Origin of the sequence: Arthrobacter sp. efr-133-R2A-63 (assembly GCF_030209795.1) — a bacterium.
In the GTDB taxonomy this organism is placed as follows: domain Bacteria; phylum Actinomycetota; class Actinomycetes; order Actinomycetales; family Micrococcaceae; genus Arthrobacter; species Arthrobacter bambusae_A.
On sequence record NZ_JARVRG010000024.1, the window covers coordinates 1 to 57,671 of the forward strand.

The 57,671-nt window shown below is 64.9% G+C and carries 49 protein-coding genes, 2 pseudogenes and 1 riboswitch; of the genes and pseudogenes, 36 read left to right on the forward strand and 15 right to left on the reverse strand.

The annotated features are described in order from the left end of the window. Positions 1-295, reverse strand: a pseudogene (locus QRN45_RS12615) (MFS transporter); the annotation flags it as partial. A gap of 288 nt (positions 296-583) precedes the next feature. Between QRN45_RS12615 and QRN45_RS12620 the strand changes: the two are divergent. Beyond that, positions 584-1,993 carry an MFS transporter gene (locus QRN45_RS12620; RefSeq protein ID WP_284763720.1) on the forward strand — a complete coding sequence of 470 codons (1,410 nt, stop codon included), beginning with the start codon at positions 584-586 and terminating at the stop codon, positions 1,991-1,993. A 93-nt stretch (positions 1,994-2,086) separates the two neighbouring features. Here QRN45_RS12620 and QRN45_RS12625 read toward each other — a convergent pair whose 3' ends face one another. The 9 genes from QRN45_RS12625 to QRN45_RS12665 all read right to left on the reverse strand — a co-directional run bounded on the left by QRN45_RS12625 (position 2,087) and on the right by QRN45_RS12665 (position 14,030). Further along, positions 2,087-3,895 carry an acetyl/propionyl/methylcrotonyl-CoA carboxylase subunit alpha gene (locus QRN45_RS12625; protein ID WP_284763581.1) on the reverse strand — a complete coding sequence of 603 codons (1,809 nt, stop codon included), beginning with the start codon at positions 3,893-3,895 and terminating at the stop codon, positions 2,087-2,089. Between the two features lie 149 nt (positions 3,896-4,044). Continuing rightward, positions 4,045-4,719 carry a Maf family protein gene (locus QRN45_RS12630; protein WP_284763582.1) on the reverse strand — a complete coding sequence of 225 codons (675 nt, stop codon included), beginning with the start codon at positions 4,717-4,719 and terminating at the stop codon, positions 4,045-4,047. 170 nt (positions 4,720-4,889) lie between these two features. Continuing rightward, the gene (locus QRN45_RS12635) at positions 4,890-7,412 is read right to left on the reverse strand and encodes an MMPL family transporter (RefSeq protein ID WP_284763583.1); all 2,523 of its coding nucleotides are present in this window, start codon (positions 7,410-7,412) and stop codon (positions 4,890-4,892) included. Positions 7,413-7,438: 26 nt separating this feature from the next. Beyond that, positions 7,439-8,143 (reverse strand): TetR/AcrR family transcriptional regulator, encoded by a 705-nt coding sequence (locus QRN45_RS12640; RefSeq protein WP_284763585.1) that lies wholly within the window; start codon positions 8,141-8,143, stop codon positions 7,439-7,441. A 37-nt stretch (positions 8,144-8,180) separates the two neighbouring features. Beyond that, entirely contained in the window at positions 8,181-8,636 is a 456-nt protein-coding gene (locus QRN45_RS12645; protein ID WP_241707937.1) for a YbjQ family protein, read from the reverse strand. An 89-nt stretch (positions 8,637-8,725) separates the two neighbouring features. Further along, positions 8,726-10,138 (reverse strand): dicarboxylate/amino acid:cation symporter, encoded by a 1,413-nt coding sequence (locus QRN45_RS12650; protein ID WP_284763587.1) that lies wholly within the window; start codon positions 10,136-10,138, stop codon positions 8,726-8,728. Positions 10,139-10,368: 230 nt separating this feature from the next. Beyond that, positions 10,369-12,054, reverse strand: coding sequence for a DUF885 domain-containing protein (locus tag QRN45_RS12655; RefSeq protein WP_284763590.1), 1,686 nt, complete (start codon positions 12,052-12,054; stop codon positions 10,369-10,371). Between the two features lie 141 nt (positions 12,055-12,195). Further along, positions 12,196-12,450: an acyl-CoA carboxylase epsilon subunit gene (locus QRN45_RS12660; RefSeq protein WP_241707934.1), complete on the reverse strand. Its 255-nt coding sequence runs from the start codon at positions 12,448-12,450 to the stop codon at positions 12,196-12,198. After that, a complete protein-coding gene (locus QRN45_RS12665) occupies positions 12,447-14,030 on the reverse strand; it encodes an acyl-CoA carboxylase subunit beta (RefSeq protein WP_264637586.1) in 1,584 nt (527 codons plus the stop codon). The genes QRN45_RS12660 and QRN45_RS12665 overlap by 4 nt, the downstream gene beginning before the upstream one ends. A 211-nt stretch (positions 14,031-14,241) precedes the next feature. Here QRN45_RS12665 and QRN45_RS12670 point away from each other — a divergent pair, with 211 nt between their 5' ends. From QRN45_RS12670 to QRN45_RS12715, 10 genes are all read left to right on the forward strand, one after another. Next, positions 14,242-15,132 carry an SDR family oxidoreductase gene (locus tag QRN45_RS12670; RefSeq protein ID WP_241707932.1) on the forward strand — a complete coding sequence of 297 codons (891 nt, stop codon included), beginning with the start codon at positions 14,242-14,244 and terminating at the stop codon, positions 15,130-15,132. Between the two features lie 47 nt (positions 15,133-15,179). After that, positions 15,180-16,088, forward strand: coding sequence for a biotin--[acetyl-CoA-carboxylase] ligase (locus QRN45_RS12675; RefSeq protein WP_241707931.1), 909 nt, complete (start codon positions 15,180-15,182; stop codon positions 16,086-16,088). Next, positions 16,081-16,707 carry a PH domain-containing protein gene (locus tag QRN45_RS12680; RefSeq protein WP_241707930.1) on the forward strand — a complete coding sequence of 209 codons (627 nt, stop codon included), beginning with the start codon at positions 16,081-16,083 and terminating at the stop codon, positions 16,705-16,707. The genes QRN45_RS12675 and QRN45_RS12680 overlap by 8 nt, the downstream gene beginning before the upstream one ends. Then, on the forward strand, positions 16,697-17,860 hold the full coding sequence (locus QRN45_RS12685; RefSeq protein WP_078105831.1) for an adenylate/guanylate cyclase domain-containing protein: 1,164 nt from the start codon (positions 16,697-16,699) through the stop codon (positions 17,858-17,860). The genes QRN45_RS12680 and QRN45_RS12685 overlap by 11 nt, the downstream gene beginning before the upstream one ends. Next, a complete protein-coding gene (locus QRN45_RS12690) occupies positions 17,860-18,618 on the forward strand; it encodes a PP2C family protein-serine/threonine phosphatase (RefSeq protein WP_502870716.1) in 759 nt (252 codons plus the stop codon). The genes QRN45_RS12685 and QRN45_RS12690 overlap by 1 nt, the downstream gene beginning before the upstream one ends. A gap of 143 nt (positions 18,619-18,761) precedes the next feature. Then, positions 18,762-19,406, forward strand: coding sequence for a hypothetical protein (locus QRN45_RS12695; protein ID WP_284763592.1), 645 nt, complete (start codon positions 18,762-18,764; stop codon positions 19,404-19,406). Positions 19,407-19,445: 39 nt separating this feature from the next. Further along, on the forward strand, positions 19,446-21,722 hold the full coding sequence (gene ligA, locus QRN45_RS12700; protein ID WP_350309772.1) for an NAD-dependent DNA ligase LigA: 2,277 nt from the start codon (positions 19,446-19,448) through the stop codon (positions 21,720-21,722). Then, entirely contained in the window at positions 21,719-22,546 is an 828-nt protein-coding gene (locus QRN45_RS12705; protein WP_284763595.1) for an inositol monophosphatase family protein, read from the forward strand. Before ligA ends, QRN45_RS12705 begins: the two co-directional genes overlap by 4 nt. Positions 22,547-22,780: 234 nt before the next feature. Then, entirely contained in the window at positions 22,781-23,293 is a 513-nt protein-coding gene (locus QRN45_RS12710) for a GNAT family N-acetyltransferase (RefSeq protein WP_078105826.1), read from the forward strand. Between the two features lie 57 nt (positions 23,294-23,350). Further along, positions 23,351-23,731 (forward strand): RidA family protein, encoded by a 381-nt coding sequence (locus QRN45_RS12715; protein ID WP_284763596.1) that lies wholly within the window; start codon positions 23,351-23,353, stop codon positions 23,729-23,731. Positions 23,732-23,826: 95 nt separating this feature from the next. On the opposite strand, the gene QRN45_RS12720 is transcribed toward QRN45_RS12715, so the two are convergent. Together QRN45_RS12720 and QRN45_RS12730 are read right to left on the reverse strand one after the other, a co-directional pair. Continuing rightward, the gene (locus QRN45_RS12720) at positions 23,827-24,501 is read right to left on the reverse strand and encodes a response regulator (protein ID WP_078105824.1); all 675 of its coding nucleotides are present in this window, start codon (positions 24,499-24,501) and stop codon (positions 23,827-23,829) included. Next, positions 24,498-26,271: pseudogene (locus QRN45_RS12730) on the reverse strand (sensor histidine kinase). Before QRN45_RS12730 ends, QRN45_RS12720 begins: the two are co-directional and overlap by 4 nt. A 226-nt stretch (positions 26,272-26,497) precedes the next feature. Here QRN45_RS12730 and QRN45_RS12735 point away from each other — a divergent pair. The 11 genes from QRN45_RS12735 to QRN45_RS12785 all read left to right on the forward strand — a co-directional run bounded on the left by QRN45_RS12735 (position 26,498) and on the right by QRN45_RS12785 (position 39,908). Beyond that, on the forward strand, positions 26,498-27,946 hold the full coding sequence (locus QRN45_RS12735) for a CitMHS family transporter (protein WP_284763600.1): 1,449 nt from the start codon (positions 26,498-26,500) through the stop codon (positions 27,944-27,946). A gap of 137 nt (positions 27,947-28,083) precedes the next feature. Continuing rightward, complete coding sequence (gene gatC / locus QRN45_RS12740; RefSeq protein ID WP_078105822.1) at positions 28,084-28,380, forward strand: Asp-tRNA(Asn)/Glu-tRNA(Gln) amidotransferase subunit GatC; 297 nt, start codon at positions 28,084-28,086, stop codon at positions 28,378-28,380. 4 nt (positions 28,381-28,384) lie between these two features. Next, the gene (gene gatA, locus QRN45_RS12745) at positions 28,385-29,941 is read left to right on the forward strand and encodes an Asp-tRNA(Asn)/Glu-tRNA(Gln) amidotransferase subunit GatA (protein WP_241707922.1); all 1,557 of its coding nucleotides are present in this window, start codon (positions 28,385-28,387) and stop codon (positions 29,939-29,941) included. Then, the gene (gatB, locus tag QRN45_RS12750) at positions 29,941-31,449 is read left to right on the forward strand and encodes an Asp-tRNA(Asn)/Glu-tRNA(Gln) amidotransferase subunit GatB (protein WP_078105820.1); all 1,509 of its coding nucleotides are present in this window, start codon (positions 29,941-29,943) and stop codon (positions 31,447-31,449) included. Before gatA ends, gatB begins: the two co-directional genes overlap by 1 nt. 242 nt (positions 31,450-31,691) lie before the next feature. Then, positions 31,692-32,309, forward strand: a complete 618-nt coding sequence (locus QRN45_RS12755) for a hypothetical protein (protein ID WP_284763603.1) — start codon at positions 31,692-31,694, stop codon at positions 32,307-32,309. A 97-nt stretch (positions 32,310-32,406) separates the two neighbouring features. Further along, positions 32,407-33,411: a LacI family DNA-binding transcriptional regulator gene (locus tag QRN45_RS12760; protein WP_078105818.1), complete on the forward strand. Its 1,005-nt coding sequence runs from the start codon at positions 32,407-32,409 to the stop codon at positions 33,409-33,411. Positions 33,412-33,695: 284 nt separating this feature from the next. Further along, positions 33,696-35,018, forward strand: a complete 1,323-nt coding sequence (locus QRN45_RS12765; RefSeq protein ID WP_264637597.1) for an extracellular solute-binding protein — start codon at positions 33,696-33,698, stop codon at positions 35,016-35,018. After that, positions 35,015-35,965, forward strand: a complete 951-nt coding sequence (locus QRN45_RS12770; RefSeq protein WP_284763604.1) for a carbohydrate ABC transporter permease — start codon at positions 35,015-35,017, stop codon at positions 35,963-35,965. Before QRN45_RS12765 ends, QRN45_RS12770 begins: the two co-directional genes overlap by 4 nt. Next, complete coding sequence (locus QRN45_RS12775; protein WP_241707918.1) at positions 35,958-36,953, forward strand: carbohydrate ABC transporter permease; 996 nt, start codon at positions 35,958-35,960, stop codon at positions 36,951-36,953. Before QRN45_RS12770 ends, QRN45_RS12775 begins: the two co-directional genes overlap by 8 nt. 41 nt (positions 36,954-36,994) lie before the next feature. Continuing rightward, entirely contained in the window at positions 36,995-38,716 is a 1,722-nt protein-coding gene (locus tag QRN45_RS12780; protein WP_284763605.1) for a DUF4091 domain-containing protein, read from the forward strand. A gap of 10 nt (positions 38,717-38,726) precedes the next feature. Continuing rightward, the gene (locus tag QRN45_RS12785; protein ID WP_284763606.1) at positions 38,727-39,908 is read left to right on the forward strand and encodes a Gfo/Idh/MocA family protein; all 1,182 of its coding nucleotides are present in this window, start codon (positions 38,727-38,729) and stop codon (positions 39,906-39,908) included. Between the two features lie 65 nt (positions 39,909-39,973). Here QRN45_RS12785 and QRN45_RS12790 read toward each other — a convergent pair whose 3' ends face one another. Continuing rightward, a complete protein-coding gene (locus tag QRN45_RS12790; RefSeq protein ID WP_264637601.1) occupies positions 39,974-40,918 on the reverse strand; it encodes a LysR family transcriptional regulator in 945 nt (314 codons plus the stop codon). Between the two features lie 115 nt (positions 40,919-41,033). On the opposite strand from QRN45_RS12790, the gene tdh reads away from it, so the two are divergent. The 11 genes from tdh to QRN45_RS12845 all read left to right on the forward strand — a co-directional run bounded on the left by tdh (position 41,034) and on the right by QRN45_RS12845 (position 52,357). Next, positions 41,034-42,080 carry an L-threonine 3-dehydrogenase gene (gene tdh / locus QRN45_RS12795; protein ID WP_078105812.1) on the forward strand — a complete coding sequence of 349 codons (1,047 nt, stop codon included), beginning with the start codon at positions 41,034-41,036 and terminating at the stop codon, positions 42,078-42,080. Between the two features lie 44 nt (positions 42,081-42,124). Next, on the forward strand, positions 42,125-43,333 hold the full coding sequence (locus tag QRN45_RS12800) for a glycine C-acetyltransferase (RefSeq protein ID WP_284763609.1): 1,209 nt from the start codon (positions 42,125-42,127) through the stop codon (positions 43,331-43,333). Positions 43,334-43,340: 7 nt separating this feature from the next. Continuing rightward, positions 43,341-44,741, forward strand: a complete 1,401-nt coding sequence (locus QRN45_RS12805; protein ID WP_284763610.1) for a 6-phospho-beta-glucosidase — start codon at positions 43,341-43,343, stop codon at positions 44,739-44,741. Between the two features lie 55 nt (positions 44,742-44,796). Then, positions 44,797-45,267 (forward strand): pyridoxamine 5'-phosphate oxidase family protein, encoded by a 471-nt coding sequence (locus tag QRN45_RS12810; protein ID WP_078105809.1) that lies wholly within the window; start codon positions 44,797-44,799, stop codon positions 45,265-45,267. 40 nt (positions 45,268-45,307) lie between these two features. Next, entirely contained in the window at positions 45,308-46,405 is a 1,098-nt protein-coding gene (locus QRN45_RS12815) for an NAD(P)/FAD-dependent oxidoreductase (RefSeq protein WP_284763611.1), read from the forward strand. Positions 46,406-46,416: 11 nt separating this feature from the next. Further along, on the forward strand, positions 46,417-47,640 hold the full coding sequence (gene hutI, locus QRN45_RS12820; protein WP_284763613.1) for an imidazolonepropionase: 1,224 nt from the start codon (positions 46,417-46,419) through the stop codon (positions 47,638-47,640). 194 nt (positions 47,641-47,834) lie between these two features. After that, positions 47,835-48,767, forward strand: coding sequence for an SIS domain-containing protein (locus QRN45_RS12825; protein WP_284763614.1), 933 nt, complete (start codon positions 47,835-47,837; stop codon positions 48,765-48,767). Between the two features lie 8 nt (positions 48,768-48,775). Then, positions 48,776-49,726: an ROK family protein gene (locus QRN45_RS12830; RefSeq protein ID WP_284763615.1), complete on the forward strand. Its 951-nt coding sequence runs from the start codon at positions 48,776-48,778 to the stop codon at positions 49,724-49,726. Beyond that, positions 49,723-50,706, forward strand: a complete 984-nt coding sequence (locus QRN45_RS12835; RefSeq protein ID WP_284763617.1) for a 1-phosphofructokinase family hexose kinase — start codon at positions 49,723-49,725, stop codon at positions 50,704-50,706. Before QRN45_RS12830 ends, QRN45_RS12835 begins: the two co-directional genes overlap by 4 nt. Then, positions 50,703-51,542, forward strand: coding sequence for a class II fructose-bisphosphate aldolase (locus QRN45_RS12840; protein WP_284763618.1), 840 nt, complete (start codon positions 50,703-50,705; stop codon positions 51,540-51,542). The genes QRN45_RS12835 and QRN45_RS12840 overlap by 4 nt, the downstream gene beginning before the upstream one ends. Before the next feature lie 23 nt (positions 51,543-51,565). After that, on the forward strand, positions 51,566-52,357 hold the full coding sequence (locus QRN45_RS12845) for a DeoR/GlpR family DNA-binding transcription regulator (protein ID WP_078105802.1): 792 nt from the start codon (positions 51,566-51,568) through the stop codon (positions 52,355-52,357). 16 nt (positions 52,358-52,373) lie between these two features. On the opposite strand, the gene QRN45_RS12850 is transcribed toward QRN45_RS12845, so the two are convergent. Beyond that, positions 52,374-53,054 (reverse strand): histidine phosphatase family protein, encoded by a 681-nt coding sequence (locus tag QRN45_RS12850; RefSeq protein ID WP_284763619.1) that lies wholly within the window; start codon positions 53,052-53,054, stop codon positions 52,374-52,376. 100 nt (positions 53,055-53,154) lie between these two features. On the opposite strand from QRN45_RS12850, the gene QRN45_RS12855 reads away from it, so the two are divergent. Further along, positions 53,155-53,919 carry a CPBP family intramembrane glutamic endopeptidase gene (locus QRN45_RS12855; RefSeq protein ID WP_284763620.1) on the forward strand — a complete coding sequence of 255 codons (765 nt, stop codon included), beginning with the start codon at positions 53,155-53,157 and terminating at the stop codon, positions 53,917-53,919. Positions 53,920-54,040: 121 nt separating this feature from the next. Here QRN45_RS12855 and QRN45_RS12860 read toward each other — a convergent pair whose 3' ends face one another. After that, positions 54,041-54,679 (reverse strand): VOC family protein, encoded by a 639-nt coding sequence (locus QRN45_RS12860; RefSeq protein ID WP_028266517.1) that lies wholly within the window; start codon positions 54,677-54,679, stop codon positions 54,041-54,043. Between the two features lie 246 nt (positions 54,680-54,925). On the opposite strand from QRN45_RS12860, the gene QRN45_RS12865 reads away from it, so the two are divergent. Continuing rightward, positions 54,926-56,242 (forward strand): bifunctional o-acetylhomoserine/o-acetylserine sulfhydrylase, encoded by a 1,317-nt coding sequence (locus tag QRN45_RS12865; protein WP_241707904.1) that lies wholly within the window; start codon positions 54,926-54,928, stop codon positions 56,240-56,242. A gap of 160 nt (positions 56,243-56,402) precedes the next feature. After that, positions 56,403-56,518, forward strand: a riboswitch (SAM riboswitch). Positions 56,519-56,531: 13 nt separating this feature from the next. Continuing rightward, positions 56,532-57,653, forward strand: a complete 1,122-nt coding sequence (metX, locus tag QRN45_RS12870; RefSeq protein WP_284763621.1) for a homoserine O-acetyltransferase MetX — start codon at positions 56,532-56,534, stop codon at positions 57,651-57,653. The last annotated feature ends 18 nt before the right edge of the window (positions 57,654-57,671 follow it).

Consider the following 57,671-nt stretch of genomic DNA (forward strand, 5'->3'; position numbering starts at 1 on the left):
GGCTGGGGATCGAGATGAGCCAGAAGATCTGGTTGGTGTCGAATTTGAAGCCTGCGGCCGGGAGCTGGACGACAACGATCGACCAGAGCTGCCAGACGACGAAGCCGAGGAACTCGGCGAAGATGGACCAGTACAGGTTGCGCTTGGCAATGGAACGGCCGGCAGCTTCCCACTGTTCCTTGTTCTCTGCATCCCAGTTGGCAATCCAGCGGCCAGGGCGGTGTTCAAGCTCGGGGACGAGGGCGGTGGGCGCCTGCTCGGTGGTGAGGATTTCAGTGCTTCGGTCAACTGTCACGGGGTGCCTCCTTTGTGGGGACGTTGTCCTTCCACGTTAGGGAGAGCGCGTTTCGCGGACCGTCGCGGTGTGTAAACGTGCTGTGACATTCACCTATCGGAGGGGGTCACCGGTGCGTGAGGCGATGGTGAGGTTGTGGCGCGGACCACAGGATGAGACTTCTCGAAGTGTCCGCATAATGGACGGAATTGTCCATTTGTTGGATACCCGGAACTATTATTGAACTCTCAAATAATCTGCCGGCAGGCTCAGGAACGCCGGGCCGGCGTGAACGAAAGCAACCACTACATGTCTTCCATCGCTGCATCCAAGGAAAGCGAGTCAGTCAAGCCGGTCAACTCGCGGGGGCGGGTGATCTTCGCCAGTCTCATTGGCACGTCCATCGAGTTCTACGATTTCTACGTCTATGCCACGGCAGCCGTGCTCGTCTTCCCCAAACTCTTCTTCCCGACGGCGGACGAGACCACCCAGCTGTTGAGCTCCTTCGCGGTATTCGGTGTCGCCTTCGTCGCGCGGCCACTTGGCTCCATCATTTTCGGCCACTTCGGTGACAAGTTCGGTCGCAAGGGAACCCTGGTTGCGTCCCTCCTGACCATGGGCATTGCCACGTTCCTGATCGGCTGCCTCCCGACGGCCCAGGTCCCGGGCTGGACCTTCCTGGCACCCACGTTGCTGGTAGTCCTGCGTTTCGCCCAAGGCCTGGCGCTCGGCGGCGAATGGAGCGGCGCCGCGCTGCTCGCCACCGAGAACGCGCCGGCCAACAAACGCGCGATCTATGGGACATTCCCTCAGATGGGTGCGCCGATCGGTTTCATCCTGGCCAACATCATCTTCCTGGTCTTCAGCTACACCTTGACTCCCGAGGCCTTCGCCGCCTGGGGTTGGCGCGTGCCGTTCCTGCTCAGCGCCGTCATGGTGATCCTTGGCCTCTACGTGCGCCTCAAGCTGATTGAAACTCCTGCGTTCACCAAGGTGCTGGAGTCGAACGAAGTAGCCAAGCTGCCCATCGGACGCGTGTTCAAGACAAGCTGGCGCCCGCTCATCCTCGGTACTTTCATCATGTTGGCGACGTACGTGTTGTTCTACCTCATGACCACGTTCACCCTGACCTACGGCACGAAGCCCACGCTGGCGGGCGCTCAGGCCGCAGCGGTGAAGGCCGGAAAGCCCATGACGGACGCGGCCACCGCGGCGTTCGTCCCGGGCCTTGGCTTCAGCCGGAACGACTTCCTGTGGATGCTGATTGCCGGCGTCGTCTTCTTCGGCATCTTCACCCTGGTGGCGGGCCCGCTGGCCGAAAAGTATGGCCGCCGCAAGATGCTCCTGGCCGTGACGGCGGGAATCCTGGTGTTCGGCTTGCTCTTCGTGCCGTTGTTCAGCGGCGGCTTCGTCGGGACCATGGCATTGCTGATCCTCGGCTTCACGCTGATGGGCCTTACCTTCGGGCCCATGGGTGCGCTGCTTCCGGAACTGTTCCCCACCAACGTCCGCTACACCGGTTCCGCCGTCAGCTACAACATGTCCAGCATCCTCGGCGCGGCCGTGGCTCCGTTCATCGCGGTCTGGCTCTGGGAATCAGCCAAGGGCAGCACGGTCCTGGTGGGCGTCTACCTCAGCGCCATGGCAGTGTTGACGCTCGTGGCACTGTTCCTGTCCAAGGAAACCAAGGACACGGACTACGAGAACAACGTCGCCTGACCCTGTATTAACAGGCTCGCGATTAACAGGCTCGAGTTAAATGGCTCCGGCCCCGCACCCATGGGTGCGGGGCCGGAGCTCTTTAATTGGGGACTAGTCTTCGATCGTCGCGATGACGGCGCCTGCGGAGACGGTTTCGCCTGCCTTCGCCACCAGACCGTGAATGGTGCCGGCCTTGTGGGCAGTGAGGGGCTGTTCCATCTTCATGGCTTCGAGGACCACGATCAGATCGCCTTCGGCAACCACATCCCCGGCGGCTACCGCCACTTTGACAATGGTGCCCTGCATGGGCGAAGTAAGGGCGTTGCCGCCCGCAACCGCAGCCGTGGCGCCGGCCGAGCGGGAACGCTTCTTGACCTTCGCGCCCTTGGTGCCGGCGCTGGAAGCCGCGGAAACCGAGCCGAGGGTCGCGGGAAGGACAACTTCCAGGCGCTTGCCGCCCACCTCGACGACGACGCGCTGCCGCTCACCGGCGTCGGCGGCTTCTGTCCCGGTTCCGGTGGGTGTCCACGCGGGGACGTTGTTGACGAACTCGGTCTCGATCCAGCGCGTGTGAACCTTGAACGGGCCTTCGGCCGGAGCGAACGCAGGATCGGTTACCACTGCGAGGTCGAAAGGAATGACGGTGGGGATGCCTTCGACCACCATTTCCTCGAGGGCGCGGCGGGAACGCTGGAGGGCCTGTTCACGGGTGGCGCCCGTGACGACCAGCTTCGACAGCATGGAATCGAAGTTCCCGCTGATGACATCGCCCTGCTCGACGCCGGAGTCGATGCGGACGCCGGGACCCGTCGGGTTCTTCAGGGTGCTGATGGTTCCCGGAGCGGGCATGAAGTTGCGCCCCGGGTCTTCGCCGGTGATCCGGAATTCAAAGGAGTGGCCGCGGACTTCGGGATCCCCATAGCCGAGCTTCTCGCCTCGGGCAATGCGGAACTGCTCGCGGACCAGGTCGATGCCCGTGACTTCCTCCGAAACGCAGTGCTCCACCTGAAGACGGGTGTTGACCTCGAGGAAGGAGATGATGCCGTCCTGGCCCACGAGGAACTCACACGTTCCCGCGCCCAGGTAGCCGGCCTCTTTGAGGATGGCCTTGGAAGACTCGTACAGTCGCTCGTTCTGCTCAGGGCTCAGGAACGGTGCGGGGGCTTCTTCCACGAGTTTCTGGTTGCGGCGCTGGAGGGAGCAGTCGCGCGTGGAGACCACAACGACGTTTCCGTAGGCATCGGCGAGGCACTGGGTCTCGACGTGGCGCGGGGAATCGAGGAAGCGTTCGATGAAGCACTCGCCGCGGCCGAAGGCGGCAATGGCCTCGCGCACTGCGGATTCGAAAAGCTCGGGGATTTCCTCGATGGTGCGGGCCACCTTGATGCCGCGTCCGCCGCCGCCGTAGGCGGCCTTGATGGCGATCGGGAGGCCGAATTCCTGGGCGAAGGCCAGGATTTCGTCGGCGGATTCGACGGGGTCGGCCGTGCCGGGAACCAGGGGAGCGCCGACCTTTTCGGCGATGTGGCGGGCCTGCACCTTGTCGCCCAGCGCCGAGATGGCGTCCGGGGACGGGCCGATCCAGGTGATGCCGGCGTCGATGACCTTGGCAGCGAACTCGGCGTTCTCGGCGAGGAAGCCATAGCCGGGGTGGATCGCGTCCGCGCCCGACTGCTTGGCGACCTCGATCAACTTGTCCATCACGAGGTACGACTCAGCGGCGGTGTTGCCGCCCAGCGCGTACGCCTCATCTGCCAACCGGACGTGCAGGGCGTCGCGGTCCGGGTCTGCGTAGACGGCCACTGAGGCGATGCCTTCGTCGCGGGCTGCGCGGATAATGCGGACCGCGATTTCGCCTCGGTTGGCGATCAAGACCTTGGTGAGAGGGCTGGAAATGGGCTGCGCCGGATTAGCTGACAAGTTGACTCCTTCTGTCCTTCAGGGAGCCTAGCGTGATTTTGAGGGTTCCGCCCATATTGATGGGGGATTCCGTGTGTAAGACGGCCTGTCTTTGTAGGGTTGCTACAAAGGCCGCAACCGGGCGACCGGCCCGGCCACTTGGCCGGCCGCTATTCGGTGGGCATGCCGGAGCCGTTGTGGGTCCAGAGTTCGGTGATTCCGACGTTCGCCTGCCCGAGCAGATCGCGGACGGTCGAGATGGAGAGCCCGACGACGGCGTGCGGGTCGCCGTCGACCTTGCGGATGAAGGCGCCGCCCAAGCCGTCGATCGTGAACGAACCCGCGCAATGCAGGGGCTCGCCGGTTGCGATGTAGGCGTCGATGTCGTCCTCGCTCATCTCCGCGAAGTGGACTTCTGCGCTGGACACGGCACCCACCGTGGCCCCGGTGCCGTCGGCCGTCTCGCCGTCGTTCATGTCCGCTGCGGTGTCGCGGCAGTCCACCAGCCAGTGCCCTGTGTGGAGGACGCCCTTGGAGCCGCTCATGCGCAGCATCCGTTCCCTGGCAACGTCCGCCGTGTAGGGCTTGCCGTGCGATTCGCCGTCGAACTCGAATACGGAATCGCAGCCGATCACGAGGGCCCCCTCGGCGTCGGGCAGGGAAGCGACGGCCTCGGCCTTGGCGCGGGCCAGGAGGAGCGCGGTGTCGTGCGCGTCGGTCACCCCGTACCGGGCTTGCACCGCGTCCTCGTCCACGTCCGAGACGAGCACCTCGTGGTGGATGCCGGCGTCGGTGAGGAGCTTGGTGCGGGCGGGGGACTGGGAAGCGAGGATCAATCGGGTCACGGCTCAAGCGTAGTACGCGGGGCCTTCCTCCGACGCTCGCTCACATATGTGGGTGTTTGAGCCGACGCTCGCTCACCCACGTGAGCGAGCGTTTGGGGAAAAGGCGTTAAAGGTGAGCGGGCGTCGGTTCTGGACACAGAACCGACGCCCGCTCAAAGGCAACCAGGCGCTTAGTGCACCAGTTCCTTGGCCTCGCCTGCCGGCGTCGTGCGCTGGAGGTTGGCGCCCTCGACGTCGACGTCGGGCAGGATCCGGGACAGCCAGCGCGGCAGCCACCAGGCCTTATCCCCCAACAGGTACATCACGGCCGGAACAATCGTCATCCGCACCACGAACGCATCCACGAGCACGCCGAACGCCATCGCGAAACCGAGCGGCCGGACCATGGTCAGGTGGCTGAAGATGAACCCGGAGAACACGCTGACCATGATGATGGCGGCGGCCGTGACCACAGCGGCGGCATGGCGGAAGCCGGTTCGGACCGCTTGCTTCGCGTTCTCTCCGTGCATGAACGATTCGCGCATGCCGGAGGTGATGAACACCTGGTAGTCCATGGCGAGGCCGAACAGCACACCAATCAGGATGATCGGCAGGAAGCTCAGCACGGCTCCGGGGTTGGGAACGTCGAACACGGTGCCCAGCCAGCCCCACTGGTATACGGCCACCACGGCGCCGAACGCCGCCGCGAGCGAGAGCAGGAAGCCGCCGGTGGCGAGCAGCGGAACCACGATCGAGCGGAACACCAGGAGAAGGAGGACCAGCGAGAGCCCGACGACGATCGCCAAGTAAGGCGGCAACGCGGCACCGAGCTTCGCGGAGACGTCGATGTTGCCGGCTGTCTGCCCCGTCAGCCCGATGGTGGCGCCCGTGGCCTGTTGGATTTCGGAACCCTTGGCGCGCAGTTCCGAGACAACCTGGACGGTGCTGGCGCTCGCGGGTCCGTCTTTGGGGATGACCTGGAAGACGGCGGTGCGGTGGTCCGGGCTGAGGGCTACCGGAACGGCTGCCACGACGTTGTCGACGCTGCGCAGTTTATCCGCGACGTCGAACTGCTTGGTCTTGGCCTGGTCGTCGCTGAGGCCGTCCGGGAACGTGCCGACAACAACGATGGGGCCGGTCATGCCTTCGCCGAAGCTGGTCCGGGTGAGGTCATAGGCCTTGAACGCTTGCGAGTCGACCGGTTCCGAACCGCCGTCGGGCAAAGCGAGGCGCAGCTGGGAGGCCGGAAGGGCCAGCACCCCGAGCAGCACGACGCCGGCAAGCAGCCAGATCACGGGGTGCCGGGTCACCAGGCCGCCCCACCCACGGCTGCTTCGCCGGTGATCCTCGGCACGGTCCGCAGCGGCGTGCTCCGGTTCGGCGTTGTGGTGTTCCGCGTTGGCCCAGGCCCGCTTCGAGATCAGTTTGCGGCCCACCAGCGAGAGGACTGCCGGCGTTAGCGTCAGGGAGACGACGACGGCGACTGCCACCGTCGCAGCGGCCGACACGCCCATGACGGCCAGGAACGGGAGCCCCGGAACCACGAGCGCCGCAAGCGCGATGACGACAGTGAGGCCCGCGAAAAGGACGGCGTTGCCCGAGGTGCCCGTGGCGAGCGCCACTGATTCCTCCGCGTCCATCCCCGAAAGCAATTGTCCGCGGTGGCGGTTGACGATGAAGAGCGAGTAATCGATTCCGACGGCGAGGCCCAGCATGAGCGCGAGCATCGGGGAAATGGAACTCATGTCGATGACGCCGGTGAGGGCAAACGTTCCGCCGACACCAACGGCCACGCCGATGATCGCCATCAGGAGGGGCAAGCCCGCGGCGACGAGCGTTCCCAGCATCACGATGAGGGCGATCGCAGCCACCGCGATGCCGATGATTTCGGAGACACCGAACAACTGCGAGACGTCCTCGGTGATTTCCTTGCTGGCCAGGGCCGTGACACCCGCCGACGAGACTCCGTGGACGATGTCCTGGACCTGCTGCCGGACGGCGGGGGTCAGGCCATTGATGGAGGTCTTGAACTGGACCTGGGCAATCGCAGCTTTACCGTCCGTGGAGACGAACCGCATGCCTTGGGAAGCTATCACCTGGCGTTTGGCCAAGGCAAGCGCGGCGGCGCCGTCGGTGGCTTGCTTCTGTCCGGCGTCGAGCTTCTGGCGCCCGGCCAGGAGTTCGGCCTTTTGCGGGGCAAGACGGGCCTCGATCTGGGCTGCCGGGATGCCCGCAGCGGTCATTTGCTGCTCGGCAGCCTTGAGTTGGGCGTCGCCCGCGTCGAGGGTGGCGCGGGCCTTGTCCAGCTGAGCCTGCCCGGCGGCCGCCTTCTGTTCCCCGGCGGCAAGGTCGGACGGCGCCTTGTCCAAGGTGGCTTGGGTTGTGAAGGGGTTGACCGTGGACTGCACATCCGGCAGCTTTTCCAGCTGGGTGAGGGCCGACGCTATGGCGTCCTTGCCGGCTTGGTTGAATCCGGCGTCGCCGGCTTCGAAGACGATACCCGCGGAACCACCCGAAGAGGCCGGAAGGTCCTTCTTGAGCTTGTCCAGCATCTGCTGGGTCTCTGTGCCGGGGATCTGGAAGTTGTTGGACATGGTGCCGTGGAAGGCAGCGGCGGAGCCGCCGACGGCCACGAGCACGGCCAGCCAGAGGGAGATCACCAGCCAGCGGTGACGGTAGGAGAACTTGCCAAGACGGTAGAGCAGGAGTGCCATATCGGAACCGGTCTTTCGGTGTGTGGTTATGCCGAGTGGTGGGGATCAGCTGCGGGCTGATTGCGCGACGCCGCGCCGTGAGGGGCCGGTGCCGTGCCGTGAGGGGCGGGTGCCGTGAAGCCTGAACCGAGAAGACCGATCGCGTCGATCAAGTGCTGCCGCAAGCTTGCGAGGGATTCGGGGGAAAGATCCGGGCCGTGTTGTTCGAACCAGACGCTCATGGCTGCCTTGCCGCAGGAAATGATGGACCCGGCCAGGGCTCGCAAATAGAGCTCGTCGACACCCGGACCGAGGCGGAGACGGGCGGCATCGATGATCTGCGTGGTGCAGTGGTCCCAGGCTTCGAGTTCGGAGCGCACCAAAGCCCGGTTGTCGTGGGTGAGGCTGAAGAGCTCGGCCATGGGGGAGACCGTCATCGGGTCGGCCAGCGCCATGAGGGCCGCCCGGGCCGAATCGAGGATGGGTTCGTCCGAGGGGCGCAGCCGGAATTGCTCCAGGGCATGGTCCAGGAAGCCTTCGGTGACGGAGGCCAAGGCGGCTTCGAGGCTGGGGAAGTAATTGAAGAAGGTACGACGGGATACGCCGGCCGCTTCCGCGATGTCTTCCACCGTGAAGTTGCCAACGCCTTTGCTGCGCAACATGGCGAGGGCCGCGTCCGCGATCGCCTGGCGGTTGGCCAGTTTGTTCTGTTCCCGGCGCGAGGGGAGGGCGGTGGTGTCGGTGGTTGTCACGTACTTACACTAAGTGCAACTTTGCACTCAGGGCAAGTTAAATCTCCGGTGAGGCCTCGTGTTCCTGGGCCGCGGCCGACGTCGCGGGCTGCGCTGATTGCTCGGATGCGCCTTGCTTGGATGCGGCGCTCGTCAGGTAGATCGACTGGCCTGTGGCGCCCGGCTCGCCTTCGGCCAGGGGAATGGCGAACACCGCGGTGCCGTAGGCGCACACTTCAGTCCAGTTGCCGCCCATCTCGGACGTGTCGAAGCGCATGGCGACGATGGCGTTGGCGCCCCGCTGCTGTGCCTCGTTGACCATCCGGGCCATGACTTCCTGGCGGCTTTCATAGAGCGCCTTGGTCATTTCGGGCAGTTCGCCGCCGCCGAGCGAGCGGAAACCAGCCATCACTTGGGCGCCGAGATCCCGCGAGCGGACGGTGAGGCCCATGACTTCGCCGAAGACGGCGTCGATCCTATGGCCCGGAATCTTGTTTGAGGTGACAATCAGCATGGAGAGAGCCTACCCAGAATTCACCCCTGTTAATACGACAAATCCCCGGGGTATTTCCCGGGGATTTGTCCTTGCGATAATGGGCCTTGTTAGGCCCCGGCTGCAGCGAATTCCCGAGGCTCCTCGCTTGCTTCCGCAGATTCTGTCTCCGCCGCGAACGCCGTTCCCTTGCGGGGCGCGTTATAGAGCGATTCGTCCAGGATTCCTTGCCGCTTGGCGACGATGGCCGGAACCAGCGCCTGTCCTGCGACGTTGACCGCCGTGCGGCCCATGTCCAGGATGGGGTCGATTGCCAGGAGGAGCCCGACGCCGGCGAGCGGCAGTCCCAGCGTGGACAGGGTCAACGTGAGCATGACGACGGCGCCCGTGGTACCCGCTGTTGCAGCGGAACCAAGGACCGAAACCACCACGATCAGCAAGTACTGGCTGAAGTCCAGGTTGATGCCGAAGAACTGGGCAACGAAAATCGCAGCGACGGCCGGGTAGATGGCCGCGCAACCGTCCATTTTGGTCGTGGCGCCAAGCGGCACGGCGAAGGACGCGTAGCCCTGCGGAACGCCGAGGTTGCGTTCGGCGACGCGCTGCGTGAGCGGCAGTGTGCCGATAGAGGAACGTGAGACGAAGGCCAACTGCACGGCGGGCCACACGCCCGAGAAGTACTGCTTGACGGACAGTCCGTGGCTCTTGATCAGGATGGGGTACACGACGAAGAGCACAAGGGCCAGGCCTGCGTAGATGGCCACCGTGAACTTGCCGAGCGAACCGATGGTGTCCCAACCATAGACCGCGACGGCGTTGCCGATCAGGCCGATGGTGCCCAGCGGGGCGATGCGGATGATCCACCAGAGGACCTTCTGGATGACGGCCAGGGCGGAAGCGTTGAGGTTCAGGAACGGTTCGGCCTGCTTGCCGACCTTGAGGGCTGCGACGCCGACCGCGATGGCGATCACCAGTATCTGCAGCACGTTGAAACTGATCGAGGTGCTGGCAACGCCGTCCGTGACGCTCGTGCTCGCGCCGATGCCCAGGAAGTTCTTGGGGAAAAGACCCGTCAGGAACGCCCACCAGTCCCCGGTCTTGCCGGCATACTCGGCCTTCTTGGTGATGCCGGTGCCGGAGCCCGGCTGCAGGAGCACGCCAAGTCCGATGCCGATCGTCACGGCGATGAGCGAGGTGATGGCGAACCAGAGCAAGGTGTTCCATGCCAGTTTCGCCGCATTGGATACCTGGCTCAGGTTCGCGATGGAGCTCACCACTGCGGTGAAGATCAAGGGCACGACGGCGGTCTGCAGGAGCGAGACGTAACTCGAGCCGATGGTCTGCAACGTGGTGCCGAGCCCGTTGGGAGCCTTCGTAGTGCTCCCGGTGGCTTTGGCCACGAGGCCGAGGGCCAGGCCGATCACCAGGGCCCCGATGATCTGGACGCCGAAAGACATTGCCCACTTGGGAAGCCGGGACGAGGTCTTTCCGGCGGAAGTCAAAGTGTTGGATGAATTGCTCACCGGAACAAACTAGGCCCCGATAAATACCACCGCGAGCCGACGTTGAGAAATGTTACCTTCCCCAATTCGAGCCGCCACCGTACAAGCCTGCTAATCCGCCGTCAATCCACCCATTTATGAAGTTATTCCCGGACGGAATGTGGGGAATGTCTCGTACGTCTCAGCCCATCTGACTCGCATTTGTTGTCGTTCTGAGCCTCCAAAACGACAACAAATGCGAGTCAGTTGGGCTACCCCAGCAGCGCCCGGCGAAGCGTATCCAGGCCAACAGAGCCGATGTTCAACGCATCCGTGTGGAAGGACTTCAGGTCGAATCCGTCCCGGCGTTCGAGTTCCGCCCGGATTTCTTCCCACAGCCGCTGCCCCACCTTGTACGACGGCGCCTGGCCCGGCCAGCCGAGGTACCGGGTGAATTCGAACTGGAGCTGGCCCGCACTGATGGGAAGGTTGGCCTTGAGAAATTCGAAGCCCTTTTCCGAGGTCCAGGTGCCGCTGCCCCAACGTTCCGGAACCTCCAGTTCGAGGTGGACGCCGATATCGAACACGACTCGGGCGGCACGCATGCGCTGCATGTCCAGCATGCCCATGTGGTCGCCCGGGTCCTTGAGGTAGCCAAGCTCCAGCATGAGCTTTTCGGCATAGAGTGCCCAGCCTTCGCCGTGACCGGAGACCCAACAGACGTTGCGTCGCCAGTTGTTGAGGAGCTCGCGGCGGTAGACGGCGGTGGCCACCTGGAGGTGGTGGCCGGGGACGCCTTCGTGGAACACCGTGGTGGTTTCGGCCCAGGTGGCGAAGGTGTCCTCGCCGGCGGGGACGGACCACCACATGCGGCCTGGCCGGGAGAAGTCGTCCGAGGGACCCGTGTAGTAGATGCCGCCTTCGTCCGTGGGGGCGATACGGCATTCGAGAGTCTTCATGATGTCCGGGATGTCGAAGTGCACGTCGGCAAGTTCGGACACCGCGCGGTCGGAGAGGTCCTGCATCCAGGCTTTGAGGGCATCGGTGCCCTTGATTTGCCGTTCGGGATCGTTGTCGAGGATGGCTTTGGCCTCCTCGATGGACGCGCCGGGCTTGATTTGTTCGGCCACCCGTTCCTGTTCGGCAATGAGCCTGTCGAGTTCCTGCACCCCCCACGCGTACGTTTCTTCCAGGTCCACGGTAGCGCCCAGGAAGGAACGCGAGGCCAGTGCGTAGCGTTCGCGGCCCACAGCATCCTTTTCGGGGGCGAAAGGCAGAAGCTCCGCCTCAAGGAAGGCGGCAAGGCGCAAGAAGGCGGACGGCGCGACGGCGGCCCCGGCGTCGAGCATTTCCTGCAGTTCCGCCGGCAGCGGCTGGCCGTCGATCGAGGCTTCGGCGGTGAGCTTGGCGAAGAAGCCGTCTTCGGCCGCGTACTTGGTTGTCTGTTCGATCACGATTTTCACCTGGCGGACCGCGGAGACTTTCCCTGCGTCCCTGGCCGAACGAAGGGACACGATGTACCCGTCGATCGCTTCCGCAACGTTGGCCGCGCGGCCGGCGATGTGCTCCCATTCCTCGGCCGTCCCGGTGGGCATGAGGTCGAAGATCGAGCGGATGGTTTGGGCCGGCGACTCGATGTTGTTCAGGTCCGCGGCGTCCCAGCCGGATTCGTGGATCTCGAGGGCCAGGCCGAGCCGTTCCTGCATTGCGTCCAGGGTGACGACGTCGGAGGCGTCCGTGGGTTCGAGGGCCGCGAGCTCGTCGAGGGTGCGGCGTGCTGCCTTGGCGAAGGCCGCCGCGCCGGCAGGCGAGAAGTCCTGGTATTCCGTTTCGTGTCCGGGCAGGCCGAGGGTGGTGGCGAGGCTCGGGTTGAGGGCAAGGAGCGTGTCCGTGTAGGCGTCGGCGACCGCGTCGATGGCAGTCTGGAGGCGTGCCGGAGCTGTGTTAGGAGTAGTCACCCCACGAGCCTAACCGCGCCCGGTTATTTGTGAAAGGGTTGTTGCAGAAGATCCGAAGGCCAACCCAACTGACTGGCATTTAATGTCGTTCCGGGCCTTCAAAACGACATTAAATGCGAGCTGGTTGGGTTACCACGGAACTTAGCCCCGGCTGCGTTTCCAGGCGCCTGGTCCCGGCGTGGGGTCCATACGCAGTTGCTGGCGTCGCAGCCAGTGGCGGGTGCTCGGCTTTGGAGCTTCGGCTTCCTCGTGCGATCCGAAGGAGGCGACGACGGCGGCAAGCGCCGCGAGCTCTTCCGGCGTCGGGTCTCCCTTGACCACCGAAAGCAACGGCTCGGCGGGCGCCGTGTCCGTGGAATCGGGACCGGAGCCAGGAAGATGCTGTTCGGCGCTCACAGGGGGATGTTTCCGTGCTTCTTGGTGGGCAGGCTGGCGCGCTTGTCGCGCAGGGCGCGGAGGCCCTTGATGATCTGGATGCGGGTCTCTGACGGTGCGATGACGGCGTCGACGTAGCCAAGCTCGGCCGCCTGGTAGGGGTTGAGGAGTTCTTCCTCGTACTGGCGGATGATCTCGGCTCGCTTGGCTTCGACGTCGCCGCCGGCCTCGGCGACAGCGGCAAGATCGCGGCGGTACAGGATGTTGACCGCACCCTGGGCACCCATGACACCGATCTGGGCCGTAGGCCACGCCAGGTTGAGGTCGGCTCCAAGCTTCTTGGAACCCATCACGATGTACGCTCCGCCGTAGGCCTTGCGGGTGATGACCGTCAGCTTGGGCACGGTGGCCTCGGCGTAGGCGTAAAGCAGCTTGGCTCCGCGGCGGATGATGCCCTGGAATTCCTGGTCCTTGCCGGGCAGGAAGCCGGGGACGTCCACCAAAGTGATGATGGGGACGTTGAAGGCATCGCAGTGGCGGACGAAGCGGGCGGCCTTCTCCGAAGCGGAGATGTCCAGCGTGCCGGCGAACTGCATCGGCTGGTTGGCCACGATCCCGACCGTGTGGCCTTCAACCCGGCCGTAGCCGATGATCACGTTGGGGGCGTAGAGCGACTGCATTTCGAGGAAATGGGCGTCATCAACGATCTGCTCGATGACCTTCCGCATGTCGTAGGGCTGGTTGGCCGAGTCCGGGATCAGCGTGTCCAGGGCGAGGTCGTCGTCGTCGAGCTCAAGCTCCTGCTCGTGTTCCAGGACGGGGGCCTCGGACAGGTTGTTGGACGGCAGGAAGTCCAGGAGCTCGCGGACGAATTCGATCGCGTCGGCTTCGTCGCTGGCGAGGTAGGTGGAGGTGCCGGTGGTGGCGTTGTGTTGGCGCGCCCCGCCGAGGGTTTCCATGTCCACGTCTTCGCCGGTGACGGTCTTAATGACGTCCGGGCCGGTGATGAACATGTGGGAGGTCTTGTCCACCATCACCACGTAGTCGGTGAGGGCGGGGGAGTAGGCCGCGCCGCCGGCGCACGGGCCCATGATGAGGGAAATCTGCGGGACGACGCCGGAGGAGTGGACGTTGTTGCGGAAGATATCCGCGAACATGGCCAGCGAGGCGACGCCTTCCTGGATGCGCGCGCCGCCGCCGTCGTTGATGCCCACCATCGGGCAGCCGTTGCGGAGGGCGAATTCCTGGACCTTGACGATCTTTTCGCCGTTGACCTGGCTCAGGGAGCCGCCGTAGACGCTGAATTCCTGGCTGTAGATGGCCACGAGGCGGCCGTCCACGGTGCCGTAGCCAGAGACGACGCCGTCGCCAAGGGGCTTCTTCTTCTCCATGCCGAACGCGGTGGAGCGGTGGACTGCCAAGGCGTCGAACTCGACGAAGGAGTCTTCGTCGAGCAGCATGTCGATGCGTTCGCGGGCGGTGTTCTTGCCGCGGGCATGCTGCTTCTCGATGGCTTCGGGGCCGGAAGGTTGTTCTGCACGGGCCTGGCGGTCGCGGAAGTCGGCAATCTTTCCCGCTGTCGTTGTCAGATCGTGGCTCATCAAATGTCTCCGGCTCTGTAGCTGATTTACGCTGGCACTGCTTTGTTAGGCATGCGCTCTTAAGTAGCATCCGTACAAAGTGCGGGCCCTGTTGGCTAGTCTAATGAGGCAAAAGCCACAGACCGCTGTAGAAACCCTACAATTTTCCGACTTCAAGTCGAGCATCAAGCAATGTTACTCACCGGTAACATCGTTGGGCTACAGTGTCCTCATGACCTCAAGCAACGATGCTTCTGCAAGCCCTGCCCTTCCCTACCGGGCGCGTGGATCACTGAAGGGCCGCACCATCCTGATGTCCGGCGGGAGCCGCGGCATCGGCCTGGCAATCGCCACCCGCGCGGCCCGCGACGGCGCCAACATCGTCATCATGGCCAAGACCGGAGAACCGCATCCCAAGCTGCAGGGAACGGTCTTCACTGCCGCTGAACAACTGGAAGCAGCCGGCGGCCAGGCACTGCCTCTCGTAGGGGACGTCCGCAACGACGGCGACGTCGCCGCGGCGGTTGCCGCCGCCGTCGAACGCTTTGGCGGAATCGACGTCGTGGTCAACAACGCCTCGGCGATAGATCTCTCCCGCACTGACGCGATCGACATGAAACGCTATGACCTCATGCAGGACATCAACGTCCGCGGCACCTTCCTGCTGTCCAAACTCGCGCTCCCGGCCCTGCGGAAATCGGGCAACGCCCATATCCTGACGCTCTCGCCGCCGCTGAACCTCGACCCTAAATGGGCCGGCATGCACTTGGCGTACACCATGGCCAAGTACGGCATGAGCCTCACCACGCTGGGCCTGGCCGAAGAACTCAAGAACGACGGCGTGTCCGTCAACTCGCTGTGGCCCTGCACGCTGATCGACACCGCTGCCATCCGGAACATGCCGGGCGGAGCGCAGATCGTGCAAGCCGCCAGGGGATCGGACATCATTGCCGACGCTGCCCACGCAGTCCTGACCGGAGCAAACCTGGGCAACGGTTCGGCTATTAATACAGGCAATTTCTACACCGACGAAGAAGTGCTCAGGGCTGCGGGTGTTTCGGACTTCAGGCCCTACAGTCTGGGGGCCGCGGAGGAGAAGCTGGTGCCGGATATCTTCCTCTGAGCGGACAACTTCTTCCGGGACCGGCCTGGCTGGATAGGATTCTGTCTATGGACGTCGAACAGCCTGCCAGCAGCGAACCACGTGCCCCGCGCCCGGGCCTGGACCGTGATGCCCTGCTCCACCCCGACTTCCTCGCGGCCGCCGGCATTTCGCAATTGCAGATCGTGGAGACCACCGGCTCCACGAACGCTGATCTGCTGCGCGCCGTCACCACGGAGCCGAAGGAATGGGCCGATCTCGCGGTCCTCACCGCCGAGCACCAGACGGCGGCCCGGGGCCGTCTCGACCGTCACTGGGAGTCTCCCGAACGTTCGGCGATTTCCGTTTCGATCGTCCTGCGTCCCGTCAATGCGCAAGGCCTGCCCGTGCCCACGCAGAGCTACTCCTGGCTGTCCCTCCTGGGCGCGCTGGCCTTGCAGGAGACCCTCCTGGAAACCGCAGGCCTGCCCGCCGAGATCAAGTGGCCCAACGATGTCCTCGTCCGAGGCAAGAAGATTGCCGGCATCCTGGCCCAGATGGGGCCGATGGGGGACGGGTCTGTTCCAGCCGTGATTCTGGGGACCGGCCTCAACGTGACGCTCGGCGAGAATGAATTGCCTGTCCCGACCGCCACCTCCCTCTTGCTTGAGGGTGCAAGCACCACGGACCGCACCGTTCTATTGCGGAACTACTTATCCCGCTTCGGGACGCTCTACCGCAGCTTCTGCAATGCCGACGGCGACCCTACAGCGGGATTGGCCGGCGGCGCTTCCCTGCACAAGCGGGTGGAAGCCGTCATGGTCACCTTGGGACGCGAGGTGAAGGCTCATTTGCCCGGCGACCACGAGTTGGTGGGGCATGCGTCCAGATTGGATGAGTATGGTTCCCTTTTGGTGGTGGACCACGGTGGTCGCGAGCACGTCGTGACCGCCGGTGACGTCGTCCACCTGAGGGCTACCGAAAGCGGTTATGCGTAAAGAGCTCCTGCGTGGGGAGCAAGTCATCGTGATCACGCGGCAGCAGCCCAGGATGCTCTTTGGTCCCGTCCTGGCCTTCATCCTGGTCCCTGCCGCGGCAGCGTTCGCCTGTGCCTGGATAGTCAAGGGCGGGCCGGGCAAGCTGCTGCCGGTCATCACAAGCGACTGGACCCAATGGTTGGTCATGGCGTGCCTGGTGATCGTGGCAATCGTGCTGCTCGGCTACAGCCTCCCGCGCTTCATCCGCTGGCGCGGCATCCGGTACATCCTCACGAGCGGCCGGATAGTTGCCCGTTTTGGAATGCTTCGCCGCGGCGACTGGCAAGTGCCGTTGGCCGCGGTGCGCGGGGTGGGCATCAAACAATCGCTGCTCCAACGGATATTGCGCTCCGGGAATATATCCTTGGATACCGGGCACCCCGGCGAGGCGGTCCTCGCGGATGTTCCGGAGGTCGGCAAGTTCCGGAGTTTCATCATGGATGCCATGGCCGAGCTTCCGACGAGTGTCGGATTCGGCTCCGGCCCGGTGCCGGGATCCGGCGATTTTGACAGTTTTGCTGAGTACCCGGATGCCGCGTTGCCCTGGGATATGAGAGAAGGTGGAAGAGATGAGCGTTGACGAGCAGGAGCCTGAGTACATGGACCACGAGCCCGACGCCGTGCCCGAACCTTCCGTGGACCAAGCGGCAACGGGGGTCCTCCCCGTCGTTTCCCCTCCCACCGGCGCCCTGTCTGCGGAACGGGTGGCCATCAAAGCCCTTGAAACCAGGCTTTTGGGCGGCGAACGCAAACTCCGTCGACGCGAAGTGGCGGCCGGCGCAGGCGTCTCGCTTTTGTCAGCCCGCAAACTCTGGCGGGCGCTGGGTTTCCCCAATTTCGGCGACCAGGACGTGGCGTTCACCGAGCGCGACCTCGGGGCGCTGTCCACCATCCTTGACCTTGTCCGCGCCGGAAAGCTCACCGAAGAAGCTGCCATTTCCGTGACCCGCGCCATCGGCCAGATGACCGACCGCATGGTGGTGTGGCAAGTCGAGGCGCTCATCGAAGACATGGTGGTGCAGCAAGGCATTCCCGATGCCGTTGCACGCAAACAGTTGGTCAACGAACTGCCCAACCTCGTGGATGCCATGGAAGAGATCCTGTTGTACTCGTGGCGCCGCCAGATGAACGCCGGTGTGCAGCGCCTGGCCGTCCGTGCCGAGGCAGGTCTACAGGCCAGCGAGGCCGGCCGCGAAGGGGACGAAGACGACGCACCGCTGCCCTTGGCACGCGCCGTGGGTTTTGCCGACCTCGTCTCCTACACGAGCCTGTCGCGCCGCATGAACGAGAAGACCCTGGCGCAGTTGGTCCAGCGCTTCGAGAACAAGTGCGCGGAAATCATCTCCATCGGTGGCGGCCGCCTCGTCAAGACGGTCGGCGACGAAGTCCTCTATATTGCCGAGACGCCGGCCGCGGGAGCTGAGATTTCCTTGGCGCTCGCCCAGGCATTCACCGAAGACGAGATCCTCCCGGAAGCCCGCGTGGCCATGGTCTGGGGACGCATCCTTTCCCGTCTCGGCGACATCTACGGCCCCACCGTCAACCTGGCGGCCCGCCTGACGGCCCTGGCTGAACCCGGCACGGTCCTGGTGGACGAGATGACGGCAGCAGCGCTGGGCCAGGACGAACGCTTCGTCCTGGTTCCGCAGACAGCCGAAAACGTTCGTGGTTTTGGGGAAATTCTTCCTGTCCGGCTTGCCCGCGGGCTTGGCAAGGGACTGGTCCTCGACTGATGAGTCCACAGTCCGCAGCGCCCACCCCCAAGCCGGGAGTCACAGTAACCTGTGGCTACGGGACGGATCGTGGACTCAGCCGGGAACTCAACGAAGATTCGCTCATCGCAGTGGACCCCGTCTTCGCGGTAGCCGACGGCATGGGCGGGCATGAGGCAGGCGAGATTGCCAGCGCATTGTGCGTACAGACCCTTGGCACCATGTCGCAATTGGCGGCGGGCGTACGATCGGCGACGGCCGTCGTCGTGCAGAAGTGCATCCTTGCCGCCGACTCCGAGATCCGGAAGGCCACGGGTGGCCGGGCCGGAACCACGCTGTCCGGGGTGGTTGTCGCGGAGCATATGGGCGTCGCGTATTGGCTGGTCACGAACATCGGCGACTCGCGGACGTATCGCTTGAGCGGGGGCGAATTCAGGCAGATCAGCGTGGACCATTCGGAAGTCCAGGAACTTGTGGAGGCCGGAAGGATCACGCGTGAAGAAGCCACAGTGCATCCGCGCCGCCACGTGGTGACCCGGGCCCTCGGGACCGGCGGCGAAAACGAAGCGGACTTCTGGTTGTTGCCCATCCAGGACGGCGACCGCATACTGGTCTGCTCGGACGGACTCACCGGCGAGTTGAGCGACGAGCACATGTTCCGGATCCTGAGCACTATGGAAAAGCCCCAGGACGCGGTGGATGCCCTCATCAAGGAGGCGTTGCTGAGTGGCGGGCGGGACAATGTCACCGCGATTGTGGTGGATGCCAGGACCCCGTAGAACGACGCCGATGGAGCCCGCACCGGCTCCTGTCGACGGCGGTTTCGGGGAACGGGATTTGCGACACGCCCGGACTATGTAGGAAGATTCCGGTCAATACCACCCCAACTCCGGGCGGCCTGTGCCGTCCTGCAGAGGTAAACATGACCCAACGCTCCTCCGCGCGCTCTGGCGGCGCGACCCGTGCCGCCGTGCGACGCCCGTTCTCCGTTGCCCTCGCGGGTATTGCCATGGCTGTAGTGATGTGCGCCTTCCCGATGCTTTCGGCCCACGCCGAGACCCTCGTGGCTCCTCAGAATAGCCAAACCGCCCCGGCCCCGGCCCCCGCACCGGATCCTGCTCCCGACCCGGCTCCGGATCCTGCTCCCGACATGGCTCCACCTGCAAAACCTCCGGCGCCGGCTCCGCCCGCGCCGGTGGTTCCGGCACCCGTCGTCGTACCCGTTCAACCCGCCCCGGTGGCGCCCGCGCCGGCCGCACCCGAGCCGGTCCCCGTGGTGACCGTCGAACCGGAACCCAGCATGGCGCCGTCGGAGGCTCCTGTGGACTCCAGCCCGGTGACCCCGACGGACACCCCGACGACGAGCAGCCCCTCGCCGTCGGCGTCGTCCAATTGGAATACCCCCATCCAGGACGGGCTCAAGGCCACCCAGGCTGCCGCGGTGAGCAATGCCAAAGGGCCGGGTTCGGACATGTTCGCTGTGATCGCCATTATGGGCGCCGTGCTTTTGGTGGCGGCCGGCGGCATTGCCTTCGCGTTGTGGAGCCGCCACCGCTTCACGCACTGATTCCTTCTTCCCATCCGGGGACCCTATTTTGTCGCGGCTTTGCGGCAAGATAGGTACGTGAGCACAGCAGAGAGCGAAACCGCAGTTCCAACGGAAGCCGTACGGGAAGAGTACGAAAACCTCGCAGACCTCGTCCGCAAGTACCGCTATGCGTACTACCAGGAAGATGCCCCGACGGTTTCGGACGCCGAGTTCGACTCCCTCTACCGCCGCCTCGAGGAACTCGAGGCCCTGCATCCCGAGCTCGTGTCCAACGATTCGCCCACGCAAGAAGTGGGCGGCGAGGTTTCGGCCGCGTTCGCGGCCGTCGAGCACCTGCAGAGGATGTACAGCCTGGAGGATGTCTTCTCCCTGGACGAGCTGGAAGCGTGGGTCCGCAAGGCCGAGGCTTCGGTCGACAAGCTCGGAACGGCGGCCTCCCGCATTGCGTGGCTGACGGAACTCAAGATCGACGGATTGGCAGTGAACCTGCTCTACCGCGACGGCAAGCTGGTGCGTGCCGCCACGCGCGGAGACGGCACCACGGGTGAGGACATCACCCACAACGTGCTCACCATCAAGGAGATCCCGCGCCAGCTCAGCGGCAGCGGGTTTCCGTCCGAGGTGGAAATCCGCGGCGAAGTCTTCATTCCGTCCACGGCTTTCGCGGAATTCAACGAAGCGCTGATCGAGGCCGGCAAGGCGCCATTGGCAAATCCCCGCAACGCCGCCGCCGGCTCCCTGCGCCAAAAGGATCCCGCGGAAACCGCCAAGCGTCCGTTGCGGATGTTCGTCCACGGCATCGGGGCCCGCGAAGGCCTCGACACCACGAGCCAGTCGGAGACGTACAAGCTGCTCGAGGAATGGGGCCTGCCGGTCAGCCCCTACCTGAAGGTCCTGGACTCGTTCGAGGAGGTCCTGGACTTCATCAAGCACTTCGGCGAACACCGGCACGATCTCCTGCACGAGATCGACGGCATCGTAGTCAAAATCGACGACTTCGCCACGCAGCGTGCCCTCGGCTACACCTCACGCGTGCCACGTTGGGCCGTTGCCTATAAATACCCGCCGGAGGAAGTCCACACCAAGCTGCTGGACATCCAGGTCAACGTTGGCCGCACGGGCCGCGTCACCCCGTACGGGGTGATGGAACCGGTCAAGGTGGCCGGATCCACCGTGGAAATGGCCACCCTGCACAACCAGGATGTGGTCAAGGCCAAGGGCGTCATGATCGGTGACATCGTGGTGCTGCGGAAGGCCGGAGACGTCATTCCTGAGATCGTCGGTCCGGTCTTGGCGCTGCGCGATCAACAGGATCCTCCCGTGCGTGAGTTCGTGATGCCCACGGAATGCCCGTCCTGCCACACGCCGCTGGCTCCGGCGAAGGAAGGCGACGTCGATATCCGTTGTCCCAACGCGAAGTCGTGCCCGTCCCAGCTGCGCGAGCGTGTCTTCCACGTCGCGAGCAGGGGAGCCTTCGACATTGAGGCTCTTGGGTGGGAAGCAGCCATCGCCCTCACCCAGCCCGCCGAACCGGAAACTCCGCCCCTGCGCAGTGAGGCGGCGTTGTTCAGCCTCACGCCGGAGGACCTCGCGGAGGTCCGCATCCACCGCGAGAAGCGCTCCAAGGGCGTAGGCACGGGAACGTTCGAACTGGTGCCCTACTTCTATTCCAAGGCCACCGCCAAGACCCCGTCCAAACCCACAGCCACCACGGACAAACTGTTCAAGGAGCTTGAGAAGGCCAAGACGCAACCACTGTGGCGCGTCCTTGTTGCCTTGTCCATCCGGCACGTTGGCCCCACGGCATCCCGGGCCCTGGCCACGGCACTGGGCAGCATGGACGCCATCCGGGCCGCCTCGGAAGAGGAACTGGCCAACGTCGACGGGGTGGGACCGACCATTGCCGCGGCGCTCAAGGAATGGTTTGCCGTCGACTGGCACCAGGAAATCGTTGATAGCTGGGCCGCCGCCGGCGTGCGCATGGTTGACGAGCGCGACGCCGGCATCCAGCGGAACCTGGAAGGCCTCACCATCGTGGTGACGGGTTCGTTGCCCACGCTGAGCCGCGACGAAGCCAAGGAAGCCATCATCCTCAGGGGCGGCAAGGCAGCCGGCTCGGTTTCCAAGAACACCAGTTACGTCGTGGCCGGCGAGAACGCGGGCTCCAAGCTGGACAAAGCAGAGCAGCTCGGCATCCGGGTGTTGGACGAGGACGGATTCAAGGCATTGCTCGACGGCGTCCTGGAACCTGCCGCTGGCGCCGCACCGGATGACGAGGGCGCCGCCGTCGCGCTAGCGGCCGCTACCGCTGCGGAAACGGAATCCTCCGAATGACGGCCGATGCCTTGGACCTTCTCGCGGTCGCCCGTGCGGCAGCTGCGGCAGGAGCGGAGGTACTCGCCGCCCGGCCGGCCGGGCCCAACTCGGCGGGAATCCTCGGCGTCGTGAACAAAGGCGACGCCGGCGACTGGGTGACGGCCTTCGACGTCGCGGCGGAGAACGCTGTGCGGGCCGCGATTACGGCTGCCCGCCCGCATGACACCATCACGGGCGAAGAGCACGGCACCACCCGGCCCGATCAGCCGAGCGGCTACCGATGGTCGATCGATCCGCTCGACGGCACTACCAACTTCATCCGCAACATCGTCTATTACGCCACGTCCGTGGCTGTCGCGGACGCCGACGGCGTCTGGCTGGCCGGCGTCGTCAACGCCCCCGCGCTGGGGCGCATCTACTCTGCGGCACGTGGCCACGGAGCATGGCTTGAGGAAAACGGGCAGCGCAGCCAGCTGAGCGGACCCCTGCTGGGCCGCACGGGACTGATCGTGGCCTCCGGGTTCAGCTACGATCCCGCCACGAGGGCCGAACAGTTCGCCGGGCTCGGCAACCTGATGGAGGGCTTCGCCGATCTTCGCCGGCTCGGCTCCGCAGCGTTGGATCTCTGCCTCGTGGCCGATGGAACCCACGACGCCTTCGGGGAACGCGGGCTCAACGAGCACGACTACGCGGCGGGCGCGTTGATCGCCGAGGAAGCAGGATGCTGGGTCCGCCGCCCACGGCTGACCAGCCCGCTTGACGGAGGCCCCACTGACGCGGACCGCCTTGAAGCGTGGACCTGCGCGGGAACCCTCGAGCTCTCGGGCAAGTTCCCGCTCTAAGGTCGTTCTGGGCGTACGGGTGGTCCTGGTCGTTCGGGGCGTTCTGGGCGTTCGGCCGCGCCAGCCTGGTGGAACCTTGTTCGACATGTTCAAACGCTCGCTCACGTATGTGGGGTGTTCCGCCGTCGCTCGCTCACTTGTATCTGAGCGGGCGTTGGGTGCAACGGTGATAGTTCGGTCACGGAAACGCTGCTTTGGCGTCCCGGCCCCCGCAGACCCGACTACCATGGATCAGTGCATTCGCAGATTACCGTCCGTCCCGCCCTGCCCGAAGACTACGACGCCGTAGCCCGTATCACGATGGCGTCTTACGTGACCGCTGGCTATTACGGCAGCCCGGACCACCCTTACTTGGAGAAGCTGCGCGACGTGGCCGGGCGCGCCCGGTACGCCGACGTTTTCGTTGCCGAGCGCGATGGCCGGATCATCGGTTCCGTTACGTCGGCCAAGGCCGGAGGCGATTTTTCGGACATTGGCCTTCCGGACGAACTCGAAATGCGCACCTTGGTAGTGGATCCGGAGGTTCAGCGCTCGGGTGCGGGACGCGCCCTCGTGCAGGCGGTCGTCGACCAAGCCCGCTCCATGGATGGCATCAACGCCGTTTCCCTCACCACGGGCGCAACGTGGGAAAGCGCCAACGCCCTTTACGCCAAGACCGGATTCGAGAGGGAACCGGAGCGTGATTGGTTTGTTCCCGGGACCGACATAAAACTGTTCGTTTACCGGCAGGATGTCCGCCAGCCATAAAGTTTCCTCGTAAACCCCGGCTATCGGGCCGGGTGCGGAAACTGAGAAAGGCGCGGCATGCGCAAGACATTCGGCACGGGCTCGGTCTGGGAACAGACCCTTGGATATTCCCGTGCGGTCCAGGTGGACAACACGCTCTTCATTTCGGCCACGGCGGCGTCCGGGCCTGATGGCATCGTCGGCGACGACTTCTACTCGCAGACCAAATACGTCCTCGAAAAACTGGGCGCGGTCCTGGCCGACGCCGGGTTCGACTACGAGGACGTCGTGCAGTCCAAGCTCTACCTGACCGACATCAGCAAGTGGGAAGACGCCGGCCGCGCGCACGGCGAGGTGTTCGGCGAGATCCGGCCCACCCTTTCCCTGGTCCACGTCTTGCCGTTCCTCGACCCGGAAATGCTGGTCGAAATCGAACTGGTAGCCCAAAAGAGCGCCTAAGCAGCCCAACTGACTCGCAGTAGGTGTCGTTTTGACGCCTCATAACGGCATCTACTGCGAGTCAGTTGGGTTGGCGGGCTACTTGGGTTGCCGGGCTAGTTTGGGGAGAGCCGCGCGGGGACGCCGTAGCGGTGTTCCGGCCGGCCGGTGCTCCCGTAGCGCAGTTGGATCTCGACGGCGCCATCGTCGGCGAGCGAGGACAGGTACCGTTGCGCCGTGGCGCGCGAGACCCCCACGCGTTCCGCCACTTCGGTGGCCGAGTATTGTTCCCCCGGTGCCAAGGACTCCAGCACCGATGCTTCGGTCGCGGAACGCGGCTTTCCCGACGGTGCGACGTCACCGGCGATGAGCGCCCGCTTGGCCCGTTCGATCGTGTCCTGGTCCACGGCGTGCTGCCGGCCGAGAAGACGCCGGTATCTGGCATAGGAACGCAATTGCTGCGACAGCGACTCGGCGGTGAACGGTTTCAACAGATACGCCAGGGCCCCGCGACGCAATGCTGTCCTGATGGACACGGCGTCGGACGCTGCGGTCAACATCATGGCATCCACGTCGAGTTGCCCCAGCAGGTCCAGGCCCGAACCGTCCGGCAAATAAACGTCCAGCAACACGAGGTCCGGCCGCAGGCTATGGACGGATTGCAACGCCTGCGCCGTGGATCCCACCGGGGCCAGGGCCAGGAAACCGGCCACGGAGTCCACATAGGCGGCGTGGAGCTTGGCGACGTGGAAATCGTCATCGACGATCAACACCCTGAAGTCTTCGCTCATTGCTGTTTTTCCTTGAATTCGGTTGCGGGTCGTTGGGCCACGGGTGCGGGTACCGCTCGAGGGGCATCGTCCGGTGCTCCGGTCACCTTCGGCATCGTGGCCATGAAGACGGCGCCTGGCCCGCCAGGCGAGCCCGGGTCCAGGACGCGCACGTCACCACCGCGACGGCGGGCGAGCTGCCGGACTAGCGCGAGGCCGAGTCCCTGCCCACCCGCCCTGGCGATGCCGCCTTCCGCAGGCTCCGCCGTCGTGAACCCCTCCACGAAAACCTTTTCCGGATCGACGCTGCCTAGGCCGTCGCCGGAGTCAGCGACGACGATGTGCAGCGTGCCGCCGTCGGGCCCCGGTTCGTCAAGCAGCTCAAGCTCTACCCAGCGTTGCATCGAAGAGCCGTCGACGGCGGCGTTGACGGCATTGTCGATCAGGTTGCCAAGCACCGTGGTGACGTCCTGCGGTTCGGTGACGTGCTCCCGCACCAGGGTCTCCGGGCCGATCCGCAATGCCACCCCTCGCTCGTCCGCCTCCACGCTTTTCGCGCCGACGAACGCCTGCAAATACGGATCCTGGAGGAGCTCGGCTTGCTGCACGGGAAATTTCAGCGGCCCTGTGGCGGAGATCCTGGCGAGATAGTCCTTGGCCTGGCCGTGTTGGCCGATGCTCATGAAGCCGGCGATCGTGTGGAGCTGGTTCGCGAATTCGTGGCGCTGGGCCCCGGAGCGCGGCGGACATGGTGCCCACGGCGTCGAGCTGGCGTGTCAGCTGCTGCAGCTCGGTGCGGTCCCTGAGCATGACCACCCAGCCGAGATCCTCTTTGCGGTGCAGCGCCTTGCGGGCGTTGGCAACCAAGACCCGGCCGCCCGCGACGATTTCCACGGCTTCGGCGTCGTGCGCAGAGGGTTGGGTGAGGGCCTTGAGCTGCGACGGGACGGGCGACCGCTCCCAATCGGTGCCCGCCGCTGTGGGAGAGCCGGGAGTCTCCGAGCCTTCCGGCATGCCCAGCAACCGCCTCGCCGCGGCATTGAAAACCGTGATGCGGCCATCGGCGGAAATGCCGATCACGCCGTCGTCCACGCCTTGAAGCACGGCCACTTGGTCGTGTACGAGGGTGCTGATCTCTTCGGGCTCGAGGCCCAGGGTCAGGCGTTGCAAACGGCGGCGGAGGAGGAAGGACGCCAGGACGCCGACCAGGAGGGAACCCGCCGCGGTCAAGGCGATGGGAACGATGTCCTCTGCAAGGCTTTGGCCGAGCGACTCCATGGAGTAGCCGACGCTGACTTCGCCCACCACGGTGGTTGTGGAACCCGGGGCGAATACCGGGATCTTGGCTCCCGCGGACGCTCCCAGGGTGCCGGTATTCCTGGTGGTGACTTCCTTCCCGGAGAGGGCGTCCGAGGGATCGGTGCTGACCCGTTCGCCGAGCCGCACCACGTCCGGGTGCGCCAACCGCAGGCCGGTTTCGTCGGTGACCACCACGAACAAAGCCCCGGTGCGGTTCCTTGCAGCCTCGGCGGCCGCTTGGATGGGGCCGGCCGAGAGAACCGTGGCGGGTGGGGTTCCCTGCTCTTTGCTGATGGCTTCGACCTGGGAACGCATCGCCGGATCCGAGGCCACGGTGCGCGCCAAAGTCAGTGCCTGGTTTTCTGCTTCCGTGCCGATCCGGCCGTAGACGAGCCATGCGTGCACGGTGCCGCTGAGCAGCACCACCAGGACAACGACGCCGAGCTGGAGGAGCAGGGTCTGCGTCGAGAACCGCAGGGCAAGCCTGGGCATGCTGCCTCCTTCCGGCGGGGAACGGCCGGCTGGAGCGGGGCAGCAGCGGCGCTGTACTTCGACGTCTACCTCTCCATTGAAGCATTGAGCACAATGAGCAAAATGCTCTCAATCAGCAGTATGTCGATCAAATCCCACAAACGCCTTGCTCTGAGCGTGGCCACTATACGTTCTGTATCGCGCATCACATCGACGTGATGCCGTTCACTGTAGTAAGGAGCCGGCTGTGCTGGTATTGCTTGGATTCGCAATGATTGCGGTGTTCATGGTCCTGATCATGACAAAGAAGTTGACGCCCGTTCTGGCGCTGATCATCGTTCCCACCATCTTCGGCCTGTTTGCCGGTGCCGGCCTCGGCATCGGAAGCATGGTGATGGACTCGATGAAGTCCATGACGTCCACGGCCGCCCTGCTGATGTTCGCGATCGTGTACTTCGGACTCATGATCGACGTCGGGCTGTTCGACCCGTTGGTGAGGTTCATCCTCCGCAAGCTTGGCAACGACCCCGCAAAAGTGGTCCTGGGCACCGCCATCCTCGCCGCCGCAGTATCACTCGATGGCGACGGCTCCACCACCTTCATCCTCACCACCGCTGCGATGCTGCCCGTGTACCTGCGCTTGAAGATGAGCCCCGTGGTCCTGACCTGCGTGGCCGGCCTGGCCAACGGAACCATGAACATCCTGCCGTGGGGTGGTCCCACGGCCCGTGCCGCCACCGCACTCAAGGTCGACGTCAACGACGTGTTTGTTCCCATGGTGCCGTCCCTCATCGCCGGCCTCGTCGTCGTCTTCGTGTTCTCCTGGCTCTTGGGCCTGCAGGAACGCAACCGCCTCCGCGCCACGGCCCCCGGGATCTGGGGTGACGTCGCCGACGCCGGTGACGTGTTCGACGGCGGCACCCGCCGCGGCGGCTCGGGCACCGGCAGCTCGGGCTCCGGCGGCTCGGGCTCCGGCGGCAGCTCCGACGTCGTGGTCCTCGAACGCACCGAAACCTTGGTTGACCTCGCCGACGCGGGTTTGACCGCCACCGCACTCGACCCCCACCGCAAGACCCTGCGCCCGAAGCTCTTCTGGTTCAACCTCGGACTCACGGTCGCGGTGATGGTCATGCTCGTGGCCAACCTGGTGCCGCTGCCGTACGTCTTCATGGTGGGTTCCGCGATCGCCCTGCTGGTGAACTTCCCGAAGGTCAAGGAACAGGGTGCGCAGCTGGTGGCCCACGCGCCGTCCATCGTGGCCGTGGTCAGCATGGTCATGGCGGCGGCCGTCCTCACGGGTGTCCTCAACGGCACCGGCATGGTCAAGGAAATGTCGGCGTGGCTGGTCCACATCATCCCGGCCGAGATGGGTCCGTTCATGGCCGTCATCACTGGCCTGCTCAGCATCCCGATGACGTTCTTCATGAGCAACGACGCCTTCTACTTCGGCGTCCTGCCTGTCCTGAGCGAAACCGCCGCGCACTACGGCATCAGCGGCGCGGAAATGGCCCGTGCCTCCATCACCGGCCAGCCGTTCCACCTCCAGAGCCCGTTGGTCCCCGCGATCCTGCTGCTGGTGTCCCTGGCGAAGGTGGAACTGGGAGACCACCACAAGAAGGTCCTGTGGCGCACGGCGGTCATCTCCGTCGTCATGCTCGCGGTGGGCATGCTGACCGGAGCCATCGGCATCGGCTAGCAACGCAACCACGCAACGCGGGGTCACTTACGGCCCATTCGGGACCCCCGGATGGGCCGTAAGTGACCCCGCGTTGTTCGTCGTCCAAGCCACGTAGACTAGTCCGGAAAACCAATTGAACTTTGCAGGGGAGATCCATGGCTGCGATCAACCGTGACGACGTCGCGCATCTTGCGCGTCTGGCTCACATTGAAATGAGTGCCGAAGAGCTGGACAGGATGGCCGGCGAACTTGCCGTCATCGTGGATTCGGTGAAGTCCGTGAGCGAAGCCGCCGGGGACGATGTCCCGGCCACGTCCCACCCGATTCCGTTGAGCAACGTGTTCCGTGAGGACGTCGTGGGCCACACGTTCACCGCCGAGCAGGCGTTGTCCGGGGCCCCGGATTCCTTCGAGGGCCGCTTCAAGGTTCCGGCAATCCTGGATGAGGACTAAGCGAATGACTGAATTGAACAACTCCGAACTCATCCGCCTGTCCGCAGCACAGTTGGCCGCCAAGCTGGCCGCGCGCGAGGTCACGTCCGTCGAGGTCACCCAGGCGTACCTGGACCGGATTGCCGACGTTGACGGGCAAGTCAACGCATTCCTGCACGTCAACGCCGAAGAGGCGCTCGCCGTCGCCGCCGAGGTGGACGCGATCCGCGCCGCCGGCGGTGCCGAAGCCGAAGCGCTGCACGAGCTCGCCGGCGTACCCATCGCCGTCAAGGACCTTATCGTCACGATCGGCCAGCCCACCACGGCCGGCTCCAAGATCCTCGAGGGCTGGCACAGCCCCTACGACGCCACCGTCATCAAGAAGCTGCGCGCAGCGAAGATGCCCATCCTTGGCAAGACCAACCTGGACGAATTCGCCATGGGTTCCTCCACGGAACACTCGGCGTACGGCCCCACCCGCAACCCGTGGGACCTGGACCGCATTCCCGGCGGCTCGGGCGGTGGCTCCGCGGCCGCCGTCGCGGCTTTCGAAGCTCCGCTGGCCCTCGGCACGGACACCGGCGGATCCATCCGCCAGCCCGGCGCTGTCACCGGCACGGTCGGCATGAAGCCCACCTACGGTGCGGTATCCCGCTATGGCGCCATTGCCATGGCATCTTCGCTGGACCAGATCGGCCCGGTTTCGCGGACCGTGCTGGACTCGGCACTCCTGCAGGAAGTCATCGGCGGCCACGACCCCTTCGACTCCACTTCGCTGACGGACCCCTTCGACACCCTCGTTGCCGCAGCCAAGACGGGCAACGTCACGGGCATGAAGATCGGCATCATCAAGGAACTCCACGGCGAGGGCTACCAGGCCGGCGTCGAGAACCGGTTCAACGAGTCCCTTGAGCTGCTCAAGGAGGCCGGCGCGGAAATCGTCGAGGTTTCCTGCCCCAACTTCAAGTACGCGCTGGGCGCCTACTACCTGATCATGCCGTCCGAGGTTTCCAGCAACCTGGCCAAGTTCGACGGCGTGCGCTACGGCTTGCGTGTCCTGCCCGAGGACGGTCCCATGACGATCGAACGCGTCATGGCCGCCACCCGCGCCGCCGGTTTCGGCGATGAGGTCAAGCGCCGCATCATCCTGGGCACCTACGCCCTGAGCGCCGGCTACTACGACGCCTACTATGGTTCCGCGCAGAAGGTCCGCACGCTGATCCAGCGTGACTTCGACGCCGCGTTTGCGCAGGCCGATGTCCTGATATCGCCGACGGCCCCTACCACAGCCTTCAAGCTGGGGGAGAAGCTGGACGACCCGCTGGCAATGTACCTCAACGACGTCGCCACCATCCCCGCGAACATGGCCGGTATCCCGGGTTTGTCCCTGCCGGGCGGCCTGGCCGACGAAGACGGCTTGCCCGTGGGTATCCAGCTCCTGGCGCCTGCCCGCGAGGACGCCCGCCTGTACCGCGTGGGCGCTGTCCTTGAATCCTTGCTCGAAGAGAAATGGGGCGGCCCGCTGCTCGCGAAGGCACCCGTTCTCGGTTCCAGCTCCACCATCGCCGGAGGTTCCAACTGATGTCTACCGACGCCATCCTCAGCTTCGAAGAGGCCATGGAGAAGTACGATCCCGTCCTTGGCTTCGAGGTCCACGTGGAGCTCAACACCAAGACCAAGATGTTCTCCTCCGCCCCGAACGTCTTCGGCGACGAGCCGAACACCAACGTCAACGAGGTGGACCTCGGCATGCCCGGCGTCCTGCCCGTGGTGAACAAGACCGCAGTGGAATCCTCCATCAAGATCGGCCTTGCCCTGAACTGCAAGATCGCCGAGTACTGCCGCTTCGCCCGGAAGAACTACTTCTACCCGGACACCCCGAAGAACTTCCAGACGTCCCAGTACGACGAGCCCATCGCGTACGACGGCTACCTGGACATCGAACTCTCGGACGGTACAGTGTTCCGCGTCGAGATCGAGCGCGCACACATGGAAGAGGACGCCGGCAAGCTGACCCACATGGGTGGCGCCACGGGCCGCATCCAGGGTGCCGATTACTCGCTGGTGGACTACAACCGTTCCGGTGTTCCGTTGGTCGAAATCGTCACCAAGCCGATCGAGGGCGCCGGCAGCCGCGCACCCGAGCTCGCCAAGGCCTACGTTGCCGCGGTGCGCGAAATCGTCAAGAACCTCGGTGTTTCCGACGCCAAGATGGAACGCGGCAACGTCCGTTGCGATGCCAACGTCTCGCTGCGCCCGCACGGCCGCGAACGTTTCGGCATCCGTTCGGAGACGAAGAACGTGAACTCGCTGCGCGCCGTCGAGCACGCCGTCCGTTACGAAATCCAGCGCCACGCCGCCGTCCTGGACTCCGGCGAGCCGGTCATCCAGGAGACGCGCCACTGGCACGAGGACACGCGCACGACGACGTCGGGCCGGGCCAAGTCCGACGCCGACGACTACCGCTACTTCCCGGAGCCGGACCTCGTTCCGGTCCTCGCGTCCCGTGAATGGGTCGAGGAACTCCGCGCCACGCTGCCCGAACCGCCCGCGGCCCGCCGCAAGCGGCTCCAGGCCGACTGGGGCTATTCGGACCTCGAGTTCCGCGACGTCGTGAACGCCGGTGTCATGGACTCCATCGAGGAAACCATCGCCGCCGGTGCCAGCGCCTCCGTGGCCCGCAAATGGTGGATGGGCGAGATCGTGGGACGCGCCAAGACGGCCGACGTCGACCCCTCCGAACTCGGCGTCACGCCGGAAACCATCGTGGAGCTCAACAAGCTCGTGGAGGGCGGCAAGATCAACAACAAGATGGCTGCCCAGGTGCTCGACGGCGTCCTCGCGGGCGAGGGCACTCCGGCCGAGATCGTCGAGAAGCGCGGCCTCGCCGTCGTGTCCGACGACGGCCCCCTCCTGGAAGCGATCGACGCCGCACTGGCAGCCCAGCCCGACGTCGCGGAGAAGATCCGCGGCGGCAAGCTTCAGGCCATCGGTGCGATCGTCGGCGGAGTCATGAAGGCCACCCGCGGGCAGGCCGACGCCGGCCGTGTGCGCGAGCTGATCCTGGAGCGCCTCGGCGTCGAAGGCTGACCACCCCGGCTCGCTCAACCGGGTCGCAGTTGTTGTCGTTTTGAGCCGTCAAAACGACAACAACTGCGGGGCCCACGCCGCACGGGTTCCCTGGCCGAGCGAAGCGAGGTTAGGGAGGCGGTGGGGACTAGTTGGTGAGGATCCACAGCCCTCACACAGCTTCAAGGCTCATCATGGAGTCATCAGTTCTTTGCTGCCCGCCCCTTTACCGGACCGGGGAGGAGCGGAGAAAGGATTCGGCTATGTCCACCATGACTCCGGGGGTTCGCAGGGCCCTCATCGCCGGCGGAATCGTCGTCGTCCTGGGCGGCGGTGGTGTGGCCGCAGTCTGGGCTGCCGGCCAGATCATCCCCGAGTACGTCGTGAGCGCGACGCCGACCAGCACGGCTTCGCCTGCCACCCCGTCGCCCGGGGCTACGTCGCCCGCCGCACCGTCGCCCGGCAAGGTCCGGCCGTTCCCCGTCCTTCCCCGCGGCGTCGCAGGACCGGGGATCCACGGTGAGTTCACGGTCAAGAACAAGGACGGCAGCTACACGACGCTCGTGACACAGCGGGGTACAGTGCAGTCCGTCAGCGATACGAGCATTTCCGTGAAGAGCGATGATGGCTTCACGCAGAGCTTCGCGATCACAACGTCGACCACCATCGTCAAGCTCCCCGCCTCCGGAACCGGCACGCAAGGCAAGAGGCCATCGCCCCAAACCATCAAGGCCACGGACCTGAAGGCGGGCGACACCGTCGCAGTCTCCGGCACGAAGAGCGGCACCACTGTCACGGCCACCCGCATTGTCGGGGGTACTTTGCCCGCTGCGTCCAACAATGGCGGCCGACGGCTCGGTTACGGCACCGTCTCTTCCTGAACCCGCGCCTCCTGAACCCGCACCCGTTCGTCTGGCTATGATGCTACTACCGCCGGACCACGCCCGAGGTCCGGCGGCTTAGCCACGAAGGAGACGAATGCGCCCCACGATCAAGTCCGTGGCGGCTGCAGCGGGGGTCTCGACGGCGACCGTGTCCTATGTGCTTTCAGGCAGGAGCGGCAAGGACGGCAGCAGGAGCGGTTCCGGGGTGGCGCCAGCTACGGTGCTGCGGGTTCAAGAGGCTGCCCTCGCCCTCGGATATCGCCCCAACCAATCGGCAAGGGCGATCCGCACCGGCCGAACGAACCTGCTCATGTTGTCGCTCACCATGATCTCGGATCCGTGGGCCTTGGACGTAAGCCGCGCTGTTGGTACGGCCGCGGCCCGGCACGGCATTACGCCGATGATCCTGGCCGATACCGACTGGCGGGTGGCCCTCAAACGGCAAAACGCGGACGTGACGTTCATCGATGGCGCCGACGAGCCCGGTGATGTCGAACTGCTGGCGCAGGCGGCAAGATTGCAGCGCCTGGTGGTTTTCAGCGACACCATGGAACCTGAGGGATTCGACGTCGTGCGGCCGGTGGTGGGTTCGTCGTGCGATCTGGCAGTGGAGCACCTCACCGCCCGGCATCGCCGCGTGGCTTGCCTGATCTCCTCGGCACCTTCGATGAGCACCCTCGACATCCGCCTGGGCGCCTACACGCGCGGCCTTGCCAAAGCCGGTTTGGAGTACCGGGACGACTACGTCGAGGCGTACGACCGCGACGGACTCAGCGCGTTCGATGCGGCGTTGCGGCTCCTTCAGCGGGCGGACCGTCCGACCGCGATCTATGCGACCACGGACTTCGCGGCAATAGCCGCCATCCATGCGGCCCAACGGCTGCAACTCCGCATTCCAGAAGACGTCGAAGTGATCGGTATCGGCAACACCACCGAAGGCGAGCGCATGACGCCGTCGTTGACCACCGTTGGTCCTGAGGGCTTTTTCGATGGCCTGGCCGCATTCCTGCTCGACCGTGCAGAGAATCCCGATGGACCCGCGCGCATCCTCGAATTCCCGTGGAAGCTCATCGTGAGGGACTCAGCGCCCTCTGCGTGAAATCCGGGGCGCCCGGTGCGAGAACCCGGAGCCCCCGGTGCCGACCCGGTGCCATCCCCGCGGTTTGTCTAGGCGCGTGCCCGATGATCAGGCGATCCATCCTTTTGCACTTTGATGACGTTTTCTACCCGAAAAAGTTAAGGAAAGATCATTCAGAATCTTGCCTTTAAACGATTAACATGATGTGATCGACTGCACAACACCAGTTGGGTTGGCTGTTCGCCGAATGCGGGCCCGCCCCCGAAGGACCGTCGGTCTTCTGACCAAGACATCGGAGAATTCTTATGAACCACAACGTGACCCGCAGGTCATTCCTTTCCTTTGCGGCTGCCGGTGCCGCCGTCGTTTCGCTCGCCGCCTGCGGCGGGAACAGTGCCGCCGGGGGTAGCGCAGCCAAGGCCGCCTACGCTGCTCCCGCGAAGGACCTGAGCGCGGAGCTGAGCTACGCCATCTGGGACGCGGCGCAAAAGCCCGCGATGCAGAAAATCGTGACCGAATTCAACAAGCAATACCCGAACATCTTGGTCACCATCGACGTCACGCCGTCGAAGGGTTCTGCCTACTGGACGAAGATCCAGACCCAGGCAAGCAGCAACACCCTGCCGGACGTCTTCTGGATGAATGGCCCGCACATCAAGCTTTACGCGCAAAACAACCAGCTGATGCCGCTGGACGGCTTGGTGTCCGGCAAGGCAGTGGATACCGCCAATTACCCGAAGGCGCTCGTGGACCTGTACACGGTGAACGGGGCCTTCTACGGGGTCCCCAAGGACTTCGATACCAGCGCGCTCTTCTACAACAAGGCGCTCTTCAAGGAAGCCGGGGTGTCCGAGCCGACATCCAGCTGGACCTGGGATGACGTGAAATCCGCCGGTGCCAAACTGTCCAAGTTCTACCAGGGCAAGGGCGTCTACGGATACGCCGGCGACCTCACGGGCGGCCAGACCAGCTACTACAACACGATGATCGAAGCCGGCGGGACCATCATCTCGGCCGACGGCAAGAAGTCCGGATACGACTCCGCCGGATCAATCGCCGGCCTCCAGTTCTGGCGCGACCTGATCGAATCCGGCGTATCGCCGTCGATGCAGCAATTGACGGACACCTCCTCAAGCGACATGTTCACGTCGAGGAAATTGGCGATGACCATGGACGGCTCCTGGACCGTCGGGCCGGCCCAAAAGGCTCTTGGTGACGATCTTGGCATTGTCAGCCTCCCGAAGGGGCCGAAGAGCAACCAGAGCGTGATCCACGGACTTGCCAACGTGATTCCCGCCAATGCGAAGAATCCCGCTGCGGCGCAGGCGTTCGTCGCTTTCCTGGGAACCCAGGACGCGGCCAAGATCCAGGCGGAAACCGGAACCGTCATCCCGGCCTTCAACGGCACCCAGGATGCCTGGGTCAAGGCTGTTCCCTCCGTTGACCTCACCGTCTTCCTCGACCTCGCCAAGGATGCCTCGCCCTATCCGGCGTCTGCCAACACGGCCGCCTGGAACGAACTCGAGAACACCTTGCTGCCGCAGGCCTTCGCCGGGACCAAGCCGGTTGCCGACGTCGCCAAGGACCTTGCCAGCCAGATGAACGCAGCGCTGGCCAAAGAATCATGAAAGCCCAGATCCTGACGCCGGCATCCAGGAGTGTCCGTGCCGCCCAAGCAGCGGGGGACCGCCGCAATGGAAAATCCAAGTCGGATGGCTGGTGGCCGTGGTTGTTCGTGGTGCCCACCGTTGCGGGAATCGGCGTGTTCTATCTTTGGCCGATCGTCCAGACGTTCTACTACAGCTTCACCAAGTGGGGAGTCTTCGGAGGAACCAAGTTCATCGGCCTGGACAACTACGTGCGGTTGTTCGCGGATTCCACCATTCCGCAATCAATCCTCAATACGCTGATCTATACGGTGGTCGTGCTGCTGGGGATTCCCATCGCGGTCATCCTTGCGTCCCTGATCGAGCGTCCCGGCCTGCGCTTCGCGGCCCTGTACCGGACGCTGTACTTCATTCCGTACATCACCATGCCGGCCGCCGTCGGGATCGTGTGGAGGCTGATCTACAACGGCGACTTCGGACCCATCAACTGGTTCCTGGGCTTGTTCGGGATCCAAGGCCCTTATTGGACATCGACGCCGGGATTCGCGCTGCTCGCCGTGGCTACCGTGGGTCTTTGGATGTCGCTGGGATTCAACCTCATCATCATCAGCGCGGGACTTCGCGAGATTCCGCGGGAGCTTTTCGAAGCCGCGGAGATGGATGGCGCCAGCCGGGTCCGCCAATTCTTCAGCATCACCGTACCGCTGTTGACGCCCAGCATCTTCTTCGTCACGATCGTCACTGTGATCAGCGGCTTCCAGCTGTTCGATCTGCTGTACGTGATGATGGGGAAGGCGAACCTGGCCATGCCGCAGACGCAAAGCCTCGTGTACATCTTCTACAACCAGGCCTTCCTGCAGAACGACAAGGGCTATGCGGCAGCCATCGGCATCCTGATCCTGGTCATCATCGCTCTTCTGACCGCTTTCCAATTCCGTATCCAGAAGAGGTGGGTCAACTATGTCTGAATCGATGCTCTCAACACAAAGCGGCGTCGAATCGCGACGCAGCGGACCGGTTGCAGATCCGCCTCAAGCCGGAGGCGCACCCACGGGCCGGGACGGCAAAAGCCGCAGCACCAAGGGCAGAGGTACCCCGCGCCCGGCAGGCAAAAACCGGGGCACCAAGGGCGCCAAGGGCGGCAAGCAAGGCTCGAACGTCCTGGCGCACTGCGTACTGGCCATTGGCGGATTGGCCATGATCTCGCCGCTCCTCTATCAGATCGTCATGTCGCTTTCGACGAACGCGGAAGTCCAAAGCACTCCGCCCACGCTGTGGCCCAGCGTTGTCCAGTGGCACAACTTCGCGGATGTCTTCACGTCCATGAACTTCGGTTCCCAGCTCTGGGTGACGGTGGCAATCACGGTCATCCGCGTGATCGGGCAGGTGCTTCTCTGCTCCATGGCGGGCTACGCCTTCGCGCGGATGCAGTTCCGGTTCAAAGGGCTCATCCTTGCCGTCGTCTTGTCGATCATCATGGTGCCCTCGCAGTTGTTCCTGATCCCGCAATACCAGATCATCCAAAACCTGGGTTGGCTGAACAGCATCGCCGGCATCGTGGCTCCGGGCATCTTCAGCGCCTTCGGACTGTTCCTGATGCGTCAGTTCTTCATGGGCCTCCCGGACGAACTCGAAGACGCGGCACGGCTCGACGGCGCCAATCCGTTCCAGATCTTCTTCCGGGTCATGCTGCCTTTGGCAGCAAACGGTCTGTGGGCCCTCGTCATCATTACCGTGCTGTGGTCCTGGAATGACCTCTTGTGGCCTTTGGTGGTGACGTCGACGGCGAACGCCGCACCGTTGAGCGTCGGGCTTTCGAACCTCCAGGGTGAGCACGCCAACAATTACCCGATCCTCATGGCGGCATCGCTCATGGCCATGGCCCCGATCCTGATCATGTTCCTGCTCATGCAGAAGCGTGTCATGGCGGGCATCGGCCGCTCCGGACTCAAGTAAAGACCCCGCGCAAAGACCCACGCAGGAAAGGATCGCAGCCCTTGACGGAACAGAACCCGGACGCGGAGGACGGCTGGTCGTTCGTACTCGCGGACTCCTTGGAAAAGGTCTACCCGGACGCTCCACCACGGCCGTTCGACAGGACCATCCCGGTGTCCGTTTTCCCCGGCGAGACAGTGTCGGTCCAAGTGGCCCTCAGGCCGCCGATGAAGCACGGATTTCGGCTGGCGGGGGCGTTGGAAGTTGCAATCGATGGTCCGTTGGCAGGGTTCGCCACCATTTCGCAGGTTGAGCTGGTGCCGTGTTCCTTGGCGGCATTCCCGCAGCATGACGGCGGCTACGACCGGGACGACCCCGGACTGTATCCAGACCTTTTGCGGCCAGCCCCGGATGGGTTGATCAGGCCCCTCTACGGGCAATGGACGGCTGCATGGATCGACTTCGTGGTGCCATCCGCCCAGAACGCCGGCGAACACGGACTCGGGATCTCCGTGCGGGACGCCGAAGGCAACACGCTCTTCAGCACCCACATCTGCGTCACCGTGATGCCCGCGCAGGCCCCGGAACTGGAAATCGTGAACGCCCACTGGTTCCATTGCGACGGCTTGGCGAGCCACTACGGCGTCGGGGTCTTCGGCGAGGAGCATTGGTCGATCATCGATGCCTTCATAGGATCCGCGGCAAGGATGGGCGCCAACTCGCTCCTGACGCCCACATGGACCCCTCCGCTCGACACAGCAGTCGGGGGAACGAGGCTGCCCACCCAGCTGATCGGGATTCGCGAAGATTCCGGCTACCACTTTGATTTCAGCAAGCTGCTGCGCTGGGTGGGCCTGTGTGCCGAACACGGCATAGAGTACTTGGAAATCGCCCATTTGTTCACCCAATGGGGGGCCAAGGCGACCCCGGCGATCTACGTAGAGACTGCCCAGGGACTCGAGCGGCGCTTCGGCTGGGACGTTCCGGCATCGGCTGCTTCATACCGGGAGCTCATGGCCGAGTTGCTGCCGGCCCTGCGTTCGTTCCTGGCAGAGCATTGGTCGCTTGATCGGGTCATTTTCCACCTTTCCGATGAACCGGAGGGCGCCGAGGCCCTGGCGGGATACCAACAGGCAAAGGCCATCGTCGCGGATCTCCTGGACGGGCTGACGGTGGTTGACGCCTTGAGCGACTTCGAGTTCTACAGCAGCGGGGCCGTGCCGAATCCGGTGGTGGCAACCGACGCCGTGGCGCCGTTCCTGGCGGCCGGGGTGAAGAATCTGTGGGTCTATTACTGCGTCGCCCAGGATACCGGCGTTGCCAACCGGTTCATTTCCATGCCTTCAGTGCGAAACCGGGTGTTGGGCCACCAGCTCTTCGCCCTGGAATGTGCGGGATTCCTGCATTGGGGATTCAACTTCTACAACACGGCTCATTCCCTGGCGCCCGTGGACCCGTTCAAGGACACCTGTGCCGGGGGAGCCTTTCCGGGCGGCGATGCCTTCATGGTCTACCCGGGACCGGACGGGGTGCCGTGGGAATCGATCCGTTACAAGGTGTTCGCCCAGGCCATGTGGGACCACCGGGCACTCTCGCTCCTGGCCCAGCTGGCCGGTCGCGAGGAGGCGCTGGCGCTCATCGATACGGACGGCTCGGGCGGAAGCCTCGCCATGGACAGCTTCAGCCACGACCCCCTTCATTACCGGAGGGCTCGCGAGCTGGTCAACCAGGGAATCGCGCAGCGCGTGGCTCAAACACGCCAGTGCATCAACTTATCGAGTTAGGAAAGTATTTATGGACCTCAAAGTAGGCATCGTCGGATTCGGCTTGCGGTCGTCACTGTGGCGCCACGCGCATAAACCTGGCCACGGTTCGGAAGTCACGGTCGTGTGCGACCTGGGCGAGCGCGGCAGGGCCGATGCGGCCGAGAAGATCCCGACGGCGGTCATCACCGACGATTTGGACGTTTTGTTGGCCTCCGACCTGGACGCGGTCCTGGTCCTGACCCCGGACAACCAGCACGCCGCCGTCGCCGTCCGGACGCTCAAAGCGGGCATCCCCACCTTCTGCGAAAAACCGCTCGACGTCACGCTCGAAGCGGCCGACCTCATCCTCCAGACAGCCTTCGACACCGGAACGCGGCTCTACGTGGGCCACAACATGCGGCACATGCCGGTGGTGGTACAGATGCGAGAGATCATCCAGGCCGGGACCATCGGTGACGTCAAGGCAGTCTGGTGCAGGCACTTCGTGGGGAACGGCGGGGACTACTATTTCAAGGATTGGCATGCCCAGCGTGCCAACACCACAGGGCTGCTGTTGCAAAAGGGCGCGCACGACATTGACATCATCCACTGGCTCGCCGGGGGATACAGCACCACGGTGCAGGCGATCGGCGATCTGGCCGTCTACGGGGACGTCGCGTCCCGTCGCGACAACACGGGGCGCCGGATGGGGGATTGGTTCTCGGTTGACAACTGGCCTCCCACCGAACAGACGGATCTCGCCGAGACGATTGACGTCGAGGACATCTCGATGATGAACATGGTCCTGGACAACGGTGTGCTCGCCTCGTACCAGCAGTGCCACTTCACCCCGGACTATTGGCGGAACTACATGGTGATCGGCACCAAAGGCAGGATGGAGAACTTCGGTGACGGCGCCGGCGACCAGATCCATGTATGGACCACGCGCACAAGCGGTTTCGCCGAGCCCGACCAGAGGGTCGAGGTCCGCGAGGGAGAAGGCGGCCATGGCGGCGCGGACCCCTTGCTCATCGCCGAGTTCCTGCGTTTCGCCAAGGACGGGGGAGCCACCGCGACCTCGCCGATCGCAGCCCGGGAGGCCGTGGCCGCGGGAGTGCTCGCCACCGAGTCCCTCCGTGGTGACGGTTGTTCGAAGCAGGTTCCGGCGTTGCCCGAAGAACTCGTGGAGTACTTCAACGCAGGCCAGCAGGCCCGGGTCCGGGAACTCTAGAGGCCGCGCCCAACTGGCTCGCATTTGTTGTCGTTTTGAGGGCCCATAACGACATTAAATGCGAGTCAGTTGGGTTGTGAGGTGCCCCCGGCGAGTTCGGTCATGACGGTCTGCAGTGCTTCGCACACCGTCATGACCGATTTCCGTTTCAGGGTTTCCGGCCTCGCCAGGATGTCGATCTTGCGCACGGAATTCACCCCCGCCAGTGGACGCAGCACCACGCCGGCGTCCAGGACGCGCTGGGCGGTGAACCGCGGGAGCAAACCTATCGCGCCGCCGTCGGCCACGAGCGAGGCCACGGTGGAATAGTCGTTGATGCGGTGCAGCACATCGGCAGGACGCCCGCTGACGGCGACGACGGCGGCCAGCACGTCGGCGGGGGAGTAACCGTCGCGGCTGGTCACCCAGGGCTGCCCGACGACGTCGGCCGGCCTGAGTTCGCGGCGCGCCGCGAGCGGGTGCCCGGCAGGCAGCGCGACGTCGAGCGGTTCGTCCGCGAGCGGAATCACGGCTACTTTGTCGGTGGGCCACTCGGGGCTGTGCTCCATCCGGTGCGCCAGCACCAGATCATAGCGCGCGGCCAGGCCGGGAAAGTCTTCCTGGGCAACGTCTTCGTCGGCGAGCTTCACGCGGGGAACGCTGTTTTCAGGGGCCGCGTTGCGGGCGGTGGTCAGCAATGCCGCGAGCGGAGCGAACAAAGCCTGCCCCGCACTGTGGAAGGCGCTCACGGTCACGGTCGAACCAGGCGAGTCGTGGTAGGCGCCGATGGCGGCCTGGGCGTCCGCGAGCGCATTCACGACGGCGGCTCCGGCGTCGGCGAGGACCCGGCCGGCGTCGGTGAGCACCAGGGCGCGGCCTTCCTTGCGGGTCAGGGGCACGTCCACCGACTTCTGCAGGAGGGCGAGCTGCTGGGAGACGGCCGAGGGAGTGACCATGAGCGTCTCGGCCACGGCCTTGACACTGCCGAGATCTCCTAGTTCCCTGAGCATTTGGAGCTGATGTACTTCCATTTAGCAAATGCTAAATCGTTGATTGAGAAAAACCTAGTTGTGCTAAACAGTCCGTGGGGCTTCAATGAAGTGAAACGGCACACAAACGGCCCAATCCCTTGAGTTAGGAAGACCCATGAAGGCTCTCTACAAGTCCGGTCCCCACGCTGGTTTCGAACTCGTCGAACGTCCTGAGCCGGAGGCAGGTCCCAGCGACGTCAAGATCCGCGTCATGACCACCGGCATCTGCGGAACCGACCTGCACATCCAGTCCTGGGATGCCTGGGCGCAGAGCATCATCGAGACTCCCCTGATCGCCGGTCACGAGTTCTACGGCGAAGTGGTCTCCGTGGGCGAGGACGTCCGCGACGTCAAGGTCGGTGACCGCGTCTCCGGTGAAGGCCACGTGGTCTGCGGCATCTGCCGCAATTGCCGTGCGGGCCGCCGCCAGATGTGCATCCACACGGTGTCCGTGGGCGTGCAGCGCGATGGTGCTTTCGCCGAATACGTCGTGATTCCGGAGACCAATGTCTGGGTCCACCAGGATCCCTCCATCACCCCGGAGCTCGGCGCCATCTTCGACCCCTTCGGCAACGCCGTCCACACCGCCCTGAGCTTCCCGCTCGTCGGCGAGGACGTGCTCATCACGGGTGCCGGACCCATCGGGCTCATGGCAATCGCCGTCGCGCGCCACGCCGGTGCCCGCAAGATCGCCATCACGGACGTGTCCGCTCCCCGCCTTGAACTCGCCCGGAAGATGGGCGTGGACCTCGCCGTCGACGTGTCGAAGATGCGCGTCAAGGATGCCCAGCTCGAGCTCGGCATGCGCGAGGGGTTCGACATCGGCCTGGAAATGTCCGGGCATCCCACGGCCCTGCCTGAGATGATCAACAACATGAACCACGGCGGACGCATCGCCATGCTTGGCTTGCCCAGCCAGTCGATCGACATCGACTGGGGCAAAGTGGTCACCCACATGCTGACCCTGAAGGGCATCTACGGCCGCGAAATGTACGAAACGTGGTACGCCATGAGCGCCATGCTGTCCTCCAACCCCGAACTGCACAGCCGCATTTCCGCCGTCGTCACGGACAAGCTGTCCGCCACCGACTGGGAAAAGGGCTTTGAAATCGCCCGCGCCGGCACCGGGGGCAAGGTTGTCCTCGACTGGACCGACATCTAAGACACCGTAAAGTCCTCCCCAAGACCCCAGTACCAGGAGCCACCATGTACTCAAGCATCAAAGACCAGCTGCAGGGCGAACTTGAAGAGATCCGCACCGCAGGCCTCTTCAAGACCGAACGCCACATAGACTCGCCGCAGGCCAGCCACATCTCGGCAGGCCAGCTCGGGCAGCCGGCGAACACCGTCCTGAACTTCTGCGCCAACAACTACCTTGGCCTGGCAGACCACCCGGACATCATCTCGGCCGCCAAGTCCGCGATGGACGAGCGCGGTTTCGGCATGGCCTCCGTGCGTTTCATCTGCGGCACCCAGGACCTGCACTTGGAGCTCGAAGCCCGGGTCTCACAGTTCCTGGGAACCGAAGACACCATCCTCTTCTCCAGCTGCTTCGACGCCAACGGAGGCGTTTTCGAGTCCCTGTTCGGGGCCGAGGACGCCATCATCTCTGATTCCCTGAACCATGCCTCCATCATCGACGGCATCCGGCTCAGCAAGGCCAAGCGCTTCCGCTACGCCAACCAGGACATGGCTGACCTCGAAGCCAAGCTGATCGAAGCCTCCACCGGCGATGCCCCGGCCCGGCGCAAGATCATCGTGACGGATGGCGTCTTCTCCATGGACGGCTACCTCGCGCCGCTCGAAGCCATCTGCGATCTCGCCGAAAAACACGACGCCCTGGTCATGGTGGACGATTCCCACGCCGTCGGCTTCATGGGAGCCACCGGCGCCGGAACTCCGGAACACGCGGGTGTTTCCGACAGGATCGACATCTACACCGGCACGTTCGGCAAGGCCCTTGGCGGCGCCTCGGGCGGCTACGTGTCCGGCCGCAGTGAAATCATCGCCATGCTGCGCCAGAAGGCCCGCCCCTACCTGTTCTCCAACTCGCTGGCACCGGCCATCGTCGCCGCCACCATCAAGGCCATTGAGCTGGTCCAGGGCTCGGGCGAGCTCCGCTCCAGGCTCTTCGAGAACGCTGCCCTGTTCCGCCGTCGCATGAGCGAGGAAGGCTTCGAACTGCTCGACGGCGAACACGCCATCATTCCGGTGATGTTCGGCGACGCTGTGGCGGCCGCGAAGGTTGCCGACGAGATGCTCCACCATGGAGTGTTCGTCACGGCGTTCAGCTACCCCGTGGTACCCAAGGGAGCTGCCCGGATCCGCGTGCAGCTTTCGGCCGCGCACAGCTCCGAGGACGTCGAAGCCTGCGTCCAGGCCTTCGTGAAGAGCCGCGCGGCCGCGGGGCTTTGAGTTTCCCATGATCCTCACCATCCTGGGCGGCGGGGGATTCCGGGTACCCCTGGTCTATTCAGCACTGCTGTCGGACCATGGGCCCGGACGGGTCACCGAACTGAGACTGTTCGATGCCGACCCCGCGCGCCTGGGCGTGGTGGCCAAGGTCCTCGCCGGGATGGCCGAGGGGGTGCCCGACGCTCCCTCGGTGAGGACGTTCACGGCGCTGTCGGAAGCCCTGCCGGGTACCGACTTCATCTTCTCCGCCATCCGGGTGGGCGGGCTGGAGGGGCGCGCCGCCGATGAACGGATCGCCCTCGCGCACGGTGTCATCGGGCAGGAGACCGTCGGCGCCGGAGGAATTTCCTATGCCTTGCGGACCATTCCCGTGGTCCTGGACATCGCCGAGGCAGTGAAGAAGCATGCCCCGCACGCCTGGTTCATCAACTTCACCAACCCGGCCGGGGTCATCACCGAGGTCATGACGCGGGTCCTCGGCAACAAGGTGGTGGGGATCTGCGATTCCCCCGTAGGGCTCGCCCGGCGCTGCCTGCTCGCCGCCGGAGTCCACCGTGGTGCTGCGGCTTTTCGGGATGGCTCCGTGGAGATCGACTACATCGGCCTGAACCACCTGGGTTGGCTGCGCGGGCTGGTGGTCGATGGTACGGATGTCCTGCCGCGGCTCCTCTCCGACGACGGCGCCATCGAGTCCTTCGAAGAAGGCCGGCTGTTCGGCGCTTCGTGGATCAGGGCCTTGGGTGCCGTTCCCAACGAGTATCTGCACTACTACTACTTCAAGCGCGAGGCGCTCGACGCCGACCGGCGCGCCGGAACCACCCGCGGCGCCTACTTGGCCCGGCAGCAGTCGTCCTTCTACAGCGGGTTGGCGGAAGCGAACGACGGCGGTGCGGAGCCCGCTCCGGGGGTCCCGTCGTCGAAGTCGGCCCTTAGGCTCTGGGAAAAGACCAAGCTGGATCGCGAAGAGACGTACATGCAGAGCAACAGGGACGCGGCCGGTACGTTCGAACGCGACGCCGGGGATCTGGTGTCGGGCGGTTACGAGGCCGTTGCCTTGGCGATCATGCGTGCCATCAGCCAGGGTGAATCGGCCCGGCTGATTCTGAACGTCCCCAACAACGGCACCCTCGCTGAGCTCGACGACGACGCGGTCATCGAGGCGCCCTGCCTCGTGGATGCCCGCGGAGTCCGCCTGCTCCCGGCCGATTCTCTTCCGGACTACGCGCGCGGGCTCGTCGTCAATGCCAAAGCGGTGGAACGGGCCACGATCGACGCTGCGCTCACGGGTTCCCGGAGCTCCGCCTACAAGGCGATGGCGTTGAACCCGCTCGTGGACTCGGTCAGGGTGGCAGAAGCGCTCCTGGACGACTACGTCGGCCATTTCAAGGAACTCCAGTACCTGCGCTGAACCCCTTTTGCCTCAGCCCTGTCCCGAGGGGGATCGGAGGCCTAGTATCTGCAGCATGGACAAAGATGCAGCACAACGTGTAACCGAGGTGTTGGATTCGCAGCAATGCTGGAATCTCCTGAGGGGCGTGTCCGTCGGCAGGCTGGCCGTGTGGCTCGGAGACCACCCTGACATTTTTCCGATCAATTACACCGTGGACCAAGGGACGGTTGTCTTCCGGACCGGGGCGGGCACAAAGCTCGCCGCGGCCCTGGGTGAATTCCCGGTAGCCATGGAAGTCGACGGCGTCGACCCTAACACCGGCGTCGCGTGGAGTGTTGTCCTCCACGGGAAGGCGGCGCCCGTCAAACAGCTGGACGACGTCATCAACTCGTTCTCGCTGCCCCTGTTTCCCTGGGAATCCGGCAAGAAGGACCATTTCGTGCGGGTTCCCGCGGATTCGATCTCCGGGCGGCGCTTCACCGTCACGGAGCCGCTCACATGGTGGACTCCCTACAGCGGCATCAAACCCTCCGCCACGGAGTAGCCCCCTCGCATCTGGGCCTGCGCGCTGACAGGATGGGGGAATGGCTGCAAATTATGATGTGGTAATTGTCGGGGGAGGCATCGCGGGGTTGTCGCTCGCGTCAGCGCTGGCAGGCCAGTGTTCGGTGGCCCTGGTGGAAGCCGAACAGACACTGGCCTACCACACGTCCTCCCGCTCGGCCCGGCAGCTGATCCCCAGCTACGGACCCGCCGTCGTGCAGGAACTCACCGTCCGCACGCTGGAGCTGATGGCAGCCCGCGACGCCGCACTGCCGGTACCGGTGCTGGAACCGCGCTCGTTCATGTTGGTGGGCGACGAAGCCACCGTCAAGGCAGAAGCCAGCGGGCACATGCACCCCATCACGCATGCCGAAGCCCTCAAGCTGTGCCCGGCCCTGAACCCCGGGGCTTTCACTGCAGCTGGCCTGGATACAGAGTCATTCGCCTGCAACACGCCAGTGCTCTTGGAGGACCACCGGCAACGTGCCGAGGCCGGGGGAGTGGACATCATCACCGGCGCCAAGGTCCATTCGGCCCAACGCCTCGGCTCCGGCTGGCAAGTGGGCGCCGGGCTGGAAGCCTTCCAGTCGGCCGTCGTCGTCAACGCGGCAGGTGCCTGGGCAGATGAACTCGCGGTGCTCAGCGGGGTGGAGAAGCTGGGCTTGCAGCCGTTCCGGCGCACGGCGGCCATCGTCGACGTCGAGCACCCGCTTCCGCCCGGGAGCCCCATGGTGTGCGCCGCTGATGACACGTACTACTTCCGGCGCGAGGGCGGACAGGTGCTCATTTCGCCGTCGGAGACGGTGCCGAGCGGCCCTGAAGACGCGCAACCGCGGCCCGGCGACGTGGAAGAGCTCGTGACCCGGCTGAATTCGATCACCTCGTTGGGCATCCGCGCAGTGGCCAAAGCCTGGACCGGGTTGCGCACGGAAGCCGCCGACGGGGTGCCGGTGGTGGGTTTCGACGCCGAGGCTCCCGGCTTCTTCTGGCTTGCGGGGCAGGGCGGCTACGGTTTCCAGACCTCTTCCGCCATCGCGGAGCTCGCAGCCGCGGAAATCCTGGACTATACGTCCGGCACTAGTCCGGCATCCCGGACACCGAGGGAGCTCGCAGCGGCCCGATGGTCCATCCGCCGTTGAACAATAGGTTCATGAGCGGGCAGACGAGCACACTAATCAGCAACATCGGCGAACTGATGACCCAGGACGCTGGGCACCGCGTCCTCAAGGACGCCGCCGTCGTGATCGAAGGTGAGCGGATTTCCTGGATCGGTCCGGCGTCGGAGGCTCCCTCGGCCGATCAGCACGTGGATGCGGAAGGCCGCGCCGTGCTCCCGGGCTGGGTTGACTCGCACTCACACCTGATCTTCGCCGGGGACCGCACCGCCGAATTCGAGGCACGGATGGCCGGCCAGAGCTACAGCGCCGGCGGCATCGCCGTCACCACCGGCGCGACGCGGGCCGCGAGCGATGGGGAACTGACCAGGCTCGCCGCCGGGCGCGTGGCCGAAGCCGTCTCCCAAGGCACCACCTACCTCGAGAGCAAGACCGGCTATGGACTGGACCTGGAAAACGAGGCCCGCAGCGCACGCATCGCGGCGGCGACCGTCGATGAAGTCACCTACCTCGGCGCGCACCTGGTCCCGGCCGGAGCCGACGCCGAGGAATACACGGACCTCGTCTGCGGTCCGATGCTCGACGCAGTCCGCCCGTACGTCAAGTGGGCCGATGTCTTCTGCGAGCGCGGCGCTTTCACCGAGGAGCAATCGCGCCGGGTCCTGACCGCGTGCCGCGACGCGGGCCTGGGCCTGCGTGTGCACGGCAACCAACTGGGTGAGGGGCCCGGCGTGCAGTTGGCCGTGGAGTTCGGTGCCGCCAGCGTCGACCACGTCAATTACCTTTCGGCCGCGGACATCGAAGCGCTCGCCGGAACCTGGGGCGGTTGGGATGCCTCCACCGGAACGGGCACGCGCGGCACGGTTGCCACCTGCCTGCCCGCTTGCGATCTTTCCACCCGCCAGCCGCTCGCCCCGGGCCGCGCCTTGATCGACGCCGGGGTGCAGATCGCCTTGGCCGCGAACTGCAATCCGGGCACCTCCTACACGAGTTCCATCGCCTTCTGCGTCACCACGGCGGTGCTGCAGATGCACCTGAGCGTCCACGAGGCCGTCCGGGCCGCGACGTATGGCGGTGCTCTCGCGCTCGGCAGGGAGTCGGGCAACGACGTCGACGGCGAACGCGCGGTGGGTTCGATCGCCGTCGGGCACCGCGCCGACCTGCACATGCTCAAGGCGCCGTCGGCCACGCACTTGGCGTACAGGCCCGGTATTCCGCTGACTTTCGCGGTGTGGCGGGCGGGTGTCCGGGCGGTGTAGCAACTCAATCCGGCACGCAAAAGCAGGGTTCCTCCAGATGGAGGGGCCCTGCTTTTTTGCGCGGCGCGCTGAAGCCCTCCGCGATCCTTGTGCGATTGAATATGATCGTTTAGTGTTTATATGGATCATAAAACGTCAAATGGTTGAGCGTTGAAGAGTGCGTCGAAGAAGCGCGGACAGGAATGGTAAGTGCGATGAGTAACAACACCCTCGGGGCCTTCATGGAAGAGGAGCTTGTTTCGCAGCCCGAGGTCTGGCAGCGGGCCATCGGGCAATGCGAACTTGAGCAAGCCAAGGCAGGGCGCCTGCTTCCCGCTGACGGTGAGCGGATCGCTGTCGTCGGTTGCGGTACTTCGTGGTTCATGGCGCAGAGCTATGCCGCTGCCCGCGAAGCCGCGGGCAAAGGCGTCACCGACGCGTTCGCAGCGTCGGAAGCCTTCCTCAATCACAACAGTGCCGGCCGCCAATACGACGCCGTCATCGCCATTACGCGCTCCGGAACCACCACGGAGGTGCTTGAACTCCTCGAGGCCTTGCGTGGGAAAGTCCGCACCATCGCGGTGATCGGGGACATGGATTCGCCCATCACCACGCTGGCCGACGTCGTGATCGGCCTTCCCTACGCGGACGAGAAGTCGGTGGTCCAGACCCGCTTCGCCACGACCGCCCTGGTGTACCTCCTCGCGAGCCTGGGCGTCGAACTCGGCGAGGCAATCGAGGACGCCCGTACCGCTGTGACCGAAGCCGTTTCCCAGGAGCTGCTCGACGCCGAACAGTTCACCTTCCTCGGTACCGGCTGGACCGTTGGCCTGGCCCACGAAGCCGGCCTCAAGATGCGCGAAGCGGTGCAGGGATGGACCGAATCCTATCCGGCAATGGAATACCGGCACGGTCCCATTTCCATCGCGGCCCCTGGCCGGGTGACGTGGATCTTCGGCCCGCAGCCCGAGGGCCTGGATGCCGACATGAGCCGCACCGGCGCCCTCTACGTCCACACCGGCAAGCACCCGCTCGCCGAGCTGGCCCGGGTCCATAAGGTCACGCTGGAGCGGGCACGCGTGCGCGGCCTCAATCCCGATCTGCCGCGCAACCTGACGCGCTCTGTTGTCCTGAACGCTACGGCTTAGGCAATCCCATGGTTCTCGGAGCCGCTGAATCCGCAGTCCTGGCCTTCGATGTGGGCGGGACGGATCTGAAGGCAGGCCTTGTGGACACGGCCGGGAATGTCCTTGGCCTGCGCCGCACCGCCACGCCGCACGATCCCTTGCGCCCGGGCGAGGCGATCCTGGACGCCGTCGAGGGCTTGGCGTCGGAATTTGCCGCCGAGTTCCCCGGCCACCCGGCGAAGGCCGCGTGCATCGTGGTTCCGGGAATCGTGGACTCCGACACCGGAGTGGGGATCTATTCGGCGAACCTTGGCTGGCGGAACTTTCCCTTCGGGGAAAATGCCGCGCAGCGCCTCGGAATGCCGGTCTCCTTCGGGCATGACGTCAGCACGGCGGCCGAAGCAGAATGCCGCTTCGGAGCCGCCAAGGACTTTCGAAACGTCGTGGTGATGGTGGTCGGCACGGGAATCGCCGCCGCCGTCATCTCCGACGGATACCCGGTGCGCGCGGGCGGCTTCGCCGGGGAACTGGGCCACGCCCTCGTTCCGGACCCCGACGGTCCCGGCCACACGATCCTTGAGGCAGTCGGCTCCGCCGGAGCGATCGCCCGGCGTTACAGCGACAAAGCCGGAACTCCGCGCGCCGGCGCCCGTGAAGTCCTCGAACGGGCCACAGCCGGCGACCCACTTGCGGCCCGGATCTGGGCCGACGCCGTGGACGCCCTCGCCTTCAGCCTCAGCCAATGCGTCAGCATCATTGGCACCGAGGCAGTGGTGGTGGGCGGCGGACTGGCCGAAGCGGGGGAAGGGCTCCTCCAGCCACTGCGTTCGCGCCTCGACGAGCTGCTCGACTTCCAACGGCGGCCCATCATCATGCGCGCCCAACTGGGACAGGATGCGGGTTTGCTCGGCGCCGCCATGAGGGCCCGGGCATTGCTCCCGGCTGCGAAGGCCGCTTCCGGCACAGGGTCGGGCCGATGAACGGGGCGATGAACGGGGCCATCAAACGGGTCATCACCGTCACGCCCAATCCGGCCATCGACCTCAGCTACCACGTCGCCGGGATCACCCCCGGAGCAAGCCATCGCGTTGCCGCACCCCTCAGCCGCGCAGGCGGAAAGGGCCTCAACGTCGCGCGAGTGGCCCACCAGCTGGGCCATCCCGTGCTGGCGCTCGCGCCCTCGGGAGGAGCGGCCGGTGCCGAATTCGCCGCCGAACTCCGCAGCAGCGGCGTGCCGCATCGCCTGATTCCAGTCGCCGCGGACACCCGGCGCAGCATCGCCCTCGTCGATACGGTGGGCGGCGAAACGTCCATCTTCAATGAAGAGGGGAGTCCCCTTCAACCATCCGAATGGCAGGCGCTGGCCACCGCCGTCGTCGACGCCCTGCACATCGACAACCCGGACGGGCAAAGCGCGGGAGTGCTTGTCGGTTCCGGGAGCCTGCCGCCCGGTGCGCCCGCCGACTTCTACCCCGCGCTGGTGCGCCTGGCGCACGACGCCGGGATTCCCGCCGTCGTCGACACCTCCGGTCCCGGGATCGTCGCGGCAGCGCGGGCCGGGGCGGACCTCCTCAAACCCAACAACCACGAACTCCTCGAAGCAACAGGTGAAAGCAGCCTTGACGTCGCAGCACGGCGACTGATCGCCCTCGGAGCGAAGACCGTCCTGGTCAGTGCCGGCGCCGAAGGGATGCTTGCGTTCCACGATGCGGCTCCCGGAGGCTACTGGAGCGCACGGCTCCCGGAACCGCTCAGCGGCAACCCCACGGGAGCCGGCGACGCCGGAGTGGCGGCTGCCGCCGTCGCGCTCGCCGACGGGATCACCGACATCCCCACGATCCTCCGCCGGGCAACGGCCTGGTCCGCCGCCGCGGTGCTCATGCCTGCCGCCGGCGAGATCTCGCCGCTTTACGCGGACCTCGAAGACCAACTCATTCTCAGCTGGAAGGAGACCCGGTGACGCTCGTCAGTACACGGGAACTCATGGATACCGCCGCCGCCAACGGAATCGGACAAGGCGCCTTCAACGTCATCCACCTCGAAACCGCGGAAGGACTGGTTGCCGGAGCGGAGGCCGCGGGCGTCCCGCTGATCCTGCAAATCTCCGAGAACTGCGTCCGTTTCCACGGCGGGCTCGTCCCGATTGCCCGGGGGGCCATGTCCATCGCCCGCGACTCTTCGGTGCCCGTGGCCCTCCACCTGGACCACGCCGAATCCGAAGAGCTGGCGCTGCAGGCCGTCGACCTCGGGTTCGGGTCCGTCATGTACGACGGCGCGCACTTGCCTTACGACTCGAATGTCGAAGTCACGCGGAGGATCGCCGGATACGCCCAGGACCACGGAGTCTACGTCGAGGCCGAGCTCGGAAAAGTGGGAGGCAAGGACGGTGCCCATGCTCCGGGAGTCCGGACGGATCCCGCCGAGGCCCGTTCCTTCGTCGGTGCCACCGGCGTCGATGCCCTGGCCGTCGCCGTCGGGTCCTCCCACGCCATGACCCAACGGAGCGCAGCCCTGGACCTCGCGCTCATCACCCGGCTCAAACAGGCCGTCCAGCTTCCGCTCGTCCTTCACGGGTCCTCCGGCGTGGCGGATGAAACGCTGGTGGCGGCAATCCGGGCCGGTATGACTAAGATCAACGTATCCACACACTTGAACGGGTTCTTCACCCGCGCCGTCCGTGATTACCTGGATGCCAACCCTTCCGTGGTGGACTCCCGCAAGTACATCAAGGCCGGACGGGACGCGCTGGTGTTGGAAACCGCACGTCTGCTGACGCTGTTCGCGAAAGTGAACTAGTCCCAATTTCCGGAAGGTTCGTGATGACCCGCAACGATCGACTGACAGCCATCCTTGATCTCCTCGCCGAGTCAGGACATGTCGAGGTCGACGATATCGTGACCCGCCTCGCTGTCTCGCCGGCCACGGCGCGCCGCGACCTGGACAGCCTCGCCAAGCAACGGCTCTTGAGCCGTACCCGGGGCGGAGCAACCACGGGTTCAGTGGCCTACGAACTTCCGGGGCGCTACAACCGGGATGATCACGCCGAAGCCAAGCAACAGATTGCCTTGGCAGCCTCTGAGCTCATCGTGCCCGGGGCCGTGATCGGACTCAGCGGCGGGACCACCAATACTGCCCTGGCGCAGGTGCTGTCCACCCGCGAAGACCTCAACGCCCCGTCCAACAGGCCCATGCTGACGGTGGTCACCAACGCCATCAACATCGCGGCCCAGCTTGCCGTGCGCCCCAACATCAAGATCATGGTCACCGGCGGCATCCTGAATCCGCGATCCTACGAACTCGTCGGACCTTACACCGATGTCATCATGCAGAAGGTTGCCCTGGACATCGCCTTCATCGGCGTCAACGGAGTCGATCCCAAGATCGGCCCCACCATCACCGACGAGGGAGAAGCGATGGTGAATACCGTCATGGCCCGGCGTGCCACCGACTCCTATGTCCTGGCTGACTCCACGAAGATCGGGAAGCGCGCCTTCGCGGCGATGGCCGGGTACGAATTCCGACGGCTCATTACTGACGCGGGCATCACGCCTGAGGACAAGGCGGCATTTGAAGCCAACGGCACCGAAGTGATCGTGGCAAAGGACGCCTAGCTCGGTTTACTGCCCGTCAGAAGACCATCGGGGGAGCGTTCAGCACGGTCTCGTCGGTGCTGCGCTGCACCCACTGGCTGAACGGCGTGTCGAGATCGTATTTGTCCTGGTCGTTGCGGATCAGTGTCCGTAGCTCCGCGTTGCCCGGGTTGTTGAGGGATTCGAAGTACTCCACCGACCAGTGGAACCACCGCATGCAGAAGAGCCGCATCGTGAGGCCGTGGGTCACCAGCAGGGTGTTGGGCGCGTAGTCGGGCTTTTGCCAATGCCGGTATAGGGTTTCCATGAAGGACGAAATCCGGTCGTACACATCGGAGCCCGATTCGCCCTCGCGGAACCGGTAGAAGAAGTGCCCGTAGAGGTTGCGGAGTTCCTTCTGGTCCCCGATGTCCCCGGCGATCTGGAAGTTGGCCCAGTCCTGTTCACGCAGCCGGGGCTCTTCGATCACCCGTTCGGTGAGGCTGCCCAGATTCAGCGCCTCGAGGGTCTGGTAGGCCCGGAGGTACGGTGAGACGTAAACGCACACCGGTTCGCCGTCGAGCTTCCTGCGCAAGGCCTCACCCGCGGTCCGTGCCTGCTCGATGCCAAGCTCCGTCAGCGGGATCCGGTAATCGGGCACACGGTTGTAGATGGACGTGTCGGCATTGGCGGCGGACTGGCCGTGCCGGATCATGAAGATTCGTGCGGGCGCGCTCATCCCACCAAGCATAGGCTCAGGAGCCGCCCTGGCTGTGCACGCGGACAGCGGAGACCCAGCTCCGAGGAAAACATCAGGCAAATACGGGCAAGATAGGAGCATGCTCCTAGCCTCAACGCGCCGTTTGCGCGCCGAAGTGCTGATTGTCCTTGGACTGTCCCTGGGCCAATCGGCGGTGTACTCCGTAGTGCAGCTGTTGGACAAGATGACCCAGGGACCTTTGGCCCATGCGACGTCTACCCTCAACCGTTCGCAGAGCACGCGCGAGTACTTCGATCTCACCTACCAGCTGCTGGACATCGCGTTCGCGCTGGTCCCGGTGGCGTTGGTGTTCTACTTCCTGTCCTTGCACCGCCAAACCGCCGAGAGTCCCTCGGGGTTCACCCGGCTGGGCTTCAACTTCGCCCGCCCGGGCCGCGACGCGCTGCAAGGACTTGGCATGTTCGCACTCATCGGAATCCCGTCGCTGGGCCTCTATGCTGTTGGCCGCGCCCTCGGGATCACGACGGCGATCATCCCCAGCGGCCTGGACTCCTACTGGTGGACCGTGCCGGTGCTCGTCCTCTCCGCCGTGCGGCACGCCATCGTCGAAGAAGTGATCGTGGTGGGCTATCTCCTGGACCGGTTCGGGAAGTTCGGATGGAGCACTCCGTTGGCGATCGTGCTCAGCGCGCTCCTGCGCGGCAGCTACCACCTGTACCAAGGCTTCGGGCCGTTCATCGGCAACGCCGTCATGGGCCTCGTGTTCGGATGGATCTACACCAGGACCAAACGGGTCATGCCGCTCGTGGTGGCCCACGCGCTCCTGGACATCGTGGCGTTCGTCGGCTTCAGCGTCTTCGGCAAGGCCATTGGCCTGGGCTAGCGCGCGTTAAAAGGTTTCGGCCGCCATTGCTGGGTGACGTCATTGGCACCCGCACATGGCGGCCGAAGCTTTTCCGGGCTTCCTTGCCCGTTGATCCGTCAGATCGTGACGGGATGGTCCGTCAGATCGTGACGGCTCCGTTGGCGGTTTCGAACGTTACTGACATGATTCCCGGCGTCCCGTGCGGAGCCATCCATTGGACTGCGACGTCCTCGAGGGGCTTTTCCACGGGTTCACCAAGCCACTCGGTGACGCGCTCCGCGGAGCCGGCAATGGTGAGGCTGGACATCTTGACGTCGCTTGGGTAAACGAGCGACGGGTGAAGTGCGGGGTCGCCCTCCCAGCGGAGCAGGTAGGGAACCTGGGGATCGGCGATGAGTCCCAGGATGCCGATCTGCGACCAGACGAGTTCCCGGCCATCCGGGAACTTGCGGTTGCCTGGGACGGCGGCGCGTCCGAGCCGCTGCTCGAACGGGCTCAGGTCGTCCACAGCGACGCACCAGCCCATCCACCCACCTCCTGCGGCGGAGCGTGCACGGACAGCTTGTCCAAAAGGTGCCTTGTCGGAGGCCGGGTGGTCCAGGACCTCGACAACTTCCAGGTATTTGTGGTCAGCAAGGGGAATGATCATGTTCCGGGTACCAAAGCGCGGATGCACTCCGCCCCGGACCGCGTCCACTCCCAATGCTGCGGAAATCCGCTCGGTGGTGGCCAACAGGCCATCTCGTTCACAAGCGTAAGAGACGTGATCCATGCGCATGGCTTCATCTTGGCACTTTGTGATGGAGCTCTCAGCTAAGTCAAGCCTAACCAAGGTGGGATGTATCGAAAAGGCCGCTCAGGGTCACTTCAGGACGCGCCGGGACAGAAAACTTCTGCGTTCGTCACAAAGCTTCCGGAGCCCGCAATACCCTCCCTAGACTGACGGCAACCGCTCGCCGGCATGCTGAACCCTTCAGCCCGGCAGGCTGACGCACGGCAAGAGCCCAGACAACCAGGAGTCCGCATGTCCCAAGGATGGTCATTCGAAACGCGCCAAATCCACGCCGGCCAGGAGCCGGACGCCGCCACCGGCGCCCGCGCCCTCCCCATCTACCAGACCACCTCGTTCGTCTTTCCCAGCGCGGAAAGCGCGGCCAACCGCTTTGCACTGGCCGAACTGGCGCCCATCTACACCCGGATCGGCAACCCCACGCAGGATGCCGTGGAGCAGCGCATAGCGAGCTTGGAGGGTGGCTTGGCTGCGCTCCTGCTGAGCTCCGGCCAGGCCGCGGAAACCTTCGCCATCCTCAACGTGGCCGAGGCCGGTGACCACGTGGTCGCCAGCCCGAGCCTCTACGGCGGCACGTACAACCTGCTGGCCCATACACTGAAGAAATTCGGCATCTCGGTCACCTTCGTCGAGGATCCGGACAACCTGGACCACTGGCGGGACGCGGTGCAGCCAAACACCAAGCTGTTCTTCGCCGAAGTCGTCTCCAACCCCCGGCAGGACGTCTTGGACATCGAGGGTGTCTCCCGCATCGCGCACGAGGCGGGAGTCCCGCTCGTCGTGGACAACACCCTCGCCACGCCCTACCTGATCCGGCCCATCGAGTGGGGAGCGGACATTGTGGTGCATTCGGCCACCAAGTACCTGGGCGGGCACGGCTCCGCCATTGCCGGTGTCATCGTGGACTCCGGCAACTTCGATTTCGGCAAGGACCCTGAGCGGTTCCCCGGCTTCAACACCCCGGACCCCAGCTACAACGGCCTGGTCTATGCCCGCGACCTCGGCAAGGACGGGGCCCTCGGCGCGAACCTCTCCTACATCCTCAAAGCCCGGGTCCAGCTCCTGCGCGACCTCGGCTCGGCGGTTTCCCCGTTCAACGCTTTCCTGATCTCCCAGGGAATCGAAACCCTCAGCCTGCGGGTGGAGCGCCACGTGGACAACGCCACCAAGGTGGCGCAATGGCTCGAAGGGCGCGACGACGTCGAATCGGTGGCGTACGCGGGGCTGCCTTCCAGCCCGTGGTTCGAACGGGGCCGGAAGTACGGCCCCAGGGGCACCGGCGCCGTGGTGTCCTTCACCATCAACGGCGGGGTCGAGGCGGGCAAGCGCTTCGTGGACGCCCTGGAACTGCATTCGCACGTGGCCAACATCGGCGACGTCCGGTCCTTGGTCATCCACCCGGCGTCGACGACGCACAGCCAGCTGACGCCGGAACAGCAGGCCGTTGCGGGAGTGACCCCTGGCCTGGTGCGGCTGTCCGTCGGAATCGAGCACATCGACGACATCCTCGCGGACCTCGAGTCGGGATTCCGGGCAGCCAAGAGCGCCTAGCACGGGCCCGGAGGGCGTACGAGGCTGGCCGGCGACGCAAGATGAATCTTCGCCGGCCAGCCTTCCCAGCCACCCCTTCGTGAACAAAACGCGGCCAAGTGTCACAAAGATGTCATAATCTTCGTCAGAAGGGGTCCGGTTTTCCTAGACTCTTCCTATAGGTCATGAGTGCCAGCGACAGCCCCGGCTTGCTGGCCGGCAACCCTCCATTCGCGGTGGGGTGCCCCGGGTGAAGACCTGGCCCTTCGCTGTGTTGGCGGCGGGCAAGCGCGATGTGAGGTGTCAACGAATGACAATTGCTGCAACAGCCATACCCCTTTCCGGTACCCAGGACGGAACCCTCAAGTATGTTTCCGTGGGCGGACTCGAGCTGGAGGCCGGAGGTTCCCTCCCGGACGTCGTCCTTGCGTACGAGACGTGGGGGCGGCTCAACGCAGACGCTTCCAACGCTGTCCTGGTGGAACATGCATTGACCGGCAGCACCCATGTGGCCCGTGGCGAAAGCGACGAAGACGGCTGGTGGGAGCAGCTTGTGGGTCCCGGCGCCACCATCGACACGGACCGCTACTTCGTGGTCTCCGTCAACATTGTGGGGGGCTGCTACGGCAGCACGGGGCCGTCGTCGAGCGCTCCTGACGGCAAGCCGTGGGGCTCCCGCTTCCCGCTCGTGACCCTGCGGGACAGCACGGTGGCCGAGGCCAGGCTGGCTGACGCCTTGGGGATCCACAGCTGGCACACCGTCGTGGGCGGGTCCATGGGCGGTGCCCGTGCACTGGAATGGGCCGTCGGCTATCCGGACCGCGTCAAGCGATGCGCCGTGATCTCCATCGGGGCGTACAGCACCGCCGAGCAGATCGCGTTCGCACAGGCCCAGACGCTCGCCATCCGGCAGGACGCCGACTTCAACGGCGGAGACTACTACGGACAGGCCGCCCCCGAAGCGGGTCTGGCCCTTGCCCGGCGGATTGCCCACATCACCTATCGCTCGGCAGACGAGCTGGACTTCCGCTTCGGCCGGAACGCCCAGGGCGGCGAGGCACCCCTCCAGGCTGCCGCGTTGGGGGACCGGGGCCGCTACCAGGTGGAGAGCTACCTGGACCACCAGGGGAGCAAGCTGGTCCAGCGCTTCGACGCCAATAGCTACATCGCCATTACCGAAGCGCTCATGAGCCACGACATCACGCGCGGCCGGGGCTCGTTGGAGGATGCGTTGTCCGTGGCCACGGCGACGTTCTTCGTGGCCTCGGTGGACTCGGACCGGCTCTATTTCCCGGAGCAATCCCGCGAGCTTGCCAAGGCCTTGCCCGGAGAGGTCCCGGTTCATGTCATCGAGGCGCCGATCGGGCACGACGGTTTCCTCACCGAGATCGGCCAGCTCGGCCCCCAACTGCGCGAGGCATTCTTCGGCTAGCGCGCCTCTTCGGCTGAA

Excerpts from the sequence above, each read along its gene's own strand:
- QRN45_RS12665 (WP_264637586.1), bottom strand. The coding sequence starts at position 14,030 with ATGAGCCACGATCTGACAACGACAGCGGGAAAGATTGCCGACTTCCGC.
- QRN45_RS12815 (WP_284763611.1), top strand. The coding sequence starts at position 45,308 with ATGGCTGCAAATTATGATGTGGTAATTGTCGGGGGAGGCATCGCGGGG.
- QRN45_RS12845 (WP_078105802.1), top strand. The coding sequence starts at position 51,566 with ATGACCCGCAACGATCGACTGACAGCCATCCTTGATCTCCTCGCCGAG.
- QRN45_RS12770 (WP_284763604.1), top strand. The coding sequence starts at position 35,015 with ATGAAAGCCCAGATCCTGACGCCGGCATCCAGGAGTGTCCGTGCCGCC.
- gatA (WP_241707922.1), top strand. The coding sequence starts at position 28,385 with ATGACTGAATTGAACAACTCCGAACTCATCCGCCTGTCCGCAGCACAG.
- QRN45_RS12805 (WP_284763610.1), top strand. The coding sequence starts at position 43,341 with ATGATCCTCACCATCCTGGGCGGCGGGGGATTCCGGGTACCCCTGGTC.
- QRN45_RS12755 (WP_284763603.1), top strand. The coding sequence starts at position 31,692 with ATGTCCACCATGACTCCGGGGGTTCGCAGGGCCCTCATCGCCGGCGGA.
- QRN45_RS12835 (WP_284763617.1), top strand. The coding sequence starts at position 49,723 with ATGAACGGGGCGATGAACGGGGCCATCAAACGGGTCATCACCGTCACG.
- QRN45_RS12690 (WP_502870716.1), top strand. The coding sequence starts at position 17,860 with ATGAGTCCACAGTCCGCAGCGCCCACCCCCAAGCCGGGAGTCACAGTA.
- QRN45_RS12850 (WP_284763619.1), bottom strand. The coding sequence starts at position 53,054 with ATGAGCGCGCCCGCACGAATCTTCATGATCCGGCACGGCCAGTCCGCC.
- tdh (WP_078105812.1), top strand. The coding sequence starts at position 41,034 with ATGAAGGCTCTCTACAAGTCCGGTCCCCACGCTGGTTTCGAACTCGTC.
- gatB (WP_078105820.1), top strand. The coding sequence starts at position 29,941 with ATGTCTACCGACGCCATCCTCAGCTTCGAAGAGGCCATGGAGAAGTAC.
- QRN45_RS12855 (WP_284763620.1), top strand. The coding sequence starts at position 53,155 with ATGCTCCTAGCCTCAACGCGCCGTTTGCGCGCCGAAGTGCTGATTGTC.
- QRN45_RS12810 (WP_078105809.1), top strand. The coding sequence starts at position 44,797 with ATGGACAAAGATGCAGCACAACGTGTAACCGAGGTGTTGGATTCGCAG.
- QRN45_RS12765 (WP_264637597.1), top strand. The coding sequence starts at position 33,696 with ATGAACCACAACGTGACCCGCAGGTCATTCCTTTCCTTTGCGGCTGCC.
- QRN45_RS12785 (WP_284763606.1), top strand. The coding sequence starts at position 38,727 with ATGGACCTCAAAGTAGGCATCGTCGGATTCGGCTTGCGGTCGTCACTG.
- QRN45_RS12705 (WP_284763595.1), top strand. The coding sequence starts at position 21,719 with ATGACGGCCGATGCCTTGGACCTTCTCGCGGTCGCCCGTGCGGCAGCT.
- QRN45_RS12860 (WP_028266517.1), bottom strand. The coding sequence starts at position 54,679 with ATGCGCATGGATCACGTCTCTTACGCTTGTGAACGAGATGGCCTGTTG.
- QRN45_RS12715 (WP_284763596.1), top strand. The coding sequence starts at position 23,351 with ATGCGCAAGACATTCGGCACGGGCTCGGTCTGGGAACAGACCCTTGGA.
- QRN45_RS12635 (WP_284763583.1), bottom strand. The coding sequence starts at position 7,412 with ATGGCACTCCTGCTCTACCGTCTTGGCAAGTTCTCCTACCGTCACCGC.
- QRN45_RS12680 (WP_241707930.1), top strand. The coding sequence starts at position 16,081 with ATGCGTAAAGAGCTCCTGCGTGGGGAGCAAGTCATCGTGATCACGCGG.
- QRN45_RS12790 (WP_264637601.1), bottom strand. The coding sequence starts at position 40,918 with ATGGAAGTACATCAGCTCCAAATGCTCAGGGAACTAGGAGATCTCGGC.
- gatC (WP_078105822.1), top strand. The coding sequence starts at position 28,084 with ATGGCTGCGATCAACCGTGACGACGTCGCGCATCTTGCGCGTCTGGCT.
- QRN45_RS12865 (WP_241707904.1), top strand. The coding sequence starts at position 54,926 with ATGTCCCAAGGATGGTCATTCGAAACGCGCCAAATCCACGCCGGCCAG.
- QRN45_RS12620 (WP_284763720.1), top strand. The coding sequence starts at position 584 with ATGTCTTCCATCGCTGCATCCAAGGAAAGCGAGTCAGTCAAGCCGGTC.
- QRN45_RS12675 (WP_241707931.1), top strand. The coding sequence starts at position 15,180 with ATGGACGTCGAACAGCCTGCCAGCAGCGAACCACGTGCCCCGCGCCCG.
- metX (WP_284763621.1), top strand. The coding sequence starts at position 56,532 with ATGACAATTGCTGCAACAGCCATACCCCTTTCCGGTACCCAGGACGGA.
- QRN45_RS12800 (WP_284763609.1), top strand. The coding sequence starts at position 42,125 with ATGTACTCAAGCATCAAAGACCAGCTGCAGGGCGAACTTGAAGAGATC.
- hutI (WP_284763613.1), top strand. The coding sequence starts at position 46,417 with ATGAGCGGGCAGACGAGCACACTAATCAGCAACATCGGCGAACTGATG.
- QRN45_RS12830 (WP_284763615.1), top strand. The coding sequence starts at position 48,776 with ATGGTTCTCGGAGCCGCTGAATCCGCAGTCCTGGCCTTCGATGTGGGC.
- QRN45_RS12775 (WP_241707918.1), top strand. The coding sequence starts at position 35,958 with ATGTCTGAATCGATGCTCTCAACACAAAGCGGCGTCGAATCGCGACGC.
- QRN45_RS12695 (WP_284763592.1), top strand. The coding sequence starts at position 18,762 with ATGACCCAACGCTCCTCCGCGCGCTCTGGCGGCGCGACCCGTGCCGCC.
- QRN45_RS12825 (WP_284763614.1), top strand. The coding sequence starts at position 47,835 with ATGAGTAACAACACCCTCGGGGCCTTCATGGAAGAGGAGCTTGTTTCG.
- QRN45_RS12670 (WP_241707932.1), top strand. The coding sequence starts at position 14,242 with ATGACCTCAAGCAACGATGCTTCTGCAAGCCCTGCCCTTCCCTACCGG.
- QRN45_RS12645 (WP_241707937.1), bottom strand. The coding sequence starts at position 8,636 with ATGCTGATTGTCACCTCAAACAAGATTCCGGGCCATAGGATCGACGCC.
- QRN45_RS12760 (WP_078105818.1), top strand. The coding sequence starts at position 32,407 with ATGCGCCCCACGATCAAGTCCGTGGCGGCTGCAGCGGGGGTCTCGACG.
- QRN45_RS12720 (WP_078105824.1), bottom strand. The coding sequence starts at position 24,501 with ATGAGCGAAGACTTCAGGGTGTTGATCGTCGATGACGATTTCCACGTC.
- QRN45_RS12685 (WP_078105831.1), top strand. The coding sequence starts at position 16,697 with ATGAGCGTTGACGAGCAGGAGCCTGAGTACATGGACCACGAGCCCGAC.